This window comes from Paraburkholderia sp. BR10882 (assembly GCF_040948855.1).
GTDB classification, from domain to species: Bacteria; Pseudomonadota; Gammaproteobacteria; order Burkholderiales; family Burkholderiaceae; genus Paraburkholderia; species Paraburkholderia nodosa_A.
On sequence record NZ_JBFPKP010000005.1, the window covers coordinates 398,820 to 456,490 of the forward strand.

The following is a 57,671-nucleotide window of genomic DNA, read 5'->3' on the forward strand; positions in this document are numbered from 1 at the left end:
AGATCGCGGTCGAAGTCTGGGACATGCCGAGCGTCGAGTTAGGCTCGTTCATGGCAACCGTGCCGTCTCCGCTGGTGCTGGGGAAGGTCGAATTGTCGGACGGCTCGTGGGTGACCGGCTTCTTGTGCGAACCCTATGGCGTGAAGTCGGGAACCGATATCTCCGGATTCGGCGGATGGCGTGCATGGCTCGCGAGCGAGCGCTAGCCCGATTGACCCTGCGAGATGGAACGCTCGTCGCGACATCCAGTGCACAACCTGTGTGCCAACGCCAGCGCCAGTCGTGCCCCGACCTCGGCGTTGTGTTTCACGATCGCGATGTTCGTCGCCAGACTGCGTCCACCCGTGAGTGCCGTGATGCGAGACAGAAGGAAGGGCGTCACGGCCTTACCTGTGATGCCTTGTGCCCTGGCCTCAGTCAGCGCCTGCTGAGTCAGCGCGTCGATCTCTGCGGACGGCATTGCTGATGCCTCCGGCACCGGCGTGCTCAACACTACGCCGCCCTCGAGGCCCAGGTTCCACTTGGTGCGGATGAAGCGCGCCTGGTCCGCTGCGTCGTCCAGCCGGAAGTCCGCCCGAAAGCCGCTATCGCGCGTGTAGAACGCCGCGAAATTGTCCTGCCCGCAACTGAGCACCGGCACGCCGTAAGTCTCCAGGTATTCCAGTGTGAGCCCGATGTCCAGGACGGACTTCGCACCGGCACACACCACCGCCACCGAGGTCTTTGCCAATTCCTGCAGGTCGGCCGAGATGTCGAAGGTTTCCTGCGCGCCCCGGTGCACGCCGCCAATGCCTCCGGTGACGAAGACCTCGATGCCGGCCAGCGCGGCACATATCATCGTGCCAGCCACTGTCGTGGCACCGAGCCCGCCGGCGGCCAGCACAGCCGGCAGGTCGCGGCGGCTAACTTTGTGTACATGCTCAGAGCGGCCGAGCAGTTCCAGTTCGTCGTCAGCAAGTCCGATGTGAATTCGCCCCCCGATCAGTGCAATCGTCGCGGGTTCGGCTCCCGTCGCGCGGACCAGGGCCTCCACTTCGCGCGCAGTGCGAATATTCTCCGGATAGGGCATGCCGTGAGCGATGATGCTCGACTCGAGCGCGACAAGCGGGCGGCCGGCGGCCTTTGCAGCGGCTACAGCCGCGCTGAACGTCAACCAGGAGTGTGCGAGGTCGGCAACCATGTCTTTGCGCCTTCGGGTATCGTGGACTCGAGTATGCCGCATGGGGACGCTTCACAGCGCATCGCTCGCCCGATCCACGTGCTCCAGACGAACGATCGGGCAGTCCGGGTTGCGGACAAACCCTGACCGGCGCATTGTTCACGGGAATCGAACTGAGGCTCGCCTTCGCGTGCCGATCCATTTGACAGGCGTCGCCATGTTGCAGGAACATTTTCTCTACTTTCCCAGGCGGCTGAGCATAACGACTGGCCAGGCCACGTCGACGATAGCTGGTGGCGGGAGGCGATCGGCTTCCTGCTCGCACCTTCCGGATCGGAATAGATGAGAACCCGCCCGATCCCGCCCCAGTGCGAACGCTTCTACATCCTCGACGCGAAGAACAGGCCTGTTGAGGTGTTCGACCGCAGCGAGTGGTCGCGCTGGATGGCCGAAAACGAATTGATCTTTCGCCGCACGCTGCTCGAAGAGTCCGGCGTGACGGTCACGACGCGATTTCGCGGTGTGACTGACGCGCGGACCGCCGAGCCCGCGCTCTTCGTGACGCGCATCGCCGGAATGCAAGCGCGAAAAGACAACGAGAGCTTTGGCGCAAGCACGCTCGGTGAGGCGCTCGAGTTGCACGAACGCATCGTGCAGAAGATCCTTCGGCTGCTGACCGGGCGGTGATCGGCGTGCCCTGATCGTTGGCAAGCTTTTTGCAAGTGAGTCGGCGTATCCCCTTCCCGGTCATCTTCATCGACTGCCCTCAAACGTCGGGAAGTGCGTCGGATCTTTGCCTATCCTTCCAGTGTGAGAGTGGCCTGATGCCAGGCTTGCGATTGCAGGGGGAAGGATATGCATGTTCGGACGGGTTTTGTCGGGTGCGTAGGCGACACGCCGCTGATCAGGCTCGCTCGTCTTAGCGACGAAACCGGCTGCGAGATTCTCGGTAAGGCCGAATTCATGAACCCGGGTGGTTCGGTGAAGGACCGGGCGGCGCTGTCCATTATTCTGGACGCCGAGCAACGTGGCGAACTTAGGCCCGGCGGCACGGTAGTGGAAGGGACTGCGGGCAATACCGGCATCGGCCTTGCCCATATTTGCGCGGCTCGCGGCTATCGGTGTGTCATCGTTATTCCCGAGACCCAGTCTCCCGCGAAAATGGAACTGTTGCGCGTCCTGGGTGCGGAAGTCCACCCGGTACCGGCCGCCCCCTACAAGGACCCGAACAACTACCAGAAGATCGCCGGAAGGCTCGCGGAGGAACTGGACGACGCGATCTGGGCGAACCAGTTCGACAACCTTGCCAATCGCAAGGCTCACTACGAGACCACCGGCCCAGAAATCTGGCGCGATACCGCTGGCACGGTCGATGCGTTCGTCAGCGCGACCGGTACTGGCGGCACCCTCGCCGGGGTGGCCCGCTTCCTGAAGGAGAAGAACCGCGATCTGTGGATCGTTCTCGCCGACCCGTACGGCAGCGGCTTGTACAGTTACGTGAAGACGGGCGAGATTCACGCGGAAGGCAGCTCGATTACCGAGGGGATCGGCTCCAGCCGCCTTACCGCGAACCTCGACGGCACGCCGATCGATGACGCTTATCAGATCGACGACCAGTCATGCGTCACCATGGTCTACCGATTGCTGCGCGAAGAAGGGCTCTATGTCGGCGGTTCGACAGGCATCAACGTCGCGGCTGCTGTCAGGCTTTCCCGGGAGATGGGGCCGGGGCATACGATCGTCACACTGCTGTGCGACGGCGGCGAGTTGTACCGCTCCCGCCTTTTCAATCTGGACTGGTTGAAACAAAGGGGCCTGGTCCCGGCGTAGACTGCCCGTCAAGTCTGGCGTCACCCATGTTCCCCTTGTGTTTATCTCGTGAGGAGGTCAAATGAGCACCAAGGACAAAGGCAACGTGCGCGCATTCGTGCAGACGGCCGAGCAGATCGGCGGTTGGGTGTGGGTTATCTCGCTCGTCGATTTCGATGCGCGCGAAGTGCGGCGCTCGCTCGTCGCCGAAGAGCCCTTTGCGACGGAGCGCGCGGCGAAAGACGCGGGCTACGCCCGTCTCGAAGCGCTCGCACACGATCAGTAGCTGCGCAGGGAGAGTCCCCATGGCCAGTCCACGAGGTGCGCCGGCGTTCGATGTAACCGTCGACGCCGGCAGTTATCGTGTCGCGCGTCCTGATAACCCGCAACAGGTTATCGAACTACTGCGCGAACACAAGATTCAGATCGTCGACCTCAAATTCACGGATCTGCCCGGTCTCTGGCAGCACTTTTCGATCACGCTGCCCGAGGTGCACGAAGACCTCTTTGCCAACGGGATCGGTTTCGACGGTTCGTCGATCCGCGGATTTCAGGAAATTCAGGAATCCGACATGCTTCTCAAGCCGGATCCCACGACCACGTTCATCGATCACGTGAGCGAAACGCCCACGCTCTCGATGATCTGCGACGTGATCGATCCGGTGTTGCATCAGCCGTACTCGCGCGACCCGCGCTACATCGCGAAGAAGGCCGAAGCCTACCTGAAGCAGACCGGCATGGCGACGACGTGCTATTTCGGGCCCGAGCTCGAGTTCTTCATATTCGATTCGATCCGTTTTGGCCAGGATGCCCATAGCGGCTACTTCTTTGTCGAATCTGCCGAAGGGGACTGGAATTCGGGCCGCGACGAAGGCGCGTATGGCGGCGGCAACCTCGGTTACAAGCCTCGCTTCAAGGAAGGATATTTCCCGGCGCCGCCGCACGACACACTGCAGGACATCCGCTCGACGATCGTGTTGTTGCTTCAACAGGCCGGCGTGCAGGTGGAAGTGCATCACCACGAGGTGGCGACAGCGGGGCAGAACGAAATCGACATGCGGTTTTCCACGCTTACGCGGATGGCCGACAACGTCATGATCTACAAGTACATCTGCAAGAACGTCGCGCGCCAGCACGGCAAGGTGGCGACGTTTATGCCGAAGCCGCTCTTCGCCGACAATGCGAGCGGCATGCACTGCCATCAAAGCCTGTGGAAGGACGACGAGAATCTGTTCTACGATGCGCATGGTTGGGCGCTTACGTCTGACATGTGTCGATGGTATATCGGCGGCCTGCTTAAGCATGCGCCAGCGCTGATGGCGTTCTGCGCTCCGACCACGAACTCCTACAAGCGCCTCGTGCCCGGATATGAAGCGCCGGTGAATCTGGCGATGTCACAACGCAACCGCTCGGCGGCCGCGCGCATTCCGATGTACTCCGATTCGCCGAACGCGCGGCGCGTCGAGTTCCGGTGTCCCGATCCGTCGGCCAATGCGTATCTCGCCTTCTCAGCGATGCTGATGGCCGGGCTCGACGGCATCGAAAACAGGACAGACCCAGGCGATCCGCTTGACGTCAACATTTACGACTTGCCGCCCGAGAAAGCGAAGGACGTCCGTCAGGTGCCGGGTTCGCTTGACGAATCGCTGAATGCGCTCGAGGCCGACAACGAGTTTCTGCGCAGAGGCGATGTCTTCACTGAAGATGTCATCGATACGTGGCTTGAGTACAAGCGCAAGCATGAGATCGACGCAATCAGGCTGCGTCCGCATCCGTGGGAGTTTTATTTGTACTTCGACGTCTGATCACACGTGCAACGCTGAGGGGAAGGATGGGCGCAATAACTATAATGAATTGGGCGGCGCCCGCCTCGCGTGACGCGTTTTGTACTGCGGGGCTTCGAGGGGGCTGCTTCGTTCCCCTTTGCGCGAGGCAAATCATGCAACGCCCTGATGCGATCCTCAAGCAGGTGATGGCGGCGTTCGAACGCGAATCGCACCTGAAACTCCACAATTCCCCGATTCACATCAGCCGCGATAGCGGTGCCTTGACGGTTGCAGGCGAAGTGCCGGACGTAGCGTCCAAGAAGCGGTTTATTCAGTTGACCCGGACTTACAGCGACGGCGAACCCCTCATTGACCGACTGCGCGTCAGCGCTGAGCCGCCGATTGGCGACGGCGAGTTGCGCACGCGGATCTGCGAACGGATTTTGCGAACGGTGGAGTTCCGCAACTGTGTGATATGTGCGCGCGTGAAAGACCAGCTCGAAATGCTGCGCGGCACCATGGACCAGGCCGGCGAGGAGGGCGGCGGCGTTGTGGAGGTCACCGTGGAAGGTGGCGTCGTGACGTTGACGGGCCAGGTGATGAGCCTGTCGCATCGACGGCTCGCAAGCGTGATCGCGTGGTGGGTCGGCGGGTGCCGGGACGTGACGAATCTGCTGGAGTTGGTGCCGGCCGAAGCGGACGGCGACGAAGAGATTCACGAGGCCCTCGCTCTCGTGCTCGAATCCGATCCGCGCGTTCACGCTGAACAAATCACAATCAACGTGGAGAGCAAGCGGATTACGCTTGCGGGGCGTGTAGCGACCGAAGCTGAGAGGCGCCGGGCAGAGATGGATGCGTGGTGTCTGGACACCGTAGGAGGTGTGGTCAACCGGATCGAGGTGCGCGCCTGAGTGTGAGTCGTCGCCATCGCGAATTTCCCCGGCATCGGGCGATCACAGGATCTGATAGCCGCATGGTGGCTGTGCGCGTACCTGCGGGTCATGGCGCTGCTCACTGCTGGGCAGCAAGCAGTTCGGCGGCAGCGGTCGGCTTCCCGAGGAAGCACCCAAAACCCAATGGCGCGTTCCGGGCTGTCCGCCATGCACCCCTCAGGCATCGCTGGGCGAGCGCTCAAATGCCCGAGCGAGTCGCAGGCGGTAGCACGGCTGCCGCATGGCGGACTTCCACCGCGATCGACCGCAACGGAGCTTCGGCAATGAAACGGTCGAGCAGTTCGCGCACATCGTAATCGATGTAATCGGCGCGCGAGGTGTCGACAATCACTGTCGCGCGATCCGGGATATGAGCGAGCATCTGCTTGAGCGGCACCTTGCCTAAAAAAGATACGTCCTTGCGAAAGGAGACCAGGAAATGATCGTCGTGCCGCGCGAGCGCGATCGGCCGATGCAGATTCGCCCACAGCGCGAGCCCCGCGCTGCACAGCACGCCGAGCATGATCCCCGTGAGGAGGTCGGTGGCGAGCACGCTGGCGATCGTAACGATGAATGGCGCGAACGGCGCCGCGCCTTGTTTCGCGAGCGCGACGAACAACGAAGGTTTGGCGAGCTTGAGGCCGGTGTGAATGAGGATGGCCGCAAGACTCGCGAGCGGAATCATGTTGATCACGTCGGTGAGTGCAAACACGCTGACGAGTAGCAGCACGCCGTGCACGATCGCAGAGAGCCGGCTTTGCGCGCCGGCATGCACGTTTGCCGAGCTGCGCACGATGACCGAAGTAATGGGTAGTCCGCCGATCGCGCCGGCGACGATATTGCCGACCCCTTGCGCCTTGAGTTCACGGTTGGGCGGCGCGGCGCGCCGCTGCGGGTCGATCTGTTCGACCGCTTCGAGGCTCAGCAGCGTCTCGAGACTTGCAACGATGGCGAGCGTCAGGGCGACGATCCAGATCTCCGGGTCGGCAAAGCGCGCGACGCTCAGCTCGAATTCACCGAACTGAAGAGCGTCGCCGAGGGCCGCAAATGATTCGATGGCAGGCAGTGCCACGCGTTGTTCGACCGGCAACGCGAATGCCGAGCCGAGCGAGCCACAAACCAGCGTCGCGCTCACGCCCGCAAGCACGACGACGAGCGGTGCGGGCACGAGCCGCACCAATGTGAAGCGTCGCAATGCGCGTGTTTCCCAACCCGCGAGAATGGCGAGCGAGATCACAGTGACCATGCATACGATGGGCGAGATCGACTCGAGCGCGTGAGTGAGAGACCCGGTCTCGTTGCCCGACGTCAGTCCGAGCGCGAGCGGGATCTGCTTGATGACCAGCATCAGGCCAATGGCGGCGAGCATGCCCTTGATGACGGGTGTGGGCACATACGAGGCGAGCCGCCCGGCTTTGAGCATGCCAAAGCCGAACTGCAGCACACCGGCGAGCAGCACGGCAATCAGGAATGCAGAGAAACTGCCGAGGCGCGCGATGCCATCCACGACGATCACGACGAGGCCAGCGGCGGGGCCGCTCACGCTCAGCCGCGAGCCGCTGAGCGCGGCGACGACGATGCCGCCGACAATACCGGAAACGAGGCCGGCCAACGGCTCGGCCCCAGAAGCCCTTGCAATGCCGAGGCATAGCGGCAGAGCGACGAGAAAGACGACGGTGCCGGCGGCGAGGTCACGCGCAAGCGCGGACAGTGAAGCTTTCGAAGTCATGATGGAAGCGGGTAGAAAAGAAGGGTGGAGGACTCGACGGCGGCGGTCCTGACGCGACTTGAGGCGTGCGCCTCAAGCGTGCGTGGGCTGTGCAATGCGCAATGGATTAGCACAGGCCGCGGCGGTTGCTTTCGCTGATTCAACGTCGTAGCCCGACGCGAGTTCACGCAGCTGGCCGTCGTTCAGCGAAAAGATCCAGCCGTGCACGAGCGGCGCAGGTTCGCCCTCACGTACGAGCGGATGCTCGCGCAGCAGGCGCACCTGTTCGATCACGTTCAGTTCGGCAAGGCGGTTGATGCGTGCCTCTTCCGATGGCAGGCGCGCCAGCGTCGAGCGGTGCGTTTGCGCGAGCGCGCAAAGCGGCTCGATGCGACGGTTCACATGGGGCAGGGCGTCGGCGGGCGGTAGCAGCGAGGCGCGTACGCCGCCGCAGCCGTAGTGTCCGCAAACGATGATGTGCGCGACTCGCAGCACACGCAGCGCGTATTCGAGCACGCTCATGTTGTTGTCATCGTCGGGATGGAAAAGGTTCGCGATATTGCGGTGAACGAACAAGTCTCCGGGCGCGCAGTGCGTGACGCTTTCGGCGGGCACGCGGCTGTCGGAGCAGCCGATCCACAGCACCTGGGGCTTTTGCCCTGTGGCAAGCGTGCTGAAGAATTGTGGATCGCGCCGGGCGATTTCCTGTGCCCAGGCGACGTTGGCAACGAGCATACGTTTCGGCAGATTCATGGGTCGAGGCTCCGTTGAAGGTGGCGGCTTCGCTCAATCCTTACGTATACCTTTCTATCAGAAATCAGCCTGTCGGTTTTGAAAAATAAATCGGAACAATGCGCGGCGAATATAAAAAAACAGCCCCGCAACGCTCGAGATCCCGCTCGTCGAGTCGAATGTTCGGCAGCCTGCTGAGACGGAGGAGCCACTCACGTCACCCCTACGCCTCGCGCAGGCAACGCTTGCCGATGAAGAATCGCCTGGATGGGTCATGTCGCCGCCCCGTCGCGTGGCCCGGTATCCATTTTCTCCATGCGGAACATGAAAATGTTTGACATCGAAGGCGCGTTAAGGACAACGACGCGGTCTATCAAGTGGGCAATGAAGCGAAGTCGGCGCGGAAAAAACGTATCCCACTGGACGCTCGGGATCAGGAAGAAGTCGATTTTCGATACTGGAAGATCAAGCTTTTCGATTGCTTTTAGGACTTTCGTAGCGTTGCAAAGCCGGTAATAGGCGGGATAATCGTTTGCCTGTGGAGCGATTGACCGGCGGTAGAGATACTTTATCCCGAGCGCCTGCATGATCCGCACGATGACAGTGAACGGGTTTCTCGCGTTAGGCGACATTGACCAATACACGCCGCCGGGTTTGAGCACCTCGATCGTTTTGGCGAGAAACGAAGTCTCGTTGACGACATGCTCTACAACGTTATAGGAATAGGCGAGGTCGTACGTGTTCGACGGAACGGGGATTTCCTCCATGGCACATGTCCACCGCTGCCTGATCAATGGATGGGGTTGAACAACGGGGAACGGATCGACGCCATCAACTTCCCCAAGGACATGCTGGATCCTGCTGATGGTTGGGTTGGTGCCGTGACCACATCCGATGTCGAGTACATGGCAGGATATTCCGGGCTCCGCTGCGAGACGAGTGGCGTAGTACTCCTGAAAGAATGATCGATTAGCGTCGTAATGTTCGAATTTACGATTGCAATCAACATAATGATATGAAATCGTAATATGGCTCATTTCGACCTCTGAATGGCGGAATGACGTGCTGGCGACGAAGATGTCGGCAAACTTTCCGGGAGGAAGGGATTTAAATCACGATCTCAACAATAGGACACATATGCGAAAACGGCGGTGATATTTATTTATTTTCGTGGGCGAGTTGAAAATATAGATGATGGCGGAGCCAAAGTTCGAAAACCGTGGATAGAAAGCTGATTTGGCTGGTTTGCGAAGGTCTATATATCGCTGGAAAACCGACGATCAAATGTCCGTGCAACGGTGTAGATCATTGGCCGTTGTGGCTCGTCGCGACGACGGTTGCGACCGCTGGCCGATTGAGCGCATGATGGGTGATCGCGGCTTGTGGCTGTGCTCGTACCGCAGGTGGCAGCACGCCCTGGCGCGGCGGCGATATCCGGAGCGGTGAAAAAACGCACGGCAGCGACACAAGGAGCTGGCGATGAAATTCTATGCGCGTGAGTATGAAGGGCGGCTGGAAGTGTTTAGCTTCGACGGTGTGTATCGAATTCGCATCGCTCAGTTGTGCGGCGCGGCAAAAACAGCGTTCGCCGACACCGTCCAGCTATGGATAGGTGACGGCGTATCAGCAGACGAAGCCGTTGCGCGAGAAGCCGAGTCGTTGGCTCGATTAATTAACGAATATTAGAAAACGACAGGTTGCGGTGGGCCTGGGAACGAGCGGTCGCTCATGACGCTTTCATGGGCGCATCCAGCACGACTTGCAAGCCCGTTGGCAAGGCAATGCTCAGAGATCTCCACGGACCTCACCGGTTCCCAACTCGCTCCGGTGCCGGTTGACCTCCGCCCAAAGCTCATCGCTGTCGTCATTGCGAAGCAGGACTACCCAGTCCAGTTGTTCGTCGGCCACGCCGAAGTATTCCTGGATTTCCCGGCGAACGGCATCGATGAACTGCGCGTATTCCGGAGTTGCCTGGGCCTGCGCGTGCAAGGCATCGTATGCCGCATCGTCCGCGCCGCCGCCGTGCTCGTCGATGTAGCGCGAGATCCACTGGTCCCGCTCGCGGTCGTAGTCGGCTTCGGCACGCATCGCCTGCACCGCCGTGTAGAAGTCCAGTTGGGCAAACGCGGCGATCGCCGCCGTTGTTGCCTCGTCGAATGTAGATGTCATCGCCTATCTCATGGTTGCCGTGGCGCATCATCGCACAGGCCGTAACAGGGCGTGTGCCGCGAACTCGTCAACCATGCCGTCCCAGGTAGATGACGGGAGGGCTCACTTGAGGGGGCGTCCGTTGGCGATTCGCTCCCGCGTCAACGGAAATCGTGCTCCATCTCGACCTCTGCCCGCAGACTCTCTGTATCGCGATAAATAGAGGCTACGGCGACGACGCGCCCGTCTCGCTTGTAGCGCAGGAGGCAGTCGCGCGCTGCAATATCGCCGTCAACTGAAATCTCGTCCCAGTTGTCCGCGTGCCCGAGATAGTTGATCGGGACATCGTAGTGCTGGCTCCAGAAGAATGGCACGGCGTCGAACGTCTCACGTCCGCCAATCAAGTTCATCGCCGCCGTTTGTCCCTGGCGCTGCGCGACGACCCAGTGCTCCACGCGAATTGCCGTGCCACTGTGCGGGTCGGGCCAGCGTGCGATGTCGCCGGCAGCGAAGACGCCAGGCGCGCTGGTCTGCAGGCAGGCATCGACCACCACGCCGCGGTCGATCGCGAGGCCGGCTTGCTCGGCCAATGCCAGTCGCGGCCGCACGCCGACGCCGACCACCACCAGATCGGCCTCCAGGCTGCCGCCCGCTTTGAGCGATACCTGCCGCGCGTCGATCGCGCTGGCGGTGTTCCCGAGGTGGAAGACGACGCCGTGTTCTTCATGCAACCGCTGCACGAATTCACCCATCTGTGGCCCCAGCACACGTTCCATCGGACGCTGCTCCGGCGCCACGACATGGACTTCGAGTCCACGCGCGCGCAATGACGCCGCCACTTCCAGTCCGATGAAGCTGGCTCCGATGACAACCGCGCGCCGCGAGTTCTCCGCGCGAGCGATGATGGCGCGGGAATCGGCCAATGTGCGAAGGGTATGCACATGCGGCAAATCCATGCCGGGAATAGGCAAGCGAACCGCTTCGGCCCCGGTGGCTAAAAGCAGACGGTCGTAGGGGACCTTGCTCCCATCCGCAAGCTCCACTTCCTGCGCGGCGATGTGAAGACGCGAGACACCGGTGTTCAGCCGCAGATCGATGCGTTGGTCTGCGTAAAAAGCATCGTCTCGAAGCGGCACCCACTCCTCAGGCGCGCTGCCGGCCAAATAGTCTTTGGAGAGGTTGGGCCGGTCCACCGGCGGCGCCGCGTCGTCGCTCAGCATCGTGAGACTGCCCGCGTAGCCGAGGCGCCGCAGACGCTCGGCCGCAGCAAAGCCTGCGGCCCCTGCACCGACGATCACGATCTTCTGTGGCGCTCCGGCCGACGAGGGCACGGAACCCGCGGGCGGCGCTTTTTTGTGCAGTACAACAACCTTGTCGCCCCGGATCTCGGTAGACCAGCACGCGACAGGGCTGAGCGCAGGCGCTCGCACTGCTTCCCCTGTACGCAGGCTGAAACACGCGTGGTGCCACGGGCACCGTACCGTGTCCCCGACGGTCAAGCCTTCGGCGAGTGGGCCGTGGTAGTGAGTACAGGCAGCGTCGATAGCGAAGAATTCATCACCGAGCCGCGCAATCAGCACCGCATCATTACCGACGTGCCCTGACAACAGGCCAGCTTCACCGAGGGATTCGATGGGCACGCCTTTTGCCAGATCAGGACCGCTTTCATTCGATGCCTCACCACTCATGGCGACCTCCACGGGCACGTGACCCAGCTAATCACTACCGGCGTCCTCGGCAGAGGCCGCCAGTTTCAATGTTAGTCCACGTTGATCAGAACACCGCCGCAGGCAGGACCCGACATTGCCAGAGACCAATCCGCTTGCGGAACTCTTTCAGTCATCCGAAAGCTTCGTGATTCCGGATTTCAGCTGGCATCTGCGGTGAGGCGTGGGTCCCGTGGGAAAACCGTTCGCGGGTCGCGTCAACTTGTTGTGGCATGATTTCAAACTCTGCATCTGCCGTTTCGTTCGTTTTCCGCGCAGTGAAACAAGGTGGATCGATGATCGATGACGTCAACCACGGTTTCAGTCGCAGCCGGTCGCACTGGCATTCTCGCAGTGCGTCTCACCGCCATGCAGCCGGCGACACGCTCACGCGTGCTGCATGGGGCATCGTCCTGATCGCGTTGTCCGGCTGCACGGTTGGCCCCAATTACCATACGCCCGCGCCGCCCGCTACCGGCACCTACACGTCCACGCCGCTACCCGATCAAACGGCCTCGGCGCCGGGCGCTTCGGGTGTCCCGCAACAGTTCGTGGCCGGCCTCGACATTCCCGCACAGTGGTGGACGCTCTATCATTGCGAGCCGCTCGACGCGCTGATACGCGAGGCGCTCGCCAACAGCCCCAACGTTGCCGCGGCACAAGCGGCGCTCAGGCAGGCCGGCGAAAATCTTCGCGCGCAAATGGGCACCACGCTCTATCCGTCAGTCGATGCAAAGGCCAATGCCACGCGTGAGAAGTTCAACGGCGTCACGTTCGGCGAGCCGCAGCTCACGGAACTGCTGAACCTCTATAACGCATCGGTGAACGTGTCGTACAACCTCGATGTGTTCGGCGGCGGAAGGCGCGAGCTCGAGTCGTTGCGCTCGCAGGTCGATTACCAGGGCTTTCAGTTGCAAGCGGCGTATCTCGCGTTGTCCGCGAACATCGTGACGGCGGCCATCAAGGAAGCGTCGCTGCGGGAGCAGATCGAAGCGACCGCGCGCATCGCCGACGACGAAGACGCGCAGCTCGGCATCATGCGCAAGCAGCTCGAACTGGGCGGCGTGAGCCGCGCAACGGTGCTTGCACAGGAAACGCTGGTGGCGCAGACGCGCGCGACATTGCCGCCGTTGCATCAGTCGCTCGACCAGACGCGTCACCAGCTCGCGGTCCTGGCGGGCAAGCCGCCGAGCGATGCGGACGTGCCCGAGTTCCGGATGTCGATGTTCACGCTGCCGCAAACGTTGCCCGTCAGCGTGCCGTCTTCGCTCGTGCGGCAGCGCCCCGATATTCTCGCCGCCGACGCCACGCTGCATCAGGCGAGCGCCCAGGTCGGCGTGGCGACGGCGAACATGTATCCACAGCTCACGCTCTCCGCGAGTTACGGCCCCGAGGCGCTGACGCCCGCGGGCCTTCTTAAGTACGCCGACATGATCTGGAGCATCGGCGCAGGCATCACGCAGCCGATCTTTCACGGCGGCCAGTTGAGTGCGCAAAAGCGCGCGGCAGAAGCGGCATTCGACGAGGCCAACGCGCAATACCGCCAAACGGTGCTGCTCGCATTCCAGAACGTCGCCGATACGTTACGCGCGCTGGAGCACGATGCGACCGGCCTGAGCGCGCAGACGCAAGCATGGCGCGCTGCCAGCGATTCGCTCGACCTGACGCGCGGTCAGTTTCGTATCGGCGGCGTCAGCTATCTGGCGCTGCTCGATGCACAGCGCCAATACCAGCAGACGGTTGTGAATCTCGCGCAGGCGCGGGCCGCGCGCTATGCAGACACGGCAGCGCTGTTTCAGGCGCTCGGCGGCGGCTGGTGGAGCGACACGGCGACGAGCCAGGCAGCCCAGCCGCGTCCGGCTGCGCCGAAATGAATCCTTTTGCAGTGGCCACCCCGGCCAGGACATGACGATGACGACGAAGAAGCCGATGGCAAAGCGGATGATCATCATGCTGATCTGCGTGGGCATACTGCTCGCCGCGCTGGTCGGCTTCAATCTGTTCAGGGCGCACATGATCCAGAAGTTCATGGCGAGCAACGCCGCACCGCCCGCCACCGTCACGGCCGCTATCGCAGGCTATCAAACATGGCAGCCGCAGCTTGTCGCCGTGGGCAGCCTGCGCGCGGTGCGCGGCGTCGACGTGACGACGGAAGTGGCCGGGCTTGTGCGCGAGATCGCGTTCAACTCGGGGCAGGAGGTGAAGACGGGCCAGGTGCTCGTGCGCCTGAACGACGATTCGGACCGCGCGCAGCTCGCGTCGTTGCAGGCAGCGGCGGACCTAGCGCAAACGGTCTACAAGCGCGACAAGGCGCAGTTCGACATCCAGGCGATTGCCAGGGCGCAGCTCGACGCCGACGCCGCCGACCTCAAGAGTAAGAGAGCCCAGGTCGAGCAACAGGCCGCCCTCGTCGTAAAGAAGACGATACGCGCGCCGTTCGCGGGACGCGTCGGCATCACGACGGTCAACCCCGGCCGGTACCTCAATCCGGGTGACGCCATCGTCACGCTGCAAGCCATCGACCCGATCTACGCCGACTTCTTTCTGCCGCAGCAGCAGCTCGGCCAATTGCAGGTTGGCCAGACCATCGTCGTCGATACGGATGCGTTCGGCAACCGCACGTTCGACGGCAAGATCCGCTCGATCAATCCGCGTGTGGACAGCACCACGCGCAACGTCCAGATCGAGGCGACCGTCGACAATCGCGAGCGCAAGCTGCTGCCCGGCATGTACGCGAACGTGAAGATCGATGCGGGTGGCGCGCAGCGCTATCTGACCTTGCCGCAAACGGCGATTACCTATAACCCATATGGCGCGACCGTGTTCATCGTGAAGCCCGGCGAACATAAGAACGCACAAGGCAAGATCATGCCCGTCGCGCAACAGGTGTTCGTCACGCCGGGGCCGACGCGCGGCGACCAGGTCGCGATTCTCAAGGGCATCGGCGAAGGCACGCAGGTCGTGACGAGCGGCCAGCTGAAACTGAAAAACGGCACGCCCCTTGTGATCGACAACCGCGTGCTGCCTGCGAACAGCCCGAACCCGACGCCCCAGGAACAATAGAAGAGCGCGCGATGAAATTTACCGACATCTTCATTGATCGGCCGGTCCTCGCATCGGTGGTGAGCCTGCTGATACTCGTGCTCGGCTTGCGCTCGCTTGCCGCGCTGAAGGTCAGCGAGTATCCGCAAACCGAAAACGGCGTGGTGACGATCACGACCGCATACTACGGCGCGAGCGCCGACACGATGGCGGGCTTCATCACGCAACCGCTCGAAGCCGCGATCGCACAGGCACAGGGTATCGACTACATGTCGTCGACGAGCACCACGGGTGTCTCGACGATCACCGCGACGCTGCGCCTCAACTACGACTCCAACCGCGCGCTCACGGAGATCAACACGCAGATCGCATCGGTGCGCAACCAGTTGCCGCCGCAGGCGCAACAGCCCGTGCTGACCGTGCAAGTGGGTCAAACCACCGACGCGATGTACATGGGTTTTTACAGCAACGTGCTGCCGAGCAACAACGTTACGGATTATCTGCTGCGCGTCGTGAAGCCGAAGCTCGATTCGGTCCAGGGCGTGCAGACGGCGGAAGTGCTCGGCGGCCGTCAGTTCGCGCTGCGCGCATGGCTCGACTCGAGCAGGCTCGCCGCGCACAACGTGACGGCCGCTGACGTATTCACGGCGCTCGGCAACAACAACTATCTGGCGACGCTTGGCACAACGAAAGGCCAGATGATAAGCGTCGATCTCAACGCGGGCACCGACCTGCATTCCGTCGAGGACTTCAAGAAACTCGTCGTCACGCAGAAGAACGGCGCGATCGTGCGGCTTGAAGACGTGGGGAACGTCGTGCTCGGTGCTGACAATTACGACTTCAACGTCGCGTTCAGCGGCAAGCGATCGGTGTTCATCGGCATCAAAGTGGCGCCCGATGCGAATGTGCTCGACGTCGCGAAGCGCGTGAAAACGATCTTTCCGGATCTGCAGAGGCAGTTCCCGACGGGCATGACGGGCGACATCGTCTACGACGCGACCGACTTCATCAACACGGCGATCACGGAAGTAGTGAAGACGCTCGTCGAGGCGCTGCTGATCGTCACCGTCGTGATCTTCCTTTTCCTCGGCAGTCTGCGCGCGGTGATCGTGCCGGTGATTGCGATGCCGCTCTCGCTGATCGGCACGTTCTTCGTGATGCAGGTGCTCGGCTATTCGATCAATCTGCTGACACTGCTTGCGCTCGTGCTCGCCATCGGCCTCGTCGTCGACGATGCGATCATCGTGGTCGAGAACGTCGACCGGCATATGAAGGAGGAGGGCAGGCGGCCTTTCGAAGCCGCACTGATCGCGGCGCGCGAACTCGGCGGCCCGATTCTCGCGATGACGGTCGTGCTGATCGCCGTGTACGTGCCCATCGGCTTTCAGGGCGGACTGACTGGCGCGCTGTTCACCGAGTTCGCGTTCACGCTCGCGGGCGCCGTCACGGTGTCGGGCGTGATCGCGCTGACGCTTTCGCCGATGATGTGCTCGCGTTTTTTCCGCATGGACCAGCAGTCGGGGCGCTTCCCGCGCTTCGTCGACCGGCAGTTCGAACGTGTGCATCACGGCTACCGGCGTCTGTTGCATGCGATGCTCGACACGTGGCCCGTATTCGTCGTGATGGGCGCGCTGCTCCTGTGCGGCACCGTCTATCTCTTCATGACGTCGCAAACGGAGCTCGCACCTCAGGAGGACCAGGGCATCGTTCTGTCCCAGGTCCAGGGGCCGCCGAACGCGACGATCCAGCAAATGCAGACCTACGCGGATCAGGTCTTCGACATCTCGAATCAGTTGCCCGAATACGCGCAGATGTTCCAGCTCACGGGCGTACCGACGCTGAACCAGGGTATCGGCGGCGTGCTCTTCAAGACGTGGGACAAGCGCAAGAAGGGCGCGACGCAATTACAGCAGGAATTGCAGCAGAAGTGGAACGGCATCGCGGGCGCGCGTGTCGCCGCATTTCAGTTTCCGCCCCTGCCGGGCGCGCAAGGATTGCCCGTGCAATTCGTCATCAGCACGACGGAGCCGTTCGAGAACCTCAACGAAGTCTCGCAAGCCGTGCTGCAAAAGGCGCGCGCAAGCGGCATGTTCTTCTTCGTCGACAGCGATCTGAAGATCGACAAGCCCCAAAGCGTGTTGCTCGTGGACCGCGACAAAGTCGCTTCGCTCGGGCTGACGCAAAGCGATGTCGGGCAGACGCTGGGCGCGGCGCTCGGCGGGAACTTCGTCAACTACTTTTCGATCGCTGGCCGCTCGTACAAGGTGATTCCGCAGGTGCTGCAAACGGACCGGCTGAACCCGTCGCAAGTGCTCGACTATTACTTGCGCACAGCCAATGGCAGCGTGATACCCGCATCGACGGTCACGCATCTGCAGCGCAACGTTGTGCCCGAGTCGATCAATCACTTCCAGCAGCTCAATTCGGCCACGATTTCCGGCGTGCTCGCGCCGGGCATCTCGCAGGGCGAAGTGCTCGACTTCCTGCGCAAGGCCACGACCGACGTCGCGCCGGCGGGATACACGGCCGATTATTCGGGTCTGTCGCGACAGTTCGTGCAGGAGTCCGGCGGCTTCGTGACCACGCTGCTATTGGCGACGATCATCGTGTTTCTCGCGCTCGCCGCTCAATTCGAGAGCTTTCGCGATCCGGTCGTGATTCTCGTATCGGTCCCGATGGCGCTGTTCGGCGCGCTGATCTTCATCAACGTGGGACTCACCACGCTCAACATTTACACGCAGGTGGGCCTCGTCACGCTGATGGGCCTCGTGAGCAAGCACGGCATTCTGATCGTGCAGTTCGCGAATGAACTGCAACGCGCGGGGCGCGGCAAGCGCGAGGCACTCGAAGAAGCGGCTGGCGTGCGCTTGCGGCCGATCCTGATGACGACAGCCGCGATGGTGCTGGGCGTCGTGCCGCTCGTGATCGCGTTGGGTGCGGGTGCGGCCGGCCGCAACGCAATGGGACTCGTGATCTTCACGGGGATGTCGATCGGCACGCTGTTTACGCTGTTCGTCGTGCCCGCCATGTATATGTTCCTCGCCGCGGACCACCATCGAGACAGCGAGCATCCGGAGCAGACCTGAGCAACCGAAGAGATTTCACGATTTTCTGGATGTTTTCGCCACGAATGGTGTGGGGATGTGCTGAACTTTCTCGCTGCCACACTTCGGGCAAGGCGGATGAGCGGATTGATGTTCAGCAAGATGCTCGGCATGCTCGAACATCTCACCACATTTCTCGCACCGGTACTGGTAAGTCGGCATGGTATTCCTCTAACGAGAAACCGGGCGACAACCCATTCCAGTGCAGGAAATGGGCGCGCTCTCCGGTGTCGGTCCGGTCGCAAGCTAGTGCTTGCGATGCATCCAGCTCATATGGTGCGTGTCGAGCCACTGGCTCAGGCTCTCTCCCTGGTGTTCGCGCCTGTAGCGACGGGACAGGGCCATGGCAACGACAACGAGAACCACAAGGCCAACCCAAAAACTGATCATTGACTGAGTCATGGCAGCCTCCTTCGGGAATGCGACCATGCACTGAATTCTAGTGCCGAGGCGGCGGAATTCGCCCTGAAAGTTACCGCGGCGATCACTTCCGGCCAGAGCTCGAAGCAGGGATCACGTTCACGGGACCCAATGGTATGTCTATTCCTGTTGCCTAAATGAAGCGTTTGCGAGGGCAGGGCAGCAGGGCCGTACCCCAGCCGCTCCCCCAAACATTGTCTCGTAACGGGAAGCCGTGATAGCGAGTTATGTAGTGCTTGCACCATTCAAAGGAACGGCCAACGCTTGCGTCAAGCGCTGTCACGGCGCAAGTGAATAAGCACTCAGTTCGGAAGTACGGGACAGCAGCGCCTGGTGATCGAGATACAACACGTAATCCGACTTGATGACCTTTTTAACGCTTGGCGCGTACCAGTAGGTTTCGGTGAACGGCGCATCGTACAAGCGATCAAGCTGCCTGGCGTTCACCCCATGGCTGACTATCTTGTAGGCGTCAAATGAACCAGCGGGTACCTGTATCCTCTCGAACGCAACGATCTCGTCGTGGCCGCTGACATCAATGGTTCCGATCGTGAAACGCCGGACATGATGAAAGTCCCAGTTCTTTCCCACAGTCATTGGGAAACTCAGGGTTCCATTGCTTGGCTCATACGTTGTTCCGTTGCCATCCCGCGTCAGGTTGCCCTGACTGTCGTAGTGGTTTTCCTTTTGGCGCCCACCGTTCCACGAGGACGACATCGTCGTCTGCGTCTCTGTTACTGCGACTACCGTCACAACAAGAGGAACGCCGGGCGTGGAGTCGGTTCGCCCCCATATAAAGGTCCACGTATCACCGACCTTGTAGCTCGGCGCGTCAGCCGTGGGTGTGCCGGGTGGACTTGCTGGCGGCTGCGCTGTGCACGGATTCGTCAGACACCCGAGCAACAGTGCGGCATGGCAAGAGTGCCTCGTGAGCAACGAGAGGGTTGGCGTCGCGTTGCGGACTTTCACGAGTGGCTCCCGACCGCGATGACACACGAAGACCTGGCGTCGTGAGTTGGAGATTCCTTTCATTATTGTTCTTTGTTGCATTTGTGCAGACGAAATGTTGCTATCTGCCGCTCGCGCAATGCCCTGGGCAACGATCGTCACGGTTCGGAGTCGATGACGGATTGAAAATCCATCCCGCCGGGCTAATCTCCGGGCCACCGCCATATTCCAGCCCGGCGCTGGGCGCCGATTCCGGGTTGAACTCAGCGGCCACATGAACAGGAACGGCACCGGGCTGCGAGGGCAGGTCCCGTTCGTCAGGGCGCCCCAGTAAAACATCGAGGGTTTTGGCGCGCATCGCCCAGATTTCGCAGAAGACCCCGAAAGCCTTCTGCATTGAATCGAGCGTGTCAACAGCTGTGGACTCTTGAATGCGGTGACGCCGGAGCTGGCTGACGAGCGTCTGTTGCCTGGCGAGGGCGACGGCGCTTCGGGCGACCGTGTTGCGGGCGAGCCGCTCCCATTTCCACGCGTGCAGCAATGCGGGTACGTCTGGCACGTGTTCGTAGAGCCAGTACTGACACACGGCGGCATGCGATGCGAAATCGGCACCGCGATGGCGCAGGATTTCCATCCAGCCGAGTACCTGAAATACGGGGATAAGAGTTCCCTCGGGGCCCCATAGCGTCGAGAGCAGAAAGTAGTCTGCCTGCGCTGGTGCGCCGTCCAGAAGTACCTGCGGTTCCATCGAATCAGGCAGAAATGTGTCTGTGACCATGTTTGCCCGCGTTGCGCAACGTTGAGGGTCCATTGTGTCCGAAAAAATGCGCCGTGGTGAAGTCGCCCACGGTTCAAGAAAGCCTGGCAGCCGCTCAGCTGCTGGCCTCATGCTCGAGTTGAGCCGCAGGTACATGCCGCACGTCGGTACCTTTGACGACATAGACGACGAACTCGGCGATGTTTTTAGCATGGTCCCCAATGCGCTCTATGGCTTTGGCGATGACCATGTAATCGAGCCCAGTCGAAACGACGCGCGGGTCCGCCGTCATTTCGGCAATCAGTCCGCGCGTAAACGCCCGAAACTCGTTATCGATGGCCACATCGTCCCGCACCAGATGCGCGGCTGCGGCACTATCCATTCGTGCGAACGCATCCAGCGCTCCATGAAGGAGGCTCATGGCCATCTCTGCCGAGGTTTTGATTTCGACGATTCCGATGACCGGAGCTTCGCTATTGGCCTGGATGCGACGGATGCGCTTGGCCACCTTCCGTGCTTCATCGCCAGCGCGCTCGAGATTGGTGGTGCACTTCGAGATGGCCAGCAGAAGTCGAAGATCGCGGGCTGCAGGCTGTCTGCGAGCGATGACGTTACTCACCTCTTCATCGATTTCCAGCTCCATCAGATTCAGTCGTTGCTCGCTTTCGAGCACCGCGTAGACGACGTCGGGGTCGAACGCATGCAGTAACGAAAGGGCGCGAGCGATCTGCAACTCTACGAGGCCACCCATCTCAAGGAGCCTCGTCGAAGCGAGGGTGAGGTCAGCGTCAAAACCGCTGGATAGATGTTTTTCCGGCATCATCGTCCCCTTGATGAGCCACGCGCGCGGAACTGCCAATCAAATGGACCATCCCGTGGACGCAGCGCAGACAGACATGATAGGTCCGGTCCTTGCATGCAGGCCTGTCCGGAATCCACGACTTATGGATCGCCTTAGCCGCTGAGGCGCGACGGCGTGACTGGCAAATGCAGGTCGTAGCGAGAGCTGGTTGACGGTTGTTGCGCGTGCGATCGGTAAGGCGACGCGCCGCGCTGGGCGGGAAAGCTGCAGCTTGTGCACGAATGACACGCGCATCGAGGCATATGATTGCCAGACTTGCTGGGCCATAAGTGGCTGAACTTCCTGGCAATGCGGCATACGGGTGACCCGCCAATGCAGCAGAAGAATACGAAGGTTGCGTTTTGTGGGGTCACGCCATCGGGCAGCAAGATGGAGCCGCGGCGCTAGATCTCACTGACGCAATGCTCTTCGACCCAGCCCATTGCGCGTTCGCGCGCATAGCTCAGCGCTTCGTTCTCGTCGATGAAGTTGTCGTCCAGACAGATGTCATGGACGTCATCTTCGAATGAGCCGTCTGACGCCGGGACGAAGATTCTCGCGTTCGCCACAATTCTCCCGTCATCGATGCTTGCGCTCGTGCTGATCAGGCAAGACTGAAACATGAATTGCATGGCTCGCTCCGGTAGCTTGTCGCGTGATGAAAAGCGCCTGCGCAAATGTCATGCCGCCAGTCGTCCCAGCGAGTTGGAGGTGACTTCGCCTTGCATGCGACGCATGTTCCTTTTGAAGAGACGGGCGCCGACCGCAGCGGAGGGGCGCTCTCGCTCCCGCCTCGGAAGCCTGTCCATAAAGATGCACATACGAACACCCATACATCGTGTACTTTCGGGTCGGCCCTGAATATGCTCGTACAAGCCATCTTTAAGCTTTTCTTCGCCAGGTAGACGCGACTCGAAGGAGGCGGTCGCGATCTGAAGTCGGCCAGGCTGGCAACACATGCGGCGGTAAAGACCCGCCGGTCCGGGATTCCAGGAGACACAAGTGCTGAGCCCTCACGAATTTGCGACGCTCATGCTGGTCAAGTCATCGCCCGACCAGATCGACATGGGCCGCGAGGAACTCGATACGCTGCTCGAGCAACAACTCGTAGCACTCGAGAGCCTCGCAACCGGTGCACGCTTCGCGCATGTGACGGATGAAGGCGAATCCCTGCTTCAGGCCATGACGCGAAAACGTTGACAGGCACCCGGTCGCCCCGCTTCGAGCCGGGCGCGGGATGACCGGCCGATCACATTTTTTTTCATTCCGCGCTGGCGACGCGCGGGGTCGCAGCATTTCCGCCCATTAAGGGAGACTATTGATCATGCACACCCAGGAACTGGTCGCAAGCGCTCAACGTGGCAATCTCGACGCCGTTTATGGTCTGATCAGCACGATGGTCGATGGGATCGGCAAACTCACTGAACTCAACGCACAATACATACGAGCGACACTCAAGGAGGCGTCGGAGTTGTCGCAGAACACGGTGGAGAAGCCACAGGACTGGATCGCGCTCCATGGCACGCTCGGAGCGCCAATGGCTGAGAAGGTTCAGTCCTACACTCGCGAGCTTTTGGGGATCGTGTCGTCGACGCACGCTGAACTCCTCAGCGTCGCACGGGCGGAAGGCGAAGCACGTATGCGCCGGGCGCAGACATTCGTCGAGGAAGCGACCAGAAACGCGCCTGCGGGCTCAGAGGCGGCTGTGGCTGCGTTCAACTCCGCGATTACCGCGGCCAATACGCTCTACCAGACGCTCGGGAATACGGGGCAGCAGGCGGTCGAAGTCGCGCGAAGCAACTTTAACGTGGTCGCCAATGCCGCGTCGAAGAGTGCCAGGCGCGCGAGCGCGCAGTAACAGCGACCGGCATGGCGTGAGTTGGTCTCATGGGGCGACGGGCGTGTCGATCCATGCCTGTCGGGCCTTTGATCATCGTGGCGACGTGAGTGCCAATCTATTCGTTCTGGCGCAACGGCGACGCCTTGGCCAGTCCGCAATCGACCAAATAGCTCGCGAGCATCAGAATCGCCAGAAGAGGAAATGATGGCGCGGGCGCGCATGACCTGCGTGCGACTGATTGCTCACAGGCGCAAGCTGTGCGTGCACATCAACGACACGCGCGCGCAGTGCCATGTCATAGAAAGCCCCCACCATCGGCAATGCGCCATGCGCACCTTCGCCCCAGTAGTCGTTGCGCAATGTGACGCGTGCGTCGTCGAAGCCCACCCACGCGCCGGCGACCAGTTGCGGATGGATCAGGATGAACCAGCTATCCGTGTTGTCCTGCGTCGTTCCGGTTTTGCCGGCCACGTCGGCGTGAATGCCGAAACGCGTCCTGATGTCGGAGCCAGTGCCGCGGTTGACGACGTCACGCATCGCATCGACCAGCTTGAGCGCAGCAGCGGCCGGCAGCGCCTGCTCCGGTCGTGCACCAGGGAATTCGGCGAGCATGTTGCCGTTGCGATCCTCGATACGTGTCACCATGCGCGGTTCGACATAGGCTCCCCGGTTCGCGATCGTGCAATACGCCGAGACCATCTCCTTGAGCGTGACCGGGCTCGTGCCCAGGGCAAGCGAGGGCACGGCATCAAGGGGACTTTCGCGCACGCCCATTTCACGCGCGAGTGCCGCAACCTTTGCCGGTCCCTCCCGCTGCATGAGCTGTGCAGTCACGCGATTGCGTGAGAAGGCAAGCGCATTGCGTAGTGTCATCGGGCGGCCGGTAGGGGGCTCGGGGTCAGTCGGCCGCGATACCGCATTGCCCTTCAATGCAATGGCAACGTTGCGGTCGACGATCGTGTCACCCGGTTGCGCACCATCGGCAAATGCCGCACCGTACACAAAAGCCTTGAAGGTGGAGCCGGGTTGCCGGCGCGCCTGCTGCACGTGATCGAACGGCTCGTCGCGATAGTCCCGGCTGCCGACCCATGCCTTGATGTCTCCATTGCGTGGATCGATGGCGACGAATCCGGCCTGAATCTGGGTTTTGCTGTGGCAGAGCGCATCCACAAACGCCGCATCCTGCGCAAGTTTCCTGATTGCGGCCTGGTCGGAAAGGCCGGTGTCCCGTGCGGTCCGGTACTCCGCTGTCTGTCTGATGAAGGACTGGAACAGTTCGTTCCCCGGCCAGCAGCCTGTGCGCTCGTTCCATGTGCCGCTCGCGATCCACTGCAGCTGGCCGGCCTGCCAGGCAACGGCCTGTGTCGCCATTGCCTGAAGTCGGGAGTCGATTGTGGTGTGCACCACGAGCCCGTCCGAATAGATGTTATAGCCGTTGCGATCAGCCCACGCGGTCAACCACCTGCGCAGCTGTACTGCGAAATGCGGTGCAGTGCCAATGGGCTCGGCCTGCGGTTCGAAATCGACATTGAGCGGTTGCCGGTTCAGCCGGGCATACTCAGGAGGACTGAGCTTGCCGTATTTCAACATCTGCGCAAGTACGGTATTGCGGCGTTCCAGTGCGCGCTCAGGATTGAGCACGGGGTTGTACGTGCTATTCGCCTTCAGCATGCCAACGAGCGTTGCACTCTCGAGGACATCGAGGTCTGCTGCGCGCTTTCCGAAGTAGGTGCGCGCGGCCATCTCGACGCCGTAGGCGTTGTACAGGAACGGCACGGTGTTGAGGTACGTCTCGAGGATCTGGTCCTTGCTATAGACAGATTCGATCTTGAGCGCCGTGATCGCTTCCTTGAGTTTGCGGGTCAACGTCGGTGCGCGGCCGATTTCATCGGGATACAGGTTGCGTGCCAGTTGCTGCGTGATGGTGGAGCCACCCTGCCGGGCCCCGGCAAACGTGCGCAATGCCGCCGACGGAATGCGTCTCAGGTCAATACCGTGATGCTGATAGAAGCGGCGGTCCTCGGTCGCGATCAGGGCGTCCACCACATGCGGTGAGATCTGGCTTAGCGTGACCCACTCGCGATTGACCGGCTTGAATTCCGCGAGCACGGTGCCGTCGGCGGAGAGGATCAGCGCGGGACGGTCGACGCGTGCCTTGCGGATGTCACCGAGGCGGGGTGTGAATGGAATAAGGGCCAGCGTATACGCGAGCGACAGCGCAGGCACAGCGGCAATTGTCAGTGCAATGCCGCGACGTGTCGGATGGCGCATGCTGCGCCACGTCGCAGCGATAAGGCGCGCGGTCATTGCACCGGCGCTGGCAGCAGCTGCCCGACCGGATTTCGCCCAGCGTGCGCAGCGTTCACGAAAGAGCGACACATAGGGGTGAGTCACGGTGGTTGAGCCATACACGAAACGCCGGATCGTACCAAAGCCCAGGCGGTATTCCGGCAGAAAAATGGCTCTGCAGGTGTACTGCTAACAGACGATTACACTTGTTTCGATTCTGCGGCACGAGGACGGCGGTATCGCGCGTTCAGGGGAGGCGCGTTCAGGGGGCGACCCAGCAATCGACCCAGGTATCGCCTCGACGGACATACAGCGCGCGTCGGTGAAGGTCCGCTGCCGAGAGGTCCAGCCAGTCCAGGCGTGTGGGGCGCACCTCAACGACGCCGAAATGCCGCAGACCTTCGCCCGGTCCAGGAACGTGCGTCTCATCGAGCGCATCATCGGCGTGGATCATGGGAGTCCCGGGCGGCAAGCGCGTCCGGTAGGCGACCAGGTCATGGTCGGGACTGGACCTCCACGCATCGAGCCGGGCCTGTCCGTCGCAAAGTACTCGGGTTTCGCCGGACACGCGGACCTGCAGGTTGTGAACAGGGTCGACGCCGACGAGCGCGATTCGCGGCTCCCGTCTGAGTTCGGCAATCTTCGGCGAGCGCAGGTCGGTATGAAAAGTAAGCACGTTCTGCGGTTCAATGGCACTCCGAAGCAGCACGGTGCGGACGTTAGGTGCACCATCGAGGCTAACGGTTGCTGCCTGCATGACCTTGAAGGGATGTTTATCTTCACGGACAGCGGCAGCGAGGCAATCCCAGATGCGGTTGTAGATTTGTTCGAGGTTCATCGGCGCGGCCCCTTCAGCGTTTGCGCGCCTCGTGCCGGCTCGTGCGGTGATGCCACGGGTCGGCATCATGGGCGAACTGGGCATCGAAGTGGTCGGCGTGCGAAAGAGGGCGTTCCATGTTGCCAAGGCAGGCTCAGAGTGTCCAGTCTTCGTCCGCCGCGGCTCGCTTCGCGAGCGCAGCGAGATCGTGCTCCGCGTGGCTCTGACGTACGAACACGGGCAGATCCGCTGCCATGCGAGCGAACCAGCGGTCGCGGCACAGCGGGCCGGCGCCCAGGCCGCGCGCACAGGCATGCAGTGTGGCCTCGACGGCGCTTTCCGCAGCGGCGCGAGCACGCAGCGCAAGCGCCATGGCGTCGGCTTGTGGCGCGGAGTCGATCTTATGTGCGGCGTCGCGCAGCAAGGCGCGCGCAGCGCTCAACGCCGCGTCGGCCGCTCCGAGATGCGCATTCAGGTGCGGATCATCGCGGCGCCTCGCCGCGTCGCGCAGGCGGACGGCCAGCGCCGCGGCCGCGCCGTACCAGCAAGCGGCGATGCCCGCGCCGCCGTGCCAGAAGCCAGGGCGCCGCAAGTAGCCGTCCACTGGACCGACGAGCGTGGCGTGTGCGTTGAGCACATCGATTTCGACGCTTTGCGTCGCCGCCATGCCGACGGCTTCCCAGCCACGTGCCGTGACCGTCACGCCTGGTTGGTCCATGGGCAGTGCGGCGAGCCAATCGCGATCGTCGCTGTCGATGCAGGTCACCAGCGCGTGCGTGACGAATGCCGCACCTGAACACCACGGCCTGACGCCTGAAAGCCGGATCTGCCCGCTGCGGCTTGAGGCGTAACGCAGATCGTTGCGCGGAGAACGGGCTGCCCATACACCCCATATTTCTGGTTCCAATCTGCGGGGCACCGCTACATGCGGCAGGCACGGCATTTCAAGCTCCGACTGAATGGCGAGTGCGTCGGCATGCGCCTCGTAGATCTTGAGGAGCGAGAGATCCTGTCCGGCGAGCCCGGCGAGAAATTGCCAGCGCGCGAGCGTGCGCCCGCCTCCCGGCAGCGGCAGCGCGGGGCCCACGGCGACGAGCTGGCGTGCGGCGCCCGCGAGCGACTGCGCGTCGAGTGGCAGCGTGCAGCCTTCGAGCAGTGCCGCAAAGTCGAACGGGCCGCACCCGCCGTCGCCAGACAACGTACGGACCTGCCGTGGAGTCGCGCTCTCCATCACAGCCCCGGGGTCGTGCGCGCGGTGCCGGCGCTAACCGTGATGCTGGCATTGCCGGCGGCGACGCGGCTGCCTGGTGTCTTCGGCGCTCTTGCCATTGCGATTCACTCCTCGGTTCTGAAGGCCTCGATATACCACCGACGGAAAAATTGCTTGCGTGCCATGGCGATACAGCAAACGCGGTGCCGCGTCATGCAGGTCCGCCACGAACGCGGGAATGCCGCCTGCGCGAGCAGGCGCGTGCGTCCCGCACGAGTCACTTCACTCTAGTCAGGAAGGTATGAAAGCCGGCGAGCGCGACCGGTCGCGACGCTTTCTCGTGAACCGAAACAATCGAAGCAGGGAAAATCCGGCGCACGGCTGGGCGGCGGACATCGGACCGGGCCTGGGTACGATCGCAACCGACAACGATCCCGGCGGCATCCTGACGTATTCGCTGGCAGGCGCGCAGTATGGCTTCGATCTCCTGTGGGTCTGCGTGCTTTCCTGGCCGTCGATGGTGGCACTGCAGATGGTGTCTGCGCGCGTCGCGGCCGTCACGGGCAAGGGCCTGACCGAGAACATGCGGGAACACTATTCCCGCTGGTTGTTTCTGCTGGCGGTCGCCCGTTTTCTCGGAGCCAATACCGTGAACATGGCCGCCGACATGCTGGCGATGGGCGAAGCCGCGCAGTTGATATTCAGGGGATCGGTCCCGCTCTTCACGGTTTTCTTTGCCGGCATGTCGCTCGCGCTGCAGTGGTGGGTGCCTTATGCGCGCTATGCAAACTACCTCAAGTGGCTAGCTCTGTCGCTGTTCTGTTATGCAGGCGTCATGCTGGTGGCGGACGTGCCGTGGCGCACTTTGGCCTGGCGCGCTTTCGTGCCGCACATCAGCTGGTCGGAAGACTATCTGGGGATGCTGCTCGCGGTGCTCGGTACCACGGTCAGCCCGTATCTGCTGTTCTCGCAAGCCGAGCAGGAAGTCGAAGAGGGCTCGCACGACGGCACTCAGGACAGCAGCCGCGTACAGCAGAAAGACGTCCGGCAGCAGCTAAAGAAAATACGAAGCGACATACTGGTGCGTACCTCGATGTCCAACGTATGCGGAGCACTCATCCTTTGCGCCGCGGCCGCGACATTACACGCGACCCATGCATCGCTCACTCCCTCTGGCTCGACTCGCGAGGCCGCGCAAGCGATCGCGCCGGTCGCGGGTGCCTACGCGCAGCCGCTGCTCGGCCTCGCGCTGCTTGGCACAGCGCTGCTCGCACTCCCGCCGCTGGCCGGCTCGGCCGCGCACGCCGCCGCCAGTTCGTTCGGGTGGCAGCGGGGCACGCAGCGGGATCGCCGGATAGCTGCAATCCTGGTGTTGCTTATGGCGGTGAGCACTATCGTCGCACTGCTGTTTGGCGCATTCGGCGTCGATCCGCTCCGGGCCTGCTACTGGAGTGCGCTGACCAACGGGATGACAGTGTCTCCGGTGTTGATCCTGCTCGTGCTCCTGAGTGCCCGGCGTGAAGCGGTGGGCGAGATGAAAGCGCACTGGTTCACGCGCGCCTTGTGCTGGCTTGCAACCATCACTACCTGCGCGGCCCTGGCCGCTCATGTCGTCCTTCAGCTTCCCTAGCTGTGCATGGCGCAGAGGCGCTCGTCTGCGTCGGCAGGGAGGGCTGCGAAGCCCGGCAGCGGCGCTCGCGTGGTTGGCACGCCCGTTGCGCATGGGCTCTTGTCGATAGCGGATTTGCGCGGTTTCGCGCATTGTGCAGGCAGGCTGACTGGGAGAGAGACATGAAAATGGGAACCAGGAAAACCGAAGGCGGGGTCCGTGAACTTGCGGGCGACGCGCAAGAGGCGGTCGGCGAAATGCTGGGCGACGCGAGTGCCAGATTGTCGGGCAAGGCAAAGGCGCTATGCGGCAAGTCACAACAGCTGGCGACCGACGCGGCGGTCGTGACGCGCGAGACGATTGCGGACAATCCCCTGGCGACCGTGGGTATCGCCGTGGGCATCGGCTTCGCGCTCGGAGCGTTATGGGGAGCGAGCCGCGAATAAGCGGACCTGACCTGACGGATGTTGCCGGCACGCCGCATGTGCGAGGTGGACCATGACAATTCACGCGAAGCTCGACCGCTGGCACAACGTGTTGCGATTTCTCGCGGTCCGCACAACGGACTATGGGCAACTGCTGTCACTCGAACTGTCCGAGGCACGCACATCCATGACGCGCGAAATTCTCGCGCTCGTGGCGCTCGCCGTAAGTGGGTTATTCACGCTCTCATTTTTCTGCGTCGCGCTGATCGCATCCGCGTGGAATACACGCTATTTCCTCACTGTCGTGTGGAGCATAGCGGTGCTCTGGCTATTCGCCTCGATCACCGCATTGCTGGTATTCCGCGCACAAAAGCCGGCGCGTTCGTTCGCGGTACTCAAGAACGAATTGCAAGCGGACCTTGAAACGCTCAGCGAGGCGCTTAAATGAGTCGTCGCTCCCGATTGAATCGTCAGGCATCTGAAGCCGTCCTGCTTACTCATATGGAATTGACGCGCGTGCGATTGCTTGCGGCCAACGTTCGCTCGCGGGCAGCCGGGCACGCCGCCGCCCGTGCACATTCGCGTAGCCTGGCGAGCGTCGGCCGCCCGGTGTCCGCCGCGCCGCTCCTCGCCATGCTCGGATGCTTCACGCTGGGCGCACTGCTTATCGGCCCGAGACGCGTCTTGCCCGTCGTGATGCGCACCGGTCTGGCTGGCTGGATCGTGCGCAATGTCCGGTTGCGTCTTGCACGCTGAGCGGAGCGCACTTCGGCGACGATCATGTGTTGCTCGACGCGAAGCTCGACGCATTGCGCCACGACAATGAGACGCGGGTTAAATTCATGTGCGAACGGCAGCGTGGCACGCGGCGTGCGCTAGAGCGAGCGCAACTCTTAACCGAAAGGAGCGCAACATGACTATCCTTGATCCCCAGGCAGGGGGCACTGGCGCACAGATCGTCGGCGGGGGCGTCGGCGAAGGCCCGGGGCCCGAAATCATGGCCGCGGCCACGCTCGACGGCGACAAGGTGATTTCTGCTGACGGTGAACACGTCGGCAAGATCTCCGACATCATGCTCGATGTACGTAGCGGGCGCGTCGCGTACGCAGTCCTGGCTGAGGGCGGATTCCTCGGCATGGGTAATACGCTTCACGCCATTCCGTGGAACGCACTAACGCTGGACACCAATGAGAAGTGCTTCCGTGTCGACATCCAGGCTCAACGAATCAAGGACGATCCCGGATTCGATAAGGATCACTGGCCATCGATGGCTGATTCGACGTGGGGGACGCAACTGCATGACTACTACAACCGCCGTCCATACTGGCTGGCGACTGGGGAGCTTCCGGGACGTGATCCCGGAATAAATAACCCGACGGACTTGTGAGAGCAACCCGACCTCCGTGGGACGAATAGTCCCACGGGTGAGCTGCTGTAAAACTTCCTCCAGAGCGGCAAATGGGGCATCGGCTTTTAGCGGCCGGTGCCAATTTTTTTTTTGCAAAGGCGGTGTTCGCTGGTCAATACCCTGACCGGCGCCGCGCCGACCGCCATTTACGGTGTTTGCTAAATGAAAGATACGGGCGCGTTTCTTGCTCCCCATCCACCGCGCTTCATGCAGCATCAATACCGGTTCTCCGACTTTTGCCAGGCTGACTACCGCCTCAGCGCGTCGGCGCATTGCATCGACTAGAACAAAACAGATGACTCGGCTGCATCGGGTTCCGCTCGGCTTTCCCGGCCACGAGGTGAAAATGGACGCTCCTACGGTTATGACGACGGTGGCGGAGGAAAACAACCTTGGGCGAATCGCTCGTACGTTGGGCGCTTTCCGGCGCGGCGACGCCGCAGCGCGATTGCCGGACGACTGGGAGGGCCTGTACGGTGAAGTTGCGGCCGAATACAACCTGCTTGCTGCGCAATGCGGCAGGATGTCTGTCCAGCTGCGGGATGTGGCGAGCGATCTGACTGTGCGCACGCCCGGCGATATCGGAAGGCGCCTGTCCGCCGAAGCACTCGAAGGCTTCTGGCTCGATCACGCCGCCAATATCAATGCAATCATCCTGCGAGGCGAACCTGACACGGACCGTGCGAAAACGGTGCTTCTCGCGCTGAGTGCGCTTAAGGACGGCGAAACGGCGGAACTGCCGCCCGATTGGTCGGGTCTGCACGGCAGGCTGGCCCAGGTGTTCAATGAACTCGTCGACCAGAACGTACGCATGTCGGAAGAGCTCGCGCGTCTGAGCCGGGTCGTCGGAAAAGAAGGGCGTCTCAACGAACGTGCCGCGTTGCCGGCTGCCCGCGGGTTCTGGCGCGACTCGGTGGATGCCATTAACTCGCTGATCGGTGATCTGGTGCACCCCACGAGTGAGGTCGCCCGCGTAATCGGTGCGGTGGCCCAGGGCGACCTCTCCAAAAACATGGCGTTCGAAGCCGATGGCCGCGCATTGCAGGGCGAATTTCTCCGCACGGCACGCACGATCAACACCATGGTTGATCAGCTGGGCACCTTCGCGGCCGAAGTCACACGTGTGGCGCGCGAAGTGGGCACCGAAGGCAAGCTCGGTGGCCAGGCCGACGTCCAGGGTGTTGCAGGAACCTGGAAGGACTTGACCGACTCCGTCAACTCCATGGCCGGCAACCTGACCAGCCAGGTGCGCAATATCGCGGAAGTGACCATGGCTGTCGCCGCCGGCGATCTTTCGAAGAAAATCACGGTCGACGTGAAAGGCGAAATTCTCGAACTGAAGAACGCCATCAACACGATGGTGGACCAGCTTCGCTCATTCGCTTCGGAAGTGACACGGGTCGCCCGCGAAGTCGGCACGGAAGGCCGGCTCGGTGGACAGGCGGATGTCCAGGGGGTTGCCGGCACCTGGAAGGATCTCACCGACAATGTCAACTTCATGGCAGGCAACCTGACGAGTCAGGTTCGCAATATCGCGGAGGTCACGAAGGCCGTCGCTGCCGGCGATCTTTCCAAGAAGATTACGGTTGATGTGAAAGGGGAGATTCTCGAGCTGAAGAACACCATCAACACGATGGTGGATCAGTTGCGGTCGTTTGCCTCGGAGGTGACCCGTGTGGCCCGCGAAGTGGGCACCGAAGGCAAGCTCGGTGGCCAGGCCGACGTGCAGGGCGTGGCCGGCACGTGGAAGGATCTGACCGACTCGGTCAATTCGATGGGTAGCAACCTCACCGCGCAGGTGCGCAACATTGCCGGGGTGACCACCGCCGTCGCCGCGGGCGATCTGTCGAAAAAGATCACCGTCGACGTAAAGGGCGAAATCCTGGAACTGAAAAACACCATCAATACGATGGTGGATCAGTTGCGTTCGTTTGCTTCCGAGGTAACGCGAGTTGCCCGCGAAGTCGGCACGGAAGGCAAGCTCGGCGGCCAGGCGGACGTGCAGGGCGTGGCCGGTACGTGGAAGGATTTGACCGACTCGGTCAATTCAATGGGCAGCAATCTCACCGCGCAGGTGCGCAATATCGCCGAAGTGACCACAGCCGTTGCGGCCGGGGATCTTTCAAAGAAGATTACCGTGGACGTGAAAGGCGAGATCCTGGAACTCAAGAACACCATCAATACCATGGTGGACCAGCTCGGCTCTTTCGCATCTGAAGTCACCCGGGTGGCGCGCGAGGTGGGCACCGATGGCAAACTCGGCGGCCAGGCGAATGTGCAGGGCGTAGCGGGCACATGGAAGGACCTGACCGACTCGGTCAATTCGATGGGCAGCAACCTGACCGCACAGGTTCGCAACATCGCGGACGTCACGACGGCAGTCGCGGCGGGTGACTTGTCAAAGAAGATCACCGTTGACGTAAAAGGCGAGATTCTGGAACTGAAGGACACCATCAATACGATGGTGGACCAGCTCCGCTCGTTTGCCTCGGAGGTTACGCGCGTGGCCCGCGAGGTGGGCACGGAAGGCAAGCTCGGCGGGCAGGCCGACGTGCAGGGCGTTGCCGGCACCTGGAAGGATCTGACCGACAACGTCAATTTCATGGCGGGGAATCTCACGAGCCAGGTGCGCAACATTGCGGACGTGACCAAGGCTGTGGCTGCCGGTGACTTGTCAAAGAAAATCACGGTGGACGTGAAGGGCGAAATCCTCGAACTGAAAAACACCATCAACACCATGGTCGACCAGCTCGGCTCATTCGCCTCTGAAGTCACGCGGGTGGCGCGCGAAGTCGGCACGCTCGGCAAGCTCGGCGGCCAGGCCGATGTGCAGGGCGTGGCAGGAACGTGGAAAGACCTGACCGACAACGTGAACTTCATGGCGGGCAACCTCACGAGCCAGGTACGCAATATCGCGGATGTGACCAAGGCAGTGGCAGCCGGCGATCTCTCGAAGAAAATCACGGTCGATGTGAAAGGCGAGATCCTCGAGCTCAAAAATACCATCAATACGATGGTCGACCAGTTGCGTTCGTTTGCCTCCGAGGTGACCCGTGTAGCCCGGGAGGTCGGCACTGAAGGCAAGCTCGGTGGTCAGGCCGATGTGCAAGGGGTGGCCGGGACCTGGAAGGATCTGACCGACAACGTGAACTTCATGGCCGGCAATCTGACGAGCCAGGTGCGCGGCATTGCCAGGGTCGTGACGGCTGTCGCGGACGGCGATCTCGATCGCAAGCTGACCGTCGAAGCAAAAGGCGAGATCGCAGCGCTCGCCGATACCATCAACAGCATGACCGACACGCTGGCAACCTTCGCGGACCAGGTGACCACGGTGGCTCGCGAGGTGGGCGTCGAGGGCAAGCTGGGTGGGCAGGCCAAGGTGCCAGGCGCCTCGGGAACGTGGAAGGGGCTTACCGAAAACGTGAACCAGCTCGCCGCAAACCTGACCACCCAGGTGCGCGCGATTGCCGAAGTCGCGACCGCGGTGACCCAGGGCGATCTGACTCGCTCCATCACCGTTGAGGCCCAGGGTGAGGTTGCAGCGCTCAAAGACACGATCAACGAAATGATCCGTAACCTGAAGGACACTACCCAGGTCAATACGGAGCAGGACTGGCTGAAAACCAATCTCGCCAAATTCAGCCGGATGTTGCAGGGCCAGAAAGATCTTGTTGCGGTCGGCGAGCTGATTCTTTCCGAACTCGCCCCGGTCGTTGGCGTGCAACGCGCCGAATTTTATGTGCTGGATACCGCTTCCAGCCCGGCATCCCTTCGTCTTACCGCGAGCTACGCTTCGGGCGGGCACGCTACGCACGGCAAGCAGATTCATCTCGGCGAGGGATTGATCGGCCAGTGCGCAGTCGAAAGACGCAAGATTCTGCTTGAGTCGCCCGCAACCGAGCCCTTCCGTATCATGTCCGGACTCCTTGACGCAACGCCTCACAACGTGCTCGTTCTGCCCGTCGTGTTCGAGGCGAAGGTCAAGGGAGTCATCGAACTCGCATCGGTTGAGCGGCTCAATCCCACGCACCAGGCGTTTCTCGATCAGTTGACGGAGAGTATCGGCATCGTGATCAACACGATCGAGGCAAATTCCCGCACCGAGGACCTGTTGAAACAGTCCCAGACGCTAGCCAACGAGTTGCAGAGCCGGCAGGAGGAACTCGAGCAGACCAACCAGCAGTTGCAGGAGAAAGCGCACCTCCTTGCGCACCAGAACGAAGAGGTCGAACGCAAGAATGCCGAAGTCGAGCAGGCGCGACAGGCGCTCGAAGAAAAGGCAACACAACTGGCGTTGACCTCGAAGTACAAGTCCGAGTTTCTCGCCAATATGTCTCACGAACTGCGCACACCGCTGAACAGTCTGCTGATTCTCTCAGACAACCTGTGCAAGAACGCGGACGGCAACCTCTCGCCGAAACAGGTCGATTTCGCGAAAGCGATTCATTCGTCGGGTAACGATCTGTTGATGCTCATTAACGACATCCTCGATCTTTCGAAGATCGAGTCGGGCACGGTAGTCGTGGACATCACCGAGCATCGAATTGAGGATCTCACCGTATACGTTGAACGCACGTTCCGTCATGTGGCCGAAGCCCGCAAGGTCGACTTCATGATTCACACGGAAGCACAACTTCCCGCGTCCCTCCATACCGATCCGAAGCGCCTTCAGCAGATCCTCAAGAACCTGCTTTCCAACGCGTTCAAGTTCACCCACGAAGGGCATGTCACGTTATCGATCGAAGAGGCCTTCGACGGCTGGACAGCGGATAACGAGAGCCTGAATCGTGCGCACCAGGTCATTGCGTTTTCCGTGTCCGACACCGGCATTGGTATCTCGGCGGAGAAACAGCAAATTATCTTTGAGGCATTCCAGCAGGCCGACGGCAGCACGAGCCGCAAGTACGGGGGCACGGGCCTTGGTCTTGCAATCAGTCGCGAACTGTCCAAGCTGCTGGGAGGGGAGATCAGGCTCATCAGTTCGCCAAACAAGGGCAGCACTTTCACCCTGTATCTCCCGTACGGGAACGAACCCGGCAAGGCGCTGCGCAGGACGGCCACCCATGACGAGCCACGCGGTTCGGTAGCCGTACTGAATTCTCGAGCGCGGTTGGAGTCGGTCACTGGCCCCGCGGTGCGTGAACCTGTAACCGACGTGGTGGAAGAAGTCGCAAGCTTCGCTGACGAAGCGCAGGACGATCGAAGCAACATCGCGCGGGGCGATCGTGTGCTGCTGATCGTCGAGAACGATCGCCCGTTTGCGGGCTTTCTGCTTGACGCGGCGCGTGAAAAGGGCTTCAAAGGGCTCGTGACGTCATTGGGTTCCGTGGCGTTGACGCTTGCGGACCAGTTCAAGCCCGCTGCCGTTACCTTGGACCTGTTTCTGCCCGATATGGAAGGGTGGCGCGTTTTGTCCCGCTTGAAGCACGATCTGGCGATGCGTCATGTACCGGTTTGCGTGGTCTCCACGGACGAGTCACGCGAGCGCGCGTTCAGTTCAGGCGCTTTCGGCTTTCTGCCCAAGCCGATCCAGTCGCGCGAGCAATTGGACGAAGCGTTGGGCCGGCTGATGCAATACGTGGAAACCGATGCTCGCCGGGTACTGGTTGCGCTAGCGCCAACGCCGCAGCGCGAAACGCTTATTCAGCGTCTGGCAGGCGAGCGCATCGCGTTGCAGTTGGCCGTGCCCGGTAACGAAACGTTTAGGTGCCTCGCTTCACAGTCGGTGGACGCGCTGGTCATGGACGTCGACGGATTGAGTAGCATGTCGCCCGACGAACTGCACGAGGCGCTGCCCGGGCGTACAGCTTTTTCGCCGCTGCCGGTGGTCCTGATCGGGGAACGGGGAGCGTTACCGGCGCGTTGGCTGGGCGCGGCCGAGCGGTACGTCGTCATGCCGGTCTCTACACCGGCGCATCTGCTCGATACGACAGTCGCCGCGATGCATGTCGGCTCCGGTCGACTCGGCAAGCAGGCGCAGGCGGAACTGGAGAGCTTGCGGGAGTCGGAAATCGCGCTAACAGGCAAGAAGGTGCTGATCGTTGACGATGACATGCGCAACATCTTCGCTCTCGCGACCGTTGTCGAAGACTACGGCATGCGTCACGTCTGGGCCGACAATGGACGCGACGCGATCCGTCTGGTCGCAACAGACCCTGCAATCGACGCCGTGCTGATGGATATCATGATGCCTGAGATGGATGGCCTCATGACGATTCGCGAGATCCGCAAGCTGTCTGCCGGTCGAACCTTGCCGATCGTTGCCGTAACCGCCAAGGCAATGAAAGGCGACCGCGAACGGTGCATCGCCGCAGGCGCGTGGGACTACCTCTCAAAGCCCGTGGACCGCGCCGATCTGCTTGCCGTCCTGAACGCGTGGCTTCATGCGTAGGAACTACCATGGAAACGTATTCGCGGGAAGAGGGCGATCAGGTCAACATTCTTGTCGTCGACGATGTGCCTGAACAGCACCTCGTTCTTCGCAGCGTTCTCGAAGAACTCCGCGAGAACATCGTGGAGGTTTCATCCGGGCGGGCCGCACTTGCGGCCGTGCTCGAACAGGAATTCGCAGTCATCCTGCTGGATGTGAACATGCCAGGCATGGACGGACTGGAGACGGCGTCGATGATGCGCGCGTACCGGCGAACCAGGCAAACGCCCATTATCTTTGTCACCGCTTATGTGGATGAAAAGGAAATGTCGCGCGGCTATTCACTGGGCGCTGTCGACTATATATCCTCGCCTGTCGTTCCGGAGATACTGCGGGCGAAGGTCCGCGTTTTTGTCGACATGTACCGGATGCGCAACCAGCTACTCGCGCGCGCGGCCGAGCGCGAAGAACTTGCAAAAGTCGAGGCGCAGCGCGCGGCTGCCGAACAGGCGCGATACCGAGCCGACTTTCTCGCCCGCGCGAGTCAGGCGCTGACCCGCTCGCTGGAGGTCGACGATACCGTTGCGAGGATCGTTGAACTGCCCGTGCCCGCGCTCGCCGACCTCGCGGTTCTGGTGTTCACCGCGGGGGAAGGAGTAGCGCCGAAAACCGTTGCGTACATTTCGAACGCTGCGTACGCAGGCGCTCAAACCGAGGCGGCTGGCGTCCTGCTGCCGCGGACTTTGCCTTTGCAGGCACTCGACGATCTGGTCAAAGAGTGCCTCTCGAAGGGCCTCCCGGCAACGCGCCAGATCGACGGGAGCCCGGTGCTGGCGTCCAGCCACGACGACGGCAGCGTTACCGGGATGCCCCTCGAACTGGACGCAATGACGGCCTGGCCGTTACTGGTCGACGCCGCCCAACCCTGCGTCATCGTGCTGGGCGTGCGCCACTCGATCGAACGCATCGACGAAGGGCCCGTGACGCGCGAGTTTGTGAGCCGTGCGGCAATCGCGCTCGAAAACGCCTTGCTTTTCTCGGCGATCCGCGATGGCGACCGGCGCAAAAATGAATTTCTGGCGATGCTTGCGCACGAACTGCGCAATCCCCTTGCGCCTATCGTCAATGCCGTGGCGGTTATGCGAAGTGCCAAGTCGACGGATCCCCACGTGCTGCGATGGGGTAGCGACATTATCGGAACGCAGGCGGAGCATCTCGTGCGCATTGTGGACGACCTCCTCGACGTCTCGCGAATTGCGCGCGGCGTGGTCACCCTTCGTACGGAATTCGTGCTCCTGTCGAGCGTCATCGACCGGGCAATCGAGGCGAGCGGACCGCACTACAGCAGGCGTTCGCAAACCCTGATACGCGAAACTCCGGATGTCGACGTCGTGATCGAGGGTGACATCGTCAGGCTCTCACAGATCGTGACAAACCTGCTCAACAACGCGTCCAAATTTACGCCGCCCGGGGAGCGCGTGTACATCTCGACAAAATATGACGGCGCGACAGCCTCGATTGTCGTCTCCGACGAAGGCGTTGGTATCGATCCCGCGTTTTTGCCACACGTTTTTGAACTCTTTGCACAGGGGCAGACTTCGCTGGACCGCAGCCAGGGAGGCCTCGGCATCGGCCTGACGCTCGTGCGCCATCTCACGGAAATGCATGGAGGCACGGTTCAGTGCGAGAGTGAGGGCCAGGGAAAAGGAAGCCGGTTTACCGTCCGCTTGCCGGCGCGCGCGGTTCAGCAGTTGACCAAAACACAGACGAATGTGGTTCCGATACGGCGCACTCAAGGCGCGCGCGTCCTGATCGTCGACGATATGACCGCGACAGCAGAAAGCCTTGAAGCATTTCTGCGCATACATGGGCATCAGGTTCAGCGTGCCTCTGATGGCCCCACAGCGCTCTTGCAAGCACGTGCATTTCTGCCGGAAGTCATTCTGCTAGATATCGGACTGCCTGGTATGTCAGGCTTCGAAGTCGCGCAGCATCTTCGCGCCGACGAAGCGTTGCCGCGCAGCCTGATTATTGCCATAAGCGGCTACAGCCAGGAGGACCATCGAAACCGCGCTTCCGATGCCGGTATCGATCATTACCTGGTCAAGCCGGCCGATCTCAACGTTCTGATCGGCATCATCGAAGACTACGGACAGTCGAAGACGCCTGGTAACGGCGCTTTCGCCTAAGCAATTGCAGGCGGCTGCCGAGTGATCCACGTGCCAGGCATGCAGGCAGAACGTCGCGACGCAGCAGCAGGGCGCGGCAAGCCCCTACGGTCGCGCCTGTTGGCGCCGGTATTCTTCCTGTTTCATCTCCATGTACTGCTGCCGGTCAATTTCGTGCAGCTGCCGTGGATATTGCTCGCTGGCACTGAACCAGTTACTCAGGCGCTGCTGCACGCGATTGTCCGGTAGGCTCGTCGGTTCGCCGAGATAGGCATCGATGGCCAGGTAGTAACGCATGGTATTGCGTTCCACCAGACCGCGCACCCCGTCGACGAATTTCGGCTCTGCCGCGGACGGTTCCGCGAGGTTGGTGAAGCCGACCTTGCCATGACCGAAAGTCGCGAGATAGCCTTTCATGGCGAGACGCCCGATTGCCCCGTAACTATACGCATAGGTCAGGTGCAGGAACGTGCGACCACTCCCGAGCGACACCGCTTCCAGAACGATCTGATAATCGCGGGTGTTCAGCGGCCCGCTATCGGAGTGCAGTTTTAGCCGGAAGTATCCCGGGCTGGTGGTTGCCGGTTCGTAATCGAATTGCAGGCGGTAGGTGGACGCGAGTTCTTCAGCGACTTCCTCCTGACTGACGTATACGGTCAGCGTGTCGCCGCTGCTGCTGGCAGAGGCGTGGCAGTACTTGATATTGGGATGCAGGATCAAGACATCGCACCAGTTCCTCGGGCTCTGCGTCGGGTCATTAAATACATCACTGACGGTCCCGAATGGGTAGTCCAGCACAGCGTAGATTTCGCCCGTGATGGTTGAGGGGGACTCGCGGGAATCGAGATACAGCCTGCGATGAAACGCGGCATGGTCGAGTTGTGGTTTCAGGCTCTCGTAGGTGGCGCGCAAGCTGGTGGCATTGTCAGCTGGCTGAGCAGACAGCCCCGCGCACGGCAAATAGCTTGCCGCAAGAATGGTCAGCGTGCGCACTATCGTTCGCGCCAGCGTCGCGACGCGGTCTCTGCGAGACCGATGAATTTCGGATTCGATAAAATCGGACATAAGGGTCCTGGATCGGGATGGCCCACCATCCACGAATGTATGCTTGTTCGTCTGGGTCCGCGCAAGGGACATGCCTCGCGGGCGGTTGATAAAGGCTCGGATGTGGCCGGTCCGATGCGCCGCGCGATCGAGAACTATCTTGCGGCGAACGATCTCGCCATCGAGCCGGCACAACATCGCCCTGGCGCTCGATGAAACGGACGGCGAAGCCGTCGTCGCGCTCAACCTGTCCCGGTGGATGCGTTTTGCATAAACGTAGACTGGGTTCGTCGTATGGATCTACAGACTCGTGCGTAGATGCCGATAAAGAAGGGTTGGGCGAGAGATGGCAACGGAGTTCGGAGATTGGCCAGTGGTACTTTTTGTATCGACCCACCGCGGAAAGAGGAAGAAAACAAGGAGAAGACGAGAATGGATCGGGCGACTTTATCGCGGCTGCGTCAAACTATTGACGACCTGGAACGCTTATCAGCGACGCTTCCCCATAAGAGTGAGGGAGTCATATTCCTCGCTCGGATCATTCATCAGTTGCAGATCCTTCAGGACACGGTCATTGCGGGAGATGCCCGCGAAACTGTATTTGTGTGCTCGGAGCAGATTGCGTCGATCGCGCGCTCGCGTGAGACGTTCGTTCGTGTTGCTGGCCTCGTGCTGTATGCCCAGGCCGTTGAGATTCTGACGGCGCTACAGAAGGAGGCGCACGTTTTCGCCGCCATTCAGCCGCAACATCACGGACCTGGCAAGATGATTCACGGGTGATCGACGCGCTTCCAACGGACAACGAGACGCAGCAGTTCGGCCATAGCGGACGGTCGTGACCCGCGGCCGTGGGGCGGCTGCACGTTCCATTGCGGACATTCGCATCGCCACGCGTCCCTAGCTGCTCGCCGATGCAAGTTCCAGTTTCTTGCGCTGCAGGAACCGCCGCACGGCCGGATCGCGCTCGAGGCCGATGGCGAGATCGTAGGCGTCAAGCGCTTCGGTCGTAGCGCCGGCACGCGAGAGCAGATTGGCACGTGCGGCCCAGTATGGCTGGTAGTCAGTCAGCCGCGGATCGTCCGCATACGGCGCGAGCGCGTCGAGCGCCGCCTGTGGGCCGTCGCGTTCCGCCAGTGCCAGTGCGCGGTTCACCGCGATGACGGGCGAAGCTGCAATGGCGAGCAGCCCATCGTAAAGTTGCACGATCTCGTCCCAGTTCGGGCAATGCGATCGGCAGCGATGCACATGCGCCGACTGCAGCGCGGCCTCGAGTTGAAAGCGACCGATTGAATTTAACGCGTTCGCGCGCCGCAGCAGTACGTTGGCTGCGTCGATCATCGGTGCGTTCCATGTTGCCGGGTCCTGAGCCGATAGTGGCACGTAATCGCCGGCCGCATCGCGTCGGGCATCTCGCCGCGCCTGCGCAAACAGCATCAGCGCAAGCAGACCCAGCGTCTCCGGCTCCTCGGGCAGCAGTTCGACGAGCAATTGTGCAAGATACAGCGCCTCGTCGGCTAGATCGCGCCGTTCGGTATCACCGCCGACCGGGTCCGTCCAACCTTCCGCATACGCTGCATAGACAGCCTCAAGCACTGAGTCGAGCCGCCCGGGCAGTTCCTCACGCTCGGGCACGCTGAACGGAATGCCCGCTTCGCGGATCTTGGTCTTCGCGCGCACGAGGCGCTTGCTCATGGCGGCGGGAGACATCAGAAACGCGGATGCAATCGTCTTCGCTTCCAGGCCCAGCACGACCTGCAGCATCAGCGGCGTGCGAATTGCGGCCTCGAGTGCAGGGTGAGTGCACGCGAAGAGCAGCGCGAGCCGCCGGTCGGGCAACGCGCCGGGTTCACACTCGTCGATCTCTTCCGCGAGGATCGCGAGCTGGTTCACCACTGCGTCGCCGACATGGCGATGGCGTGCGCCATCTATCGCCCGGCGGCGCGCAACGGTCAACAGCCAGGCTTCGGGGCTCGCGGGGCAGCCCTGCTCCGGCCAGTCCGTGAGCGCCGCCGCAAACGCGTCGGCGAGTGCGTCCTCGGCCGCGGCGACGTCGCGCGTGCGCATCGCCAACAGCGCGACGAGCTTGCCATAACTGCGGCGCGCGACGGCCTCGGCAATGGGATGTGCGGCGGCGTCAGCGTGACGGCCGCCGCCGGACTGGCTCATGCAGCAGATGGCGCATCGTACGGAGCGGTCCAGACCGGGCGCACTTCCATGATGCCGTGCGCCGCGCCTGGACACCGCGACGCCCACGCCATTGCCGCGTCCAGGTTGGGTACGTCGATCAGGTAGTAGCCCGCGAGCTGCTCCTTCGAATCGGAGTACGGACCGTCGAGCACCTGCGGCTTGCCGTCGACCAGCCGCACGGTCGTGGCCGTATTCGTGTGCTGCAGCCGGTTGGCACCCACCAGCGCCCCCGCTTTCTGGAGCGATTCCGTGTATGCGTGATAGGCGGCGACGCCTTGCTGTCGCTCGCTGTCGGTCATCTGGTTCCAGCTGTTTTCTTCCGAATAGATCATCAACAGGTATTCCATTTGAGCCTCCGTCATGGGGTTGAGGCGGATGAGTTCCATCGTCCCGCCATCATAATGACGCTCTCGCGTCATGCTGACGGACAAGGCGCATCAAAAAAATCGCGGAGGGCAGATGTCAAGCGGCAGCAGCAAGAGGTCGATGAATCAATGCAACTAACGGCCCGTCAGCTTCGATTGCACGCAGCGCGGAGAACGCCAGGTGATCTCTCGATGCGTCATGCCGTGACCAGATCGAGCGATTGGCGGGAATGTCGCACGACGTGACGCTGCGCGAAACGAAGCGCAGAGAGCGAATCTCTGCGCAGCTTATATGCAGTATCAACTGAGAATGGGTGGCAATTCCCGTCGTGGCGAGTTTGGCAGGACCTTCGGTTGCATCGGTTTCGTCTCGACGATGAGGCGATGATGCGGCACCGGATGAGCGGCGGCAGTTGCGAGCGAACGTCGCGAGCCGTCACTGTGCGGCGGCATCTTTGCCGCCAGGCGCGCGCCAGCGACCGGCTTGTGCCGGGTGTTGTCCTTACTGTTGCCGGTTGAAGCGCGATGCGGCGGCGCGTCCGTTGTCGTTCGCGCGACAGTACTCGGCGCATGCCAAACGTTTGCGTGACGGCCATAGCTGAACGCGTGATGCGATCCACCCTCCGGCGCGTGTGCGGCAGCAACCGGCTCGTGCCGAACGTTGCGGACAATCTGCCCGGTCACGACGTGACCTGTATGGTTCCCGGAGTCTTTCGGCCAAAGCCCGAGCATCGCTGCCCCCGCCTTGAGTGCTCCGTCGTCATCCTGGTCTTTATGATCGCCCGACGGCGGCGCAGGGCGGGCTGCCGCGGCGCGCGGTCCGGCGCCCGCAGGCTGGCAAACACATGCGTTGCCCGCAGCCGCACCGACCGAGATCTGACCTGTTGCCTCGGTCCGTTTCGCGACGATGCCGTGACACACATCCGGCGGCGTCGATTGTTCGCGATACTCGACGGAGGCCGCGGCCGCCGTCGTCACACTCATTACCGCAACTGCCATTACCACTGCCATTGTCGCGCGCACGACATGTCCCCTTGTTTGATTTTTGCGCCACCCGGGCGGCGATTATACCTATCTGGCATCAGAGACCGGCAAGCGCTTTTGAAGCGAAAAAAAGGGCGCATTCCCTGTCGACTTGCCTGAACGGGAGTGAGTTGTTGGTGGGCTCGTACAGTTCGATCACCGTGGGCGCAGCGTCAGGACGCCCGCGCGGCCGCGTGAATGGCCGGCTAACCGCGGGGCGAACGGCAGAAATGAGCCTGCCCGACCCGATTGCCGCTTGCACGGCTGGCGCTTTCATGACGTAACGTCATCTCGCCCGGGGAGAAGCGACACGGCGCCGTGCCAGCGTCCTGTTCCGCTGGCGGGCCCTGATCCCAAGCGCCCAGATTGCCGGCGCGCGCGGCAGTGCTGATGGGCGCCAACAATCGAAGGCCTTGCTTGCGCCCACCGTGCAACTAACGGTCCCCTCCACCGACACCCCCTAACCGCCGGTTCCCGGCGCGTTACTTCAGCCGGCAGGGCAGGTGGCGCGCACGGTCGCTTGCCTCTGGCTGTCATGGGCGTCTCGAGCGTCGATGGTCGACGTCCTTGCATTTTTCCGAGAAAGGTACAGCTGGCAGGTGTTGCCGCGTGATTTTGCGTCTCATGCGCTCCAATGTACTCGTCGGAGGAAGCTGCCGATGCGTGCAGCAGGATATGTACAAGTACTTGTACATGAATGAGGCGCGTGGTAGACTTGTACGATATTTGGTACAAATCTGCCTCGAAGGAGGGTGCATGCGCACGATTCCCTTTTCGGACGCCCGCGCGAATCTGAAGCGCGTCATTGACCAGGTAGTGGATGACGTAGACGTTACGCTCATTACCCGGCGGGACGCACCCAACGCGATCGTCATGTCTCAGGAGCATTACGACAGTTTGATGGAAACGGTCCACCTGCTGCGCTCCCCGGCCAACGTAGCCCATTTGGAGCGCTCAATCGCGCAGGCAAGGTCGGGCAAGGTCAAGTCCCGCAAGCTGGTCGAAGACAGCGAATGAGCGCGCCTTGAACATAATGTGGACCGCCGAGGCATGGGACGACTATGTCTACTGGCAGGGGCAGGATAGAAAGACGTTAAAGCGGATCAATCAACTCATCAAGGATACGCAGCGCTCCCCGTTTGAGGGCATTGGCAAGCCCGAGCCATTGAAGGAAAACCTGACGGGTTTCTGGTCACGCCGGATCGATGAGACGAATCGTCTGGTGTACGAAATAGACCGCGCGCAGATCAACATCATTTCGTGTCGCTACCACTACTGATCGACGCCAGCGTCCAGCTGCATTGCGAGGCTGCCCGAATTCTCCAGGCATGCCTGCCGGCCCATCCCGGACGCGAACCGGTAAGCGGTAGATCGGAGCGCATTTGACCTGCAAGCTGTCTTTTTGCTGGTCTGGGGCACTTCTGCTGGGGAGTGTCGCTTCGCTTCGCGGTCGAAGCATTCGCGTCCAGGAAAGGGCAGCCGCCCATCAGTACGCGCATGCGCCTGCGTGCCGTTGACCAGGACCGGTCACCTGACGGCGCGATGCCTGCATGCAGGCATGCTGAAGGCGAGGCCGGTCAGTGCTTGAGGCGACATTCCCATGCATGACGAGCCCCAGCCGGGATTCATCGGATCGACACCACATCGCCGTCTCCCGGCTATCACCTGCGTGGCGAAAGCGGCGATCCCTGCGCTTCAATTTACAGGCTGCCGGGCGCGCACATATGCCAGCAGCGCGAGACGGTTCCGGCGTTTTGGAAGAGCTGGGGGCGCGTTAATGCTCCTTCGGTTGACAGTCGATCTGTAGTGTCGAAAGTAGCGAGACTACACCGCTGGAGGTTTGCAGAATGCCTGCAAGGTCGTAGATCAACGAGCGCGCGGATTGGAGCTCCTCCGTTCGATGAAAAAGCGAATGGGTCAAATCGAGCCGACCGCTGCCCCACGACAGAGCACGATGACCGTCTTCGACGCGACTCATGCAAAACGCATAGAGCGACCCCACAACGGCCTTTCGATGCCCCCGGAAGGAGACATTGGAGATGAGCTAGAAGCGGGAATTCCCCCGCTTGGCGTGCTTAACTCGGGAGGGGCAAGCGTGCGTCCGCAACCATTCATGTAGTATTGAAGCTGAAATCGGAGCGTATCGCGTTGATAAATCAGGAAGAAAAATGATTCGTTTCAGCTTCTCTTCGCTGCCTTATGTCTCGGGGCCTCAGTGGTGCACGCAGCCGGTTTTCGATTCATTGAGATTCCTGGCAGCGGATCGCTCCCGCCCCTCAAAGGAGCCGTTTGGTATCCGTGTAATCAACCGCCAGGCGACGAGAAAGTGGGCCCGTTCGTGCTGTCTGTTGCCAAGGACTGTCCAGTCACGGGCGAGAAACTACCGCTCGTTGTGATTTCGCACGGTACGGGCGGCACTTTTCTCGACCATAGTGATACGGCCGAAGCGTTAGCGGATGCGGGTTTCGTGGTCGCTGCGATAAGCCATCCTGGTGACAATGCGATGGACAAGACCCGCACGAAAGACTTCTCTGTATTCGTAGAGCGGCCAGCAGATATCAAGCGTTTGATCGACTTCATGCTTGGCCCATGGGCCGCCGCAGACAGAATCAACGCGAGCGAAATCGGCATCTTCGGTTTCTCGCGCGGTGGATACACTGGGCTGGTTGCCGTCGGCGCTACCCCTTACTTCGGAAAGAGTCTGCGTCTATGTGAGGGGGTGGATACGCCGCTCTGCGATCAGGTGCACAAAGGAGAAGTGCCTGAACTCGTTCATGATCCGCGTATCAAGGCGGCTGTGATTGCCGATCCAGTTAGCATATTCTTCACGAAAGACAGTTTTTCCAATGTGAAGATTCCCGTACAACTATGGAGATCCGAGCTTGGCGGGGGCGGTGTGACGCCCGAGAGCGTCGCGAGCATCGTCGGCGAAATGCCGACGATGCCGCAAGTTCACTTCGTGCCCCATTCGCAGCATTTTTCCTTCATGGCACCCTGTTCGGTTGAATTCATGCAGTCCGCACTGGAAATCTGTACCGACAGACCCGACTTCGACCGTATCTCTTTTCACAGAGAATTCAATGGAGACGTACTCGCGTTTTTTCGTAAGTACCTGACTGACACGAATAACCCTACGTAGAACGCGCTCTGTGCAATTCGCTGGCTGAACAGAAAGTCACAGCTTAGGTATGCAGTGGTTGTCAACGATCCAGGTAGCAACGTCGAATGGCCGCTTGTGGCCCGCATTCAGCCTGTCGCAACAACCGTGTGTGGTCGGTCGGCAAAGTATATGCGGATTGCATGGGTAGTAGTCGACTAGTATTTTGCTAAAGGCGGATGTTTAAATTTATCATTGACGCCTACCTTCAGTCCTTCTTTCAGCAACCTTCACATGCGCTTCGAAGAGTTTCTTAAGCGTTGGCGAAGCAATCCTGCAACGACGCTGCAAATTGCGCTCCTTATACGGGTCGCCGCCGCGCTCCGAAAATCGGACGAATGCATTGGTGCAGTAGTCGTCGGGTCATTTGCCAAGGAAAGCGCCGATCGCTTGTCTGACATAGACCTAGTGGCGTTCTGCTCAGAGGGTACCGGCCAATCGGTGCTCCGTACGGTAAGGCAGCAAATTGCCTCGACGGAAATACTCTTTACCGCCGACGGCGAACATGGTCCGGACAGCCCGTTCCAGAAAATTATTTTTGCCGATATGACCGCGTTTGAGTTTCACGTGATCGCGCCTGATATCAAACTAGATTTGGAACAACCCTTCGTTGAGATCGTGAATCGAGGCCAGTGTCTGGAGTCCAGAGCTTCACAGCGGCGTGCGCCGGTCGATCGAAATATGACGGTCTTTCCATATGGTGACCGTGGCTTGGCTTGGGAGCTTTTCAACTGCCTTAAATGGCTATGGCGTGGAGAGCACGATGCAGCGAGGAGGTATCTGATCAAGCTAGGTAAGGCGATCGAGGCATCCGAGGGGATAGTTCGCTAGCGATTACCGGGCTGCACCCGGATCCGCGAGGCCCGCACCACGCAGGTGCCAAATGTCGACAATCTTCCTCGCCGTCGCGACTGTCCCAAACTGGCCGGACCCTGCCCAGTTCCTGCGAATCGACTACTACGCTAAATGAGTTCGGCGACACGGACAATAATGAACGCGGCGGGAACGAGCGCTACCTGCGCGCACAACGTCCCGAGAACCCGTGCACCTGCGAGGGTAGTTATGGCCCGCCGGAAGTGGTTTTCGGAAAGTCGGCCTTCGATTACGTCGTCAGTCATCACCGAAACCTGCGGATCGATGACGACTGCCAATACCACCGTCGCCAAGCCGTTGATTACCGACGAAAGATTCGCGCACGTGACTCGCAGGTCGGGCTTCAAGTAACCGGCGTAAAGCGATGCGAAGACGCCGACAGTCCAGATAGCCATTGCTAGGACGTTCAGTGCTATCACCTTCCAAGAAACCCCTGCGCCTGCCGTTAATTGTGTGACGTTGCATCGCGAGGGCAGTCGCGCCCCCATCCGCAGGTAGTTGATTCCACCTCGACTAAAGGCGTGGAGCAGCAGACGAGGAACGGAGCGGTTCGCCTGAAAATGACTGACGGCGCGGCTGAAATAACGCTGGAAAGTGGGAATAAGGAATGTTCCAACGATGCTTGCGAATGTGGCAGTGAGCAGGAAAACGCGGAAGTCACCGAGCAAACCCTGCCCAATGTGACGGGAGATATCAAGCTCGACCCGCTTCGCGATGAATGGCCCCTGAAATGAGTTTGCCGTTCTCGAGACCAAAGCGATGATCCCGAAAAGAGAAAATGAGATGGCGATACGACGCGTGCGAACACCGGCGATACGGACAGCGTAAGCCAATGTCGCTATCACATGGATTACAAATGTAAGGCCACAGATGATCAAAAGCTGGGTGTCCATGCTGTCGCGCGCGGTTGGCAGGAACGTAAGTCTACCGGAACGCTCGGCCCCGGATTGAAAATCATCTAGCGGGCCTCCTCCGCCGCCCTGCCGGGCGACGGGGTTAAAGTGAGTTTGCCAACAGCGCTTTAACCGGAAGGAGGTCCATCATGAACTATAGCGGCATTGACCTGCATTCGAACAATAGTGTGGTGAGCGTGATCGACGAAACGGACCGCGTGGTCGCCGAGAAGCGGCTGCCGAACGAGCTGGCCAGGATCCTGACGTTCCTTGCCCCGTGGCAGGCCGAGCTGGCTGGTGTCGTAATCGAATCGACGTATAACTGGTACTGGCTTGTCGACGGCCTGCAGGCGGCCGGCTTCGTGGTGCATCTGGCCAACACCACCGCGATCAGGAAGTACGACGGGCTCAAGCACAGTGGTGATGAGACCGACGCGCGCTACCTGGCTCACCTGTTGCGCCTGGGGATACTCCCGACAGGGACCATCCTGCCACCACAACAGCGTGCTGTCCGTGATCTTGCGAGGAAGCGCATGCAACTCGTGCGAAGCCGCACGACCCACATTCTCGCGGTGGAGAACATCACGGCACGCCAGTTCGGCAAGCGAATCACGAGCCATCAGGTCATCCGACTCGACGAAGAAGCCATCAAACAAATGCGCCTGCCAGAGGACGTTGAGCTCGCGCTTCGGGCCAACGTCGCGGTCATCACGACGCTCTCCGCGCAGATCGCTATCGTGGAAAAGCGTCTTCAGGAAAAGGTCGCGCCAGACGCGCACTACGACCTGTTGACCACAGTGCCGGGCATCGGCCAAACGCTTGCAACTGTCATTCTTCTGGAGGTGGGCACCATCGAGCGCTTCGCCAGCGCCGGCAACTTCGCTTCCTATGCGCGATGCGTGGACAGCCAGCGTATAAGCAACGGCAAGAAGAAAGGCGAAGGCAACACAAAGAATGGCAACCCATATCTGTCCTGGGCGTTCATCGAGGCGGCCAACTTTGCGCTGCGCTTTAGCGCTGAAGCCAAGCAGTTTTACGAGCGCAAAAAGGCCAGAACAAACACCGTGGTCGCCCGCAAGGCACTGGCACACAAGCTGGCGCTTGCGTGTTTCCACATGCTGAAGGAGCGAAAGCCATTTGATGTGACTCGCTGCTTCGCATGAGAGTTACGACGGCGACCGGCAAGCCCTAATCGTCAACTGGCAAGCAGCCACCGCGATTGAATGGGATGCCGTGCCGCCGTCCCCGATGTGCAGAAAGCGGATCGCCTGCAACGCGAGCCAGCCGTAGATTGGTGCCGAAGGTTTGGCAACCACGAGTATTGTGCGAACCCGATGGACACGTTGCGGCACCAACGTTCTTCCGGGGTGGTAAAGCCACCAGGGCGACGGGCAAACGTAGCACGCTCCTTCGCTTGATCCTAATGGGTGTTTGGCGCGATCCGTCGCAGCCAAGTATTGAAGAAACGGGTGCGTCCCGCAACTGCATTCGGGAATTGAAATCGAAACGGCTGCCCGCCAGTCGGAGGTATTGTTTGCTCGCTTGACACCGGGCCCGCTAATGGGTGTTGGCGATCTAGACTATCCGCTCGTGTGACCGAATGTGGCCGCCTCCCGACCGACTATGCCGCGTAGCCGCTCCACGATACGCTGACGGCATTCTCCGATCCTAACGGTTACTTTAACGCCCAATACCAGTCGCCCGCATATTGCCGGTCAACCGTTTCCTGAGATTCGAAAGTGAACATGAGCGCGTCGATGAGAGCATCAGAGCATCCGCGGACGCGAAACACTTCTTTGAACTCCGTCAAAAGTGTTTGGTTTCCGGTCAGCAAGTCACGCTCCGCATCTGTCTTTGTTCGAATCAGGAACCATGTCAGGGTTGGTTCAAGTGCCGTTACGATGCAATCGTTCACATGTTGGCGAGAGAGGGCTCGCAGGCCCGCCTCGGCCTGTAGCGCTATCAGGCGAAAACTCACTTCCATAGTTCCTTCGCCGCGGCCACTTTCGAGTTCGGCCTCGTTGGCGTCAAGTTCGGCAAGCGCCCGGACACATCGATCGCAATAGGCCTGCAGTTCAGGTTGCGAATCGATTTCTCGCTTGCTGCTCCCCGCCTTCAGTCGTGCCGGTTCCTGGCCTCCAGAACGCTTCAAATCGAAGATGAGTTCTCGATCCGTGAGCCGATCGAATATAGATAATGTCCGCTGGCCGATCCCCGACATTCTATGAAAATCGCTCAAGTTTTTACCAGAGCGGGTCGTATACCTGTCTGGCTGATAGGTATATACGAGAGGGGATTCCACAAAGCATGTGCTATCAAAATTTTATTCTGATGGGTTTGGCCATATCGGCGCTTTCAGGCTGTGGCGCCCTCGGTCCTTCGAAATATAAGGAACCGCTGGAAGGCGAAACGGCGACTCTTGTCTTCAGCAAAGGCGGGCACATGCTCGTAATACCCAGCATCTACTCTGGTGCGGCTGAATGCACCGACAGAACACGCTTGCCTGCCATTCCCGATGACGGCGAATTGGCGCGTAAGATCAAGGCTGGGCAGCCGATTTCGTTTTCGCTTGCGCGTACGGAGAACTACCTGAGCAGCGGCTGTATCAGTACCGTTACCTTTACTCCCGAGGCAAACCATCGGTATATCGCGCAAATTAGGGGGCATGAATTGACATGTCACATAGAACTTTCCGATGAGGGAAGCGCTGCCGGTGAATATTCACCGCCCAGGTCAACGCCCAAGACGGACCGCAATTGGCATCGCCCGGTGAGTGAGCACGGCCCGTTTTGCGCAGAATAGGCCTACGAAAAGCACACGGTTCTTCGTCTGGCACCGTCGATGATCGATTTTTCATCGATGGAACTGTTCTAGCGCGAAACAGGCTCCAAGGCGAGGTCACTGGGATAGCGGCCTCGCATACTACGACGCACGAGGTACCCTGAGTGCGAAGTGACGTTCCAGAGCATCGAGTATCCAGCACTCGTCTTCGCGCCTGGCCGACCATGCATGAAGCTCCAGTATCGATCGTCCTCGTCCTCACAATCGACTCCATGAACGGTCAAATCAGGGTCTGCATTTGCCAGCGCATTCGCGAACGAACCGGCGAGCGAACGGCAACTGTCTAGATGAATGACGTGACGACTTTCTTCAATCGTGACGGTTGCGGTGTGGTTTTCACCGAAAACCACACCTATGGTCTTACCTTCATTGAGTCGTCACCCGTTGTGTCAGAAACGAGATATCGTCCCTGAAACTCACCGGAATAGTCATCAGACACACTGTGGGCAGTGGAGCATCCGCCCAGCACTACCACGCAAGCACATCCAGTCACGAGTGCCGTAAGCAGCTTGATCTGCAAGTTTTCAGACATTTTTCTCGGCCGCTTCTTTCAGAATCGCGTATAGGTCGAGAGGTAATATCGGCACCACGCGGGAAAACTTGAGTGCATTAATTTAGATTCTGCTTACTCCAGACGCTGCTTAGTGCATGTGGCTCCAGTGGGGGATGCCGACGTTCCATTAGTCAACGCCAGGTGATCCGGGGGCTTGAAGGGTGCTGCTGCTCTGACCGGCAACGATGCAGTCACATCAAGTGTATGTAGCCGAATTCTATTCGGACGTACCGAGAAAAATAGCAAGGTTCGCCCTGAAGCGGAGGGGTGACGGGCGTTGTCGCGCGTTGAAACCCTACTCTGGCACACCGACGCGGGTCGGTTCTCGAAAGCTTCAGTGTTCCTCCTGAGCGAAGTGTCTCGAAGGGAGGGTGGCATCCACGCCATATTGGCCATTTGCCGCTTGATGCAGTAGTAATCGAACTCAGGAAATCCCTTCGTAAAAGTCAGGAATTCCTGAGCAGGCTCAATTCTGGGATTTTGTCGAAAGGAATCAGATATGCTGCCCCGAGATTTGCAATGGCCGGACAGACTGAACGCTTCAGCAGAAAGGCGATCAGGCGTGTTGTCCGGTTAATTGTCGCGTGAATACGACAATTAGCTGTGGTCGAAACATGCCAGAAGCCGCGCCCATATTAATTTTTCAGGGAAAACGTTTGCGAATATCCATTTCGCATAGTCCGGGGGCGCAAACGCGGCGCACCCTGTTATCATGCGCACCGTCTATTTCGTCTGAGTAATATCCGGTAAGACATCGGGAGAGGTTCGCCGATGCTTCTGACCGCCCGGGTGCATCTTCCGCGGCAGGTCAATCCGGTTATTGAGGACTATTTATTGTTCCGGCCTTGCGGTCGGCATGCTTCGCATGCCCACACCGATACGGCGGGGAGACCATGGCGCGTGCCGCAGGACGTTGGGCATGCCGCAAAAAAACGAAGAAGTCGAACAAGAAGCAACAGCATGTGCAATGCAAGTGAAACGCGGCGTGATGCCGCGGGGAAGCGCGCGACCGTCCCATTGATGGCGTTGCTGGTGTACCTGTGTCCCGCAGTGTTTCTCGCTGCCGGGACCGCGCATGCACAGCTGGCAGATCCGGCCGCTGAGCAGGAACAGCGCCGTCGCGCGCAACAGCAGGCCATCGAGCGCGAACGCACGCTCCAGGCCCCCAATGTCCAGCTTCAGGCCGCCGCGGGCGCCGAAGTCGATGACGGCAAGGTTCCGGTCGAGTCGCCGTGCTTCAGCGTTCAGGAAATCGCTCTGGAACTGCCGCAGGGCTTGAGCCCTGCCGTCGAGGCTGCCGGCGCACGCGCGCTGTCGCCGAATCCGCTCTTTCCTGGCGAGCTGACCTTCGCCAATGACTACCTGCAGCGCTATCGCGGCCAGTGCGTGGGCCGTGACGGGCTCAACCTGATCGTGCATCGCCTGATGGCGCGCATCATCGAGAAGGGCTACTCGACGACCCGGGTCGTCATCGCGCCGCAAGACCTGTCTACGGGTCGGCTGAAGCTCGAACTGATCCCCGGCGTCATCAGCGCGATCCGCTTTTCCGACCCGTCTGTGTACGGTACCTGGCGCAACGCATTTCCAACCCGTCCGGGCGACCTCCTGAATCTGCGTAACCTCGAGCAGGGTCTCGAGCAGATGAAGCGCGTGCCGAACCAGGACGTCGACATGCAGATCGTGCCGGGGCCGTCGCCGGGCGAGAGCGATGTCGTCATTACTGTGAAGCGTCAGAAGCCGTGGTCGCTGGCTTTGAGCGTCGACGACAGCGGACTGAAGTCGACCGGGCAGCTTCAGGGGACGGCGAGCCTTACGATCGACAATCCGCTGGGGCTGTCCGACGTCCTGAACGTCAGCTACACCCACGATATCAACGGACACGAGAGCCGGTACGGTACGCACGGCAGCAGCGCGTATTACTCGATACCGTGGGGCAACTGGACCTTCACCGGAACCGCTAGCCAGTACGACTATCACCAGCAGATTGCCGGTGCCTTCTCAACGCTTGTATCCAGCGGCACGTCGAAGACCTTCGATGTCAAGACGGAGTACCAGTTCTATCGCAACCAGGTACAGAAGAATTCGCTCGAGTTTCGCGTGGGGAAGTACTTCAGCGAAGCCTTTATTGATGGCAGCGAGCTCGACGTCCAGCACCGCGACAACAGCTTTGCCGAGATCGGCTGGGAGCACAAGCACTACTTCGGGGCGGCGCAGCTCGACAGCAAGCTCGCGTATCGCTGGGGCGTGCCATGGTTCGGCGCGCAGCCCGACCTGCCGGGTGTCGGCAGCGGGACGCCGACCTACTACTACCACATCGAAACGCTCAGCGCGACGCTGCAGGTGCCGTTCACGCTCGGCCGCGTTGCGCTTCGCTACACAGGCACGGTGAGCGCACAGAACTCCCCCGACGTGCTGTATCCGACCGAATATTTTTCGATCGGCAGCCGCTACACGGTGCGGGGCTTTGACGGCAACACGATGCTGGCGGCCGAGAAGGGTGTGTTCATCCGCGACGACCTGGAGATGCCGGTCATGAACACGGGTCAGGCGCTGTACCTGGGGCTGGACGCTGGCGAGGTCTTCGGGCCCGAAGCGAACAACCTGCTTGGCCGGCGTCTTGCCGGCGCAGTGGTCGGCCTGCGCGGAAACCTCTTTCGGCACGTCAGCTACGACGTCTTCATCGGCGGCCCGCTGTACCAGCCCGCCCGATTCCCGAACCACTGGCCCGTGGCGGGCTTCAGCGTAAGCGCCCTGCTATGAACAAGAATATCTATCGCGTCATTTTCAATGCGGCTCGCGGCCTGTGGGCCGTGGTGCAGGAAACGGCAACGGGTAATGGTCGCGGCCGGTCGGCCGGCACGCTGCGTCGGATTGCCAATCCTGACGGACGCCTCGGCTTTATCGACATGCTGTCGATGCGGCACGTCGCGTTCGCGGCCTTGTGTGTGTTCGGTCTGCAGCCGGTTTTTGCAGACGCCCAGGTCGTCGCCGCGCCCACGTCCGGCAGCAGGCCGGTTGTCGGCGTGGCCGGCAATGGGGTGCCAGCGGTCCAGATCGCCACGCCCAACGGAGCAGGCGTATCGAACAACGCCTACACCCAGTTCAACGTCGGCACGCCGGGCCTGATCCTCAACAACTCGCCGGGCAATGTCCAGACCCAGCTGGGTGGGTACGTGGCGGGGAATGCGAATCTCGTCGGCGGCAGCGCGCGCGTCATCGTCAACCAGGTCGTGGGCGGCAATCCGAGCCAGTTGCTGGGCTATACCGAGGTCGCGGGCCAGAAGGCCGATGTGATACTGGCTAACCCATCGGGCATTTTCTGTAGTGGTTGCGGCTTCATCAATACCAGCCGCGGCGTCCTGACGACCGGCACGCCGGTGTTCGGGGGAACGGGGAGTCTCGATGCGTTTCACGTCACGGGCGGCCAGATCCAGATCGGCTCAGCGGGCCTGAACGGCAGCAACGTCGACCAGGTGGACCTGATTGCCCGTAGCGTCGCCGTCAACGGCAAGGTCTGGGCGAACCAGTCGCTCAATGTCGTCACCGGCAACAACGATGTGCGCTACAGCGATCTGGGCACCCAGTCACTTGGGCCCGACGGCAACAGCCCGGGTGTGGCAATCGACGTCGCGCAGCTCGGTGGCATGTATGCCGGCAAGATCCGGCTCGTGGGTACGGAGGCTGGCGTCGGCGTGAACAGCGCCGGCACGATCGCATCGCAATCGGGCGACGTTCAGTTGAGCAGCCAGGGCAAGGTGACGCTGTCCGGCACGACGACCGCCAACGGTAACGTCGCGATTCAGGCGGCAGGCGACGTATCGAACAGTGGTTCCGTCTACGCAACGCAGAATGCCACGGTCAGCAGCCAGGGGCAGGTCGGCAACACCGGCACGATTGCCGCGTTCGGTAATACGGGCGTCACGGGCGCAAGTGTGAATTCGTCCGGTGCGCTCGGCGCAGGCATCGATGCGAACGGCAACGTCACCGGAACCGGCAGCCTGTCGGTCGCGGGTACGGGAGCCGTGAGCGCGACCGGCCAGCAGCTGGCGGGTGGCGACGTCGCGCTCTCGGGCAGCAACCTGAACATGGCGAATGCGAGCACATCGGCGAAGGGCAATGCCTCGCTGACGGCGACGGGGGCGGGAGGCGACACCGGCAACATCGTGAATACGGGTGCGTCGCTGCAGGTCGGCGGAAGCCTCACGGCCAATGCCGCAGGGACCGTCACGAACGATCAGGGGCAGATCGGCGCCGGGCAGTTGAGCGTGACGGCCGCCGGGATTTCGAATCGCGGCGGGACACTGTCGCAAACCGGCGCGGGCGCCACGACGCTCACCGCCTCCAGCGCATTCGACAATACGGGCGGCACGCTCACGACGAACGGGCAACATGCCGCGATCGTTTCCGGGAGCCTGACCAATGCTAACGGAACGCTCAGTCACGCGGGCTCCGGGGCGCTGAACGTCCAGACCGGCGCACTCGACAACAGTCACGGCAGCATCGCGACGAACGGGCAGGCCACGATCGTTGCCGCAAGTCTTGCGAACGGTTCCGGTTCGATCACGTCGGCGCAGACGCTCGGCCTGAAGTCGAACGGCGACATCGACAACACGGCAGGCCAGATCGAGGCGGCCGGTGCGGTGAACGTGTCGGGCGCGAACGTGCAGAACACGGCTGGACGGATCGTATCGGAGAACGCGGATGGCCTGACGCTCGCGGCGAGCGGCCAGATTACGAATGCGGGCGGTACGACCGCCCAGGGCGCGACGGGCGGCGTGATTGGCGGCAACGGTAACGCGACGATCCAAGCGGGCTCGCTCACCAGCAGCGGCACGATTACAGCTGCGCAGAATCTGGGCGTGACGGCCTCTGGCGCACTCAGCAACAATGGCGGTTCGATGAGCGGCGCGACGATAACCGCGAATGCGGCGTCACTCACGAACGCGAACGGGTCGATCAGCGGCAGTACCGTCTCGCTCACCGCGCCGCAGCTCGACAACAGCAACGGCCAGATTACGGCCAACCAGTTGAGTCTGGCCGGCACGAACCTCACGAACGAACACGGCACCGTGACCCAGCTCGGATCCGGTGCGATGGGCGTCAACGTCAGCGGCGCGCTCGACAATTCGAACGGCGGTTTGATCCAGACAAACAGTACGGACCTGACGCTTGCGCCCGCATCGCTGAACAACAACGGTGGCACGATCACGCACGCCGGTACCGGCACGCTGTCGATCGATGCAGGCAACGGTGCGGGCGCGCTGACCAATGTCGGTGGCAAGATCGTCACGAACGGCCAGGCCACCCTGGCGGCGGGGAGCGTGGATGACACGGGCGGTACGATCGCTGCCCAGACCGGGTTGAGCGCGGCCGTGGCTGGCGCCCTGGACAACACGAACGGTCAACTGACGTCGAATGGCGATCTGGGCGTGACGAGCGGTGCGGCCATCACGAACGCCAGCGGGACGATTGCCGCGGCGGGCAACGGGTCGGTCCAGGCGCAGTCCCTGGCGAACAGCGGAAGCAT

General features: G+C 61.2%; 48 protein-coding genes (2 of these 48 cut by a window edge). 28 read left to right on the top strand and 20 right to left on the bottom strand.

From position 1 onward, the window contains the following. Positions 1 to 206: the end of an allophanate hydrolase gene (gene atzF / locus AB3X99_RS16585; protein WP_342948125.1), read on the top strand. It extends 1,597 nt beyond the left edge of the window; only the last 206 of its 1,803 coding nucleotides appear in the window; its start codon lies beyond the left edge, outside the window; the stop codon is at positions 204 to 206. On the opposite strand, the gene AB3X99_RS16590 is transcribed toward atzF, so the two are convergent. Beyond that, positions 203 to 1,180 carry a pseudouridine-5'-phosphate glycosidase gene (locus tag AB3X99_RS16590; protein WP_342948124.1) on the bottom strand — a complete coding sequence of 326 codons (978 nt, stop codon included), beginning with the start codon at positions 1,178 to 1,180 and terminating at the stop codon, positions 203 to 205. The genes atzF and AB3X99_RS16590 overlap by 4 nt on opposite strands. A 321-nt stretch (positions 1,181 to 1,501) precedes the next feature. Between AB3X99_RS16590 and AB3X99_RS16595 the strand changes: the two genes are divergently transcribed. From AB3X99_RS16595 to AB3X99_RS16615, 5 genes are all read left to right on the top strand, one after another. Continuing rightward, positions 1,502 to 1,846: a hypothetical protein gene (locus AB3X99_RS16595; RefSeq protein WP_069262087.1), complete on the top strand. Its 345-nt coding sequence runs from the start codon at positions 1,502 to 1,504 to the stop codon at positions 1,844 to 1,846. A 168-nt stretch (positions 1,847 to 2,014) separates the two neighbouring features. After that, on the top strand, positions 2,015 to 2,989 hold the full coding sequence (locus AB3X99_RS16600) for a cysteine synthase A (protein ID WP_069262086.1): 975 nt from the start codon (positions 2,015 to 2,017) through the stop codon (positions 2,987 to 2,989). 61 nt (positions 2,990 to 3,050) lie between these two features. Beyond that, positions 3,051 to 3,254, top strand: coding sequence for a hypothetical protein (locus AB3X99_RS16605; RefSeq protein WP_069262085.1), 204 nt, complete (start codon positions 3,051 to 3,053; stop codon positions 3,252 to 3,254). 19 nt (positions 3,255 to 3,273) lie between these two features. After that, positions 3,274 to 4,773 carry a type I glutamate--ammonia ligase gene (gene glnA / locus AB3X99_RS16610; RefSeq protein WP_368617540.1) on the top strand — a complete coding sequence of 500 codons (1,500 nt, stop codon included), beginning with the start codon at positions 3,274 to 3,276 and terminating at the stop codon, positions 4,771 to 4,773. Between the two features lie 134 nt (positions 4,774 to 4,907). Continuing rightward, positions 4,908 to 5,645 (top strand): BON domain-containing protein, encoded by a 738-nt coding sequence (locus AB3X99_RS16615; protein ID WP_368617541.1) that lies wholly within the window; start codon positions 4,908 to 4,910, stop codon positions 5,643 to 5,645. Between the two features lie 220 nt (positions 5,646 to 5,865). On the opposite strand, the gene AB3X99_RS16620 is transcribed toward AB3X99_RS16615, so the two are convergent. From AB3X99_RS16620 to AB3X99_RS16630, 3 genes are all read right to left on the bottom strand, one after another. After that, a complete protein-coding gene (locus AB3X99_RS16620) occupies positions 5,866 to 7,395 on the bottom strand; it encodes a SulP family inorganic anion transporter (RefSeq protein ID WP_368617542.1) in 1,530 nt (509 codons plus the stop codon). 72 nt (positions 7,396 to 7,467) lie between these two features. After that, complete coding sequence (locus AB3X99_RS16625; protein ID WP_342948121.1) at positions 7,468 to 8,127, bottom strand: carbonic anhydrase; 660 nt, start codon at positions 8,125 to 8,127, stop codon at positions 7,468 to 7,470. Between the two features lie 251 nt (positions 8,128 to 8,378). Beyond that, positions 8,379 to 9,143 carry a class I SAM-dependent methyltransferase gene (locus AB3X99_RS16630; RefSeq protein ID WP_368617543.1) on the bottom strand — a complete coding sequence of 255 codons (765 nt, stop codon included), beginning with the start codon at positions 9,141 to 9,143 and terminating at the stop codon, positions 8,379 to 8,381. Positions 9,144 to 9,585: 442 nt separating this feature from the next. Here AB3X99_RS16630 and AB3X99_RS16635 point away from each other — a divergent pair, with 442 nt between their 5' ends. Next, positions 9,586 to 9,792, top strand: a complete 207-nt coding sequence (locus AB3X99_RS16635) for a hypothetical protein (protein WP_028204535.1) — start codon at positions 9,586 to 9,588, stop codon at positions 9,790 to 9,792. Positions 9,793 to 9,891: 99 nt separating this feature from the next. Here the strand turns inward: AB3X99_RS16635 and AB3X99_RS16640 are convergent, their stop codons facing one another. Both AB3X99_RS16640 and AB3X99_RS16645 read right to left on the bottom strand, forming a co-directional pair. Beyond that, complete coding sequence (locus tag AB3X99_RS16640) at positions 9,892 to 10,275, bottom strand: ATP-dependent protease (RefSeq protein ID WP_368617544.1); 384 nt, start codon at positions 10,273 to 10,275, stop codon at positions 9,892 to 9,894. Positions 10,276 to 10,415: 140 nt separating this feature from the next. After that, a complete protein-coding gene (locus tag AB3X99_RS16645; protein WP_368617545.1) occupies positions 10,416 to 11,942 on the bottom strand; it encodes an FAD-dependent oxidoreductase in 1,527 nt (508 codons plus the stop codon). Between the two features lie 314 nt (positions 11,943 to 12,256). Between AB3X99_RS16645 and AB3X99_RS16650 the strand changes: the two genes are divergently transcribed. From AB3X99_RS16650 to AB3X99_RS16660, 3 genes are read left to right on the top strand one after another with little or no spacing between them, the layout of a single operon-like run. Then, positions 12,257 to 13,834 carry an efflux transporter outer membrane subunit gene (locus AB3X99_RS16650; RefSeq protein ID WP_368617546.1) on the top strand — a complete coding sequence of 526 codons (1,578 nt, stop codon included), beginning with the start codon at positions 12,257 to 12,259 and terminating at the stop codon, positions 13,832 to 13,834. 37 nt (positions 13,835 to 13,871) lie between these two features. After that, on the top strand, positions 13,872 to 15,023 hold the full coding sequence (locus AB3X99_RS16655) for an efflux RND transporter periplasmic adaptor subunit (RefSeq protein WP_368617547.1): 1,152 nt from the start codon (positions 13,872 to 13,874) through the stop codon (positions 15,021 to 15,023). 11 nt (positions 15,024 to 15,034) lie between these two features. Next, positions 15,035 to 18,088: an efflux RND transporter permease subunit gene (locus AB3X99_RS16660; RefSeq protein ID WP_368617548.1), complete on the top strand. Its 3,054-nt coding sequence runs from the start codon at positions 15,035 to 15,037 to the stop codon at positions 18,086 to 18,088. A 15-nt stretch (positions 18,089 to 18,103) separates the two neighbouring features. On the opposite strand, the gene AB3X99_RS16665 is transcribed toward AB3X99_RS16660, so the two are convergent. From AB3X99_RS16665 to AB3X99_RS16685, 5 genes are all read right to left on the bottom strand, one after another. After that, positions 18,104 to 18,268, bottom strand: coding sequence for a zinc ribbon domain-containing protein (locus AB3X99_RS16665; RefSeq protein WP_083245053.1), 165 nt, complete (start codon positions 18,266 to 18,268; stop codon positions 18,104 to 18,106). 537 nt (positions 18,269 to 18,805) lie between these two features. Then, positions 18,806 to 19,495 carry a hypothetical protein gene (locus tag AB3X99_RS16670; protein WP_368603122.1) on the bottom strand — a complete coding sequence of 230 codons (690 nt, stop codon included), beginning with the start codon at positions 19,493 to 19,495 and terminating at the stop codon, positions 18,806 to 18,808. 100 nt (positions 19,496 to 19,595) lie between these two features. Beyond that, entirely contained in the window at positions 19,596 to 20,252 is a 657-nt protein-coding gene (locus AB3X99_RS16675; RefSeq protein ID WP_368617549.1) for a hypothetical protein, read from the bottom strand. 94 nt (positions 20,253 to 20,346) lie between these two features. Next, entirely contained in the window at positions 20,347 to 21,051 is a 705-nt protein-coding gene (phoU, locus tag AB3X99_RS16680; RefSeq protein WP_069262412.1) for a phosphate signaling complex protein PhoU, read from the bottom strand. Positions 21,052 to 21,476: 425 nt separating this feature from the next. Then, positions 21,477 to 21,704, bottom strand: coding sequence for a hypothetical protein (locus tag AB3X99_RS16685; RefSeq protein WP_069262072.1), 228 nt, complete (start codon positions 21,702 to 21,704; stop codon positions 21,477 to 21,479). Positions 21,705 to 22,074: 370 nt separating this feature from the next. Here AB3X99_RS16685 and AB3X99_RS16690 point away from each other — a divergent pair, with 370 nt between their 5' ends. Both AB3X99_RS16690 and phaP read left to right on the top strand, forming a co-directional pair. After that, the gene (locus tag AB3X99_RS16690; RefSeq protein ID WP_069262071.1) at positions 22,075 to 22,272 is read left to right on the top strand and encodes a hypothetical protein; all 198 of its coding nucleotides are present in this window, start codon (positions 22,075 to 22,077) and stop codon (positions 22,270 to 22,272) included. A 124-nt stretch (positions 22,273 to 22,396) separates the two neighbouring features. Beyond that, positions 22,397 to 22,930: a TIGR01841 family phasin gene (gene phaP, locus AB3X99_RS16695; protein WP_368617550.1), complete on the top strand. Its 534-nt coding sequence runs from the start codon at positions 22,397 to 22,399 to the stop codon at positions 22,928 to 22,930. Positions 22,931 to 23,092: 162 nt separating this feature from the next. On the opposite strand, the gene AB3X99_RS16700 is transcribed toward phaP, so the two are convergent. The 3 genes from AB3X99_RS16700 to AB3X99_RS16710 all read right to left on the bottom strand — a co-directional run bounded on the left by AB3X99_RS16700 (position 23,093) and on the right by AB3X99_RS16710 (position 27,216). Next, on the bottom strand, positions 23,093 to 25,219 hold the full coding sequence (locus AB3X99_RS16700; RefSeq protein ID WP_368617588.1) for a penicillin-binding protein 1A: 2,127 nt from the start codon (positions 25,217 to 25,219) through the stop codon (positions 23,093 to 23,095). 244 nt (positions 25,220 to 25,463) lie between these two features. Beyond that, positions 25,464 to 26,039: a pyridoxamine 5'-phosphate oxidase family protein gene (locus AB3X99_RS16705; protein WP_368617551.1), complete on the bottom strand. Its 576-nt coding sequence runs from the start codon at positions 26,037 to 26,039 to the stop codon at positions 25,464 to 25,466. 133 nt (positions 26,040 to 26,172) lie between these two features. Then, positions 26,173 to 27,216: an acyl-CoA dehydrogenase gene (locus AB3X99_RS16710; RefSeq protein WP_368617552.1), complete on the bottom strand. Its 1,044-nt coding sequence runs from the start codon at positions 27,214 to 27,216 to the stop codon at positions 26,173 to 26,175. A gap of 313 nt (positions 27,217 to 27,529) precedes the next feature. On the opposite strand from AB3X99_RS16710, the gene AB3X99_RS16715 reads away from it, so the two are divergent. The 7 genes from AB3X99_RS16715 to AB3X99_RS16745 all read left to right on the top strand — a co-directional run bounded on the left by AB3X99_RS16715 (position 27,530) and on the right by AB3X99_RS16745 (position 39,229). Beyond that, positions 27,530 to 28,858, top strand: a complete 1,329-nt coding sequence (locus tag AB3X99_RS16715) for an NRAMP family divalent metal transporter (protein ID WP_368617553.1) — start codon at positions 27,530 to 27,532, stop codon at positions 28,856 to 28,858. Positions 28,859 to 29,019: 161 nt separating this feature from the next. Further along, positions 29,020 to 29,283, top strand: a complete 264-nt coding sequence (locus AB3X99_RS16720) for a CsbD family protein (RefSeq protein WP_368617554.1) — start codon at positions 29,020 to 29,022, stop codon at positions 29,281 to 29,283. 52 nt (positions 29,284 to 29,335) lie between these two features. Next, positions 29,336 to 29,710: a phage holin family protein gene (locus AB3X99_RS16725; protein ID WP_368617555.1), complete on the top strand. Its 375-nt coding sequence runs from the start codon at positions 29,336 to 29,338 to the stop codon at positions 29,708 to 29,710. A gap of 68 nt (positions 29,711 to 29,778) precedes the next feature. Continuing rightward, positions 29,779 to 30,018: a hypothetical protein gene (locus tag AB3X99_RS16730; RefSeq protein WP_368617556.1), complete on the top strand. Its 240-nt coding sequence runs from the start codon at positions 29,779 to 29,781 to the stop codon at positions 30,016 to 30,018. Between the two features lie 157 nt (positions 30,019 to 30,175). Then, the gene (locus tag AB3X99_RS16735) at positions 30,176 to 30,649 is read left to right on the top strand and encodes a PRC-barrel domain-containing protein (protein WP_368617557.1); all 474 of its coding nucleotides are present in this window, start codon (positions 30,176 to 30,178) and stop codon (positions 30,647 to 30,649) included. A 367-nt stretch (positions 30,650 to 31,016) separates the two neighbouring features. Next, positions 31,017 to 37,061: a HAMP domain-containing protein gene (locus AB3X99_RS16740; RefSeq protein WP_368617558.1), complete on the top strand. Its 6,045-nt coding sequence runs from the start codon at positions 31,017 to 31,019 to the stop codon at positions 37,059 to 37,061. 8 nt (positions 37,062 to 37,069) lie between these two features. Further along, the gene (locus AB3X99_RS16745; RefSeq protein WP_368617559.1) at positions 37,070 to 39,229 is read left to right on the top strand and encodes a response regulator; all 2,160 of its coding nucleotides are present in this window, start codon (positions 37,070 to 37,072) and stop codon (positions 39,227 to 39,229) included. A gap of 84 nt (positions 39,230 to 39,313) precedes the next feature. Here AB3X99_RS16745 and AB3X99_RS16750 read toward each other — a convergent pair whose 3' ends face one another. Next, positions 39,314 to 40,273 carry a hypothetical protein gene (locus tag AB3X99_RS16750; RefSeq protein ID WP_368617560.1) on the bottom strand — a complete coding sequence of 320 codons (960 nt, stop codon included), beginning with the start codon at positions 40,271 to 40,273 and terminating at the stop codon, positions 39,314 to 39,316. Positions 40,274 to 40,618: 345 nt separating this feature from the next. On the opposite strand from AB3X99_RS16750, the gene AB3X99_RS16755 reads away from it, so the two are divergent. Then, complete coding sequence (locus AB3X99_RS16755) at positions 40,619 to 41,032, top strand: hypothetical protein (RefSeq protein ID WP_176732822.1); 414 nt, start codon at positions 40,619 to 40,621, stop codon at positions 41,030 to 41,032. Positions 41,033 to 41,149: 117 nt separating this feature from the next. On the opposite strand, the gene AB3X99_RS16760 is transcribed toward AB3X99_RS16755, so the two are convergent. The 3 genes from AB3X99_RS16760 to AB3X99_RS16770 all read right to left on the bottom strand — a co-directional run bounded on the left by AB3X99_RS16760 (position 41,150) and on the right by AB3X99_RS16770 (position 43,788). Further along, positions 41,150 to 42,418 carry an RNA polymerase sigma factor gene (locus AB3X99_RS16760; RefSeq protein ID WP_368617561.1) on the bottom strand — a complete coding sequence of 423 codons (1,269 nt, stop codon included), beginning with the start codon at positions 42,416 to 42,418 and terminating at the stop codon, positions 41,150 to 41,152. Continuing rightward, complete coding sequence (locus tag AB3X99_RS16765) at positions 42,415 to 42,786, bottom strand: YciI family protein (protein ID WP_069262408.1); 372 nt, start codon at positions 42,784 to 42,786, stop codon at positions 42,415 to 42,417. Before AB3X99_RS16765 ends, AB3X99_RS16760 begins: the two co-directional genes overlap by 4 nt. A gap of 318 nt (positions 42,787 to 43,104) precedes the next feature. After that, entirely contained in the window at positions 43,105 to 43,788 is a 684-nt protein-coding gene (locus AB3X99_RS16770; protein ID WP_368617562.1) for a hypothetical protein, read from the bottom strand. A gap of 795 nt (positions 43,789 to 44,583) precedes the next feature. Between AB3X99_RS16770 and AB3X99_RS16775 the strand changes: the two genes are divergently transcribed. The 4 genes from AB3X99_RS16775 (at position 44,584) to AB3X99_RS16790 (ending at position 47,815) form a co-directional block, all read left to right on the top strand. Next, complete coding sequence (locus AB3X99_RS16775) at positions 44,584 to 44,844, top strand: type II toxin-antitoxin system Phd/YefM family antitoxin (protein WP_069262059.1); 261 nt, start codon at positions 44,584 to 44,586, stop codon at positions 44,842 to 44,844. Between the two features lie 16 nt (positions 44,845 to 44,860). Next, a complete protein-coding gene (locus tag AB3X99_RS16780) occupies positions 44,861 to 45,106 on the top strand; it encodes a Txe/YoeB family addiction module toxin (protein ID WP_069262407.1) in 246 nt (81 codons plus the stop codon). Positions 45,107 to 46,153: 1,047 nt separating this feature from the next. Next, positions 46,154 to 46,966 carry an alpha/beta hydrolase family protein gene (locus AB3X99_RS16785; protein ID WP_368617563.1) on the top strand — a complete coding sequence of 271 codons (813 nt, stop codon included), beginning with the start codon at positions 46,154 to 46,156 and terminating at the stop codon, positions 46,964 to 46,966. Between the two features lie 252 nt (positions 46,967 to 47,218). Beyond that, positions 47,219 to 47,815: a nucleotidyltransferase domain-containing protein gene (locus AB3X99_RS16790; protein WP_368617564.1), complete on the top strand. Its 597-nt coding sequence runs from the start codon at positions 47,219 to 47,221 to the stop codon at positions 47,813 to 47,815. A 131-nt stretch (positions 47,816 to 47,946) separates the two neighbouring features. On the opposite strand, the gene AB3X99_RS16795 is transcribed toward AB3X99_RS16790, so the two are convergent. Next, the gene (locus tag AB3X99_RS16795; protein WP_368617565.1) at positions 47,947 to 48,750 is read right to left on the bottom strand and encodes a lipid II flippase Amj family protein; all 804 of its coding nucleotides are present in this window, start codon (positions 48,748 to 48,750) and stop codon (positions 47,947 to 47,949) included. A gap of 149 nt (positions 48,751 to 48,899) precedes the next feature. On the opposite strand from AB3X99_RS16795, the gene AB3X99_RS16800 reads away from it, so the two are divergent. Then, positions 48,900 to 49,913 (top strand): IS110 family transposase, encoded by a 1,014-nt coding sequence (locus AB3X99_RS16800; protein ID WP_368617566.1) that lies wholly within the window; start codon positions 48,900 to 48,902, stop codon positions 49,911 to 49,913. 512 nt (positions 49,914 to 50,425) lie between these two features. Here the strand turns inward: AB3X99_RS16800 and AB3X99_RS16805 are convergent. Beyond that, entirely contained in the window at positions 50,426 to 50,971 is a 546-nt protein-coding gene (locus tag AB3X99_RS16805; RefSeq protein WP_368617567.1) for a hypothetical protein, read from the bottom strand. An 86-nt stretch (positions 50,972 to 51,057) separates the two neighbouring features. Between AB3X99_RS16805 and AB3X99_RS16810 the strand changes: the two genes are divergently transcribed. The 3 genes from AB3X99_RS16810 to AB3X99_RS16820 form a co-directional block, all read left to right on the top strand. Beyond that, positions 51,058 to 51,552, top strand: a complete 495-nt coding sequence (locus AB3X99_RS16810; protein ID WP_368617568.1) for a hypothetical protein — start codon at positions 51,058 to 51,060, stop codon at positions 51,550 to 51,552. 1,363 nt (positions 51,553 to 52,915) lie between these two features. Continuing rightward, a complete protein-coding gene (locus AB3X99_RS16815) occupies positions 52,916 to 54,904 on the top strand; it encodes a ShlB/FhaC/HecB family hemolysin secretion/activation protein (protein ID WP_368617569.1) in 1,989 nt (662 codons plus the stop codon). Further along, positions 54,901 to 57,671: the start of a hemagglutinin repeat-containing protein gene (locus AB3X99_RS16820; RefSeq protein WP_368617570.1), read on the top strand. The gene runs 9,604 nt beyond the window's last position; only the first 2,771 of its 12,375 coding nucleotides appear in the window; it begins with the start codon at positions 54,901 to 54,903; the stop codon falls past the right edge of the window. The genes AB3X99_RS16815 and AB3X99_RS16820 overlap by 4 nt, the downstream gene beginning before the upstream one ends.

Excerpts from the sequence above, each read along its gene's own strand:
- AB3X99_RS16685 (WP_069262072.1), bottom strand. The coding sequence starts at position 21,704 with ATGCAATTCATGTTTCAGTCTTGCCTGATCAGCACGAGCGCAAGCATC.
- AB3X99_RS16815 (WP_368617569.1), top strand. The coding sequence starts at position 52,916 with ATGCTTCTGACCGCCCGGGTGCATCTTCCGCGGCAGGTCAATCCGGTT.
- AB3X99_RS16775 (WP_069262059.1), top strand. The coding sequence starts at position 44,584 with ATGCGCACGATTCCCTTTTCGGACGCCCGCGCGAATCTGAAGCGCGTC.
- AB3X99_RS16715 (WP_368617553.1), top strand. The coding sequence starts at position 27,530 with ATGAAAGCCGGCGAGCGCGACCGGTCGCGACGCTTTCTCGTGAACCGA.
- AB3X99_RS16745 (WP_368617559.1), top strand. The coding sequence starts at position 37,070 with ATGGAAACGTATTCGCGGGAAGAGGGCGATCAGGTCAACATTCTTGTC.
- AB3X99_RS16665 (WP_083245053.1), bottom strand. The coding sequence starts at position 18,268 with ATGCCGACTTACCAGTACCGGTGCGAGAAATGTGGTGAGATGTTCGAG.
- AB3X99_RS16700 (WP_368617588.1), bottom strand. The coding sequence starts at position 25,219 with ATGACCGCGCGCCTTATCGCTGCGACGTGGCGCAGCATGCGCCATCCG.
- AB3X99_RS16660 (WP_368617548.1), top strand. The coding sequence starts at position 15,035 with ATGAAATTTACCGACATCTTCATTGATCGGCCGGTCCTCGCATCGGTG.
- AB3X99_RS16725 (WP_368617555.1), top strand. The coding sequence starts at position 29,336 with ATGACAATTCACGCGAAGCTCGACCGCTGGCACAACGTGTTGCGATTT.
- AB3X99_RS16640 (WP_368617544.1), bottom strand. The coding sequence starts at position 10,275 with ATGACATCTACATTCGACGAGGCAACAACGGCGGCGATCGCCGCGTTT.
- AB3X99_RS16740 (WP_368617558.1), top strand. The coding sequence starts at position 31,017 with ATGGACGCTCCTACGGTTATGACGACGGTGGCGGAGGAAAACAACCTT.
- AB3X99_RS16805 (WP_368617567.1), bottom strand. The coding sequence starts at position 50,971 with ATGTCGGGGATCGGCCAGCGGACATTATCTATATTCGATCGGCTCACG.
- AB3X99_RS16780 (WP_069262407.1), top strand. The coding sequence starts at position 44,861 with ATGTGGACCGCCGAGGCATGGGACGACTATGTCTACTGGCAGGGGCAG.
- AB3X99_RS16705 (WP_368617551.1), bottom strand. The coding sequence starts at position 26,039 with ATGAACCTCGAACAAATCTACAACCGCATCTGGGATTGCCTCGCTGCC.
- phaP (WP_368617550.1), top strand. The coding sequence starts at position 22,397 with ATGCACACCCAGGAACTGGTCGCAAGCGCTCAACGTGGCAATCTCGAC.
- AB3X99_RS16810 (WP_368617568.1), top strand. The coding sequence starts at position 51,058 with ATGTGCTATCAAAATTTTATTCTGATGGGTTTGGCCATATCGGCGCTT.
- AB3X99_RS16635 (WP_028204535.1), top strand. The coding sequence starts at position 9,586 with ATGAAATTCTATGCGCGTGAGTATGAAGGGCGGCTGGAAGTGTTTAGC.
- AB3X99_RS16770 (WP_368617562.1), bottom strand. The coding sequence starts at position 43,788 with ATGAGTGTGACGACGGCGGCCGCGGCCTCCGTCGAGTATCGCGAACAA.
- AB3X99_RS16600 (WP_069262086.1), top strand. The coding sequence starts at position 2,015 with ATGCATGTTCGGACGGGTTTTGTCGGGTGCGTAGGCGACACGCCGCTG.
- AB3X99_RS16595 (WP_069262087.1), top strand. The coding sequence starts at position 1,502 with ATGAGAACCCGCCCGATCCCGCCCCAGTGCGAACGCTTCTACATCCTC.
- AB3X99_RS16655 (WP_368617547.1), top strand. The coding sequence starts at position 13,872 with ATGACGACGAAGAAGCCGATGGCAAAGCGGATGATCATCATGCTGATC.
- AB3X99_RS16735 (WP_368617557.1), top strand. The coding sequence starts at position 30,176 with ATGACTATCCTTGATCCCCAGGCAGGGGGCACTGGCGCACAGATCGTC.
- AB3X99_RS16750 (WP_368617560.1), bottom strand. The coding sequence starts at position 40,273 with ATGTCCGATTTTATCGAATCCGAAATTCATCGGTCTCGCAGAGACCGC.
- AB3X99_RS16615 (WP_368617541.1), top strand. The coding sequence starts at position 4,908 with ATGCAACGCCCTGATGCGATCCTCAAGCAGGTGATGGCGGCGTTCGAA.
- AB3X99_RS16590 (WP_342948124.1), bottom strand. The coding sequence starts at position 1,180 with ATGGTTGCCGACCTCGCACACTCCTGGTTGACGTTCAGCGCGGCTGTA.
- phoU (WP_069262412.1), bottom strand. The coding sequence starts at position 21,051 with ATGCCGGAAAAACATCTATCCAGCGGTTTTGACGCTGACCTCACCCTC.
- AB3X99_RS16630 (WP_368617543.1), bottom strand. The coding sequence starts at position 9,143 with ATGAGCCATATTACGATTTCATATCATTATGTTGATTGCAATCGTAAA.
- AB3X99_RS16620 (WP_368617542.1), bottom strand. The coding sequence starts at position 7,395 with ATGACTTCGAAAGCTTCACTGTCCGCGCTTGCGCGTGACCTCGCCGCC.
- AB3X99_RS16765 (WP_069262408.1), bottom strand. The coding sequence starts at position 42,786 with ATGGAATACCTGTTGATGATCTATTCGGAAGAAAACAGCTGGAACCAG.
- glnA (WP_368617540.1), top strand. The coding sequence starts at position 3,274 with ATGGCCAGTCCACGAGGTGCGCCGGCGTTCGATGTAACCGTCGACGCC.
- AB3X99_RS16650 (WP_368617546.1), top strand. The coding sequence starts at position 12,257 with ATGATCGATGACGTCAACCACGGTTTCAGTCGCAGCCGGTCGCACTGG.
- AB3X99_RS16645 (WP_368617545.1), bottom strand. The coding sequence starts at position 11,942 with ATGAGTGGTGAGGCATCGAATGAAAGCGGTCCTGATCTGGCAAAAGGC.
- AB3X99_RS16625 (WP_342948121.1), bottom strand. The coding sequence starts at position 8,127 with ATGAATCTGCCGAAACGTATGCTCGTTGCCAACGTCGCCTGGGCACAG.
- AB3X99_RS16605 (WP_069262085.1), top strand. The coding sequence starts at position 3,051 with ATGAGCACCAAGGACAAAGGCAACGTGCGCGCATTCGTGCAGACGGCC.
- AB3X99_RS16675 (WP_368617549.1), bottom strand. The coding sequence starts at position 20,252 with ATGGTCACAGACACATTTCTGCCTGATTCGATGGAACCGCAGGTACTT.
- AB3X99_RS16760 (WP_368617561.1), bottom strand. The coding sequence starts at position 42,418 with ATGAGCCAGTCCGGCGGCGGCCGTCACGCTGACGCCGCCGCACATCCC.
- AB3X99_RS16800 (WP_368617566.1), top strand. The coding sequence starts at position 48,900 with ATGAACTATAGCGGCATTGACCTGCATTCGAACAATAGTGTGGTGAGC.
- AB3X99_RS16795 (WP_368617565.1), bottom strand. The coding sequence starts at position 48,750 with ATGGACACCCAGCTTTTGATCATCTGTGGCCTTACATTTGTAATCCAT.
- AB3X99_RS16790 (WP_368617564.1), top strand. The coding sequence starts at position 47,219 with ATGCGCTTCGAAGAGTTTCTTAAGCGTTGGCGAAGCAATCCTGCAACG.
- AB3X99_RS16720 (WP_368617554.1), top strand. The coding sequence starts at position 29,020 with ATGAAAATGGGAACCAGGAAAACCGAAGGCGGGGTCCGTGAACTTGCG.